The 46,345-nt window shown below is 70.5% G+C and carries 35 protein-coding genes and 3 tRNA genes; 21 read left to right on the top strand and 17 right to left on the bottom strand.

Annotation, left to right across the window (positions count from 1 at the left end):
• The first annotated feature begins 723 nt into the window (after nucleotides 1-723).
• From HMPREF9056_RS06875 to HMPREF9056_RS06845, 7 genes are all read left to right on the top strand, one after another.
• Nucleotides 724-2,760, top strand: coding sequence for a 5'-nucleotidase C-terminal domain-containing protein (locus HMPREF9056_RS06875; protein ID WP_367379064.1), 2,037 nt, complete (start codon nucleotides 724-726; stop codon nucleotides 2,758-2,760).
• A gap of 198 nt (nucleotides 2,761-2,958) precedes the next feature.
• Nucleotides 2,959-5,433 (top strand): bifunctional UDP-sugar hydrolase/5'-nucleotidase, encoded by a 2,475-nt coding sequence (locus HMPREF9056_RS06870; protein WP_009746700.1) that lies wholly within the window; start codon nucleotides 2,959-2,961, stop codon nucleotides 5,431-5,433.
• A gap of 345 nt (nucleotides 5,434-5,778) precedes the next feature.
• A complete protein-coding gene (locus tag HMPREF9056_RS06865) occupies nucleotides 5,779-6,543 on the top strand; it encodes a DeoR/GlpR family DNA-binding transcription regulator (RefSeq protein WP_009746698.1) in 765 nt (254 codons plus the stop codon).
• Nucleotides 6,540-7,550: a 1-phosphofructokinase family hexose kinase gene (locus HMPREF9056_RS06860; RefSeq protein WP_009746697.1), complete on the top strand. Its 1,011-nt coding sequence runs from the start codon at nucleotides 6,540-6,542 to the stop codon at nucleotides 7,548-7,550. Before HMPREF9056_RS06865 ends, HMPREF9056_RS06860 begins: the two co-directional genes overlap by 4 nt.
• A gap of 221 nt (nucleotides 7,551-7,771) precedes the next feature.
• Nucleotides 7,772-9,943 (top strand): fructose-specific PTS transporter subunit EIIC, encoded by a 2,172-nt coding sequence (locus tag HMPREF9056_RS06855; RefSeq protein WP_009746695.1) that lies wholly within the window; start codon nucleotides 7,772-7,774, stop codon nucleotides 9,941-9,943.
• 288 nt (nucleotides 9,944-10,231) lie between these two features.
• A complete protein-coding gene (locus tag HMPREF9056_RS06850) occupies nucleotides 10,232-10,657 on the top strand; it encodes a sterol carrier family protein (protein WP_009746694.1) in 426 nt (141 codons plus the stop codon).
• A gap of 44 nt (nucleotides 10,658-10,701) precedes the next feature.
• Nucleotides 10,702-12,420, top strand: coding sequence for an RNB domain-containing ribonuclease (locus HMPREF9056_RS06845; RefSeq protein WP_009746693.1), 1,719 nt, complete (start codon nucleotides 10,702-10,704; stop codon nucleotides 12,418-12,420).
• A gap of 13 nt (nucleotides 12,421-12,433) precedes the next feature.
• Here HMPREF9056_RS06845 and HMPREF9056_RS06840 read toward each other — a convergent pair whose 3' ends face one another.
• Nucleotides 12,434-12,952: a TetR/AcrR family transcriptional regulator gene (locus HMPREF9056_RS06840; RefSeq protein ID WP_009746692.1), complete on the bottom strand. Its 519-nt coding sequence runs from the start codon at nucleotides 12,950-12,952 to the stop codon at nucleotides 12,434-12,436.
• 54 nt (nucleotides 12,953-13,006) lie between these two features.
• Between HMPREF9056_RS06840 and HMPREF9056_RS06835 the strand changes: the two genes are divergently transcribed.
• The 3 genes from HMPREF9056_RS06835 (at nucleotide 13,007) to purM (ending at nucleotide 17,171) form a co-directional block, all read left to right on the top strand.
• Nucleotides 13,007-13,855 (top strand): DMT family transporter, encoded by an 849-nt coding sequence (locus tag HMPREF9056_RS06835; protein ID WP_253269964.1) that lies wholly within the window; start codon nucleotides 13,007-13,009, stop codon nucleotides 13,853-13,855.
• Between the two features lie 359 nt (nucleotides 13,856-14,214).
• On the top strand, nucleotides 14,215-15,891 hold the full coding sequence (gene purF / locus HMPREF9056_RS06830) for an amidophosphoribosyltransferase (RefSeq protein ID WP_253269973.1): 1,677 nt from the start codon (nucleotides 14,215-14,217) through the stop codon (nucleotides 15,889-15,891).
• 134 nt (nucleotides 15,892-16,025) lie between these two features.
• Entirely contained in the window at nucleotides 16,026-17,171 is a 1,146-nt protein-coding gene (gene purM / locus HMPREF9056_RS06825) for a phosphoribosylformylglycinamidine cyclo-ligase (RefSeq protein WP_009403999.1), read from the top strand.
• A 315-nt stretch (nucleotides 17,172-17,486) separates the two neighbouring features.
• On the opposite strand, the gene HMPREF9056_RS06820 is transcribed toward purM, so the two are convergent.
• The 8 genes from HMPREF9056_RS06820 to HMPREF9056_RS06785 all read right to left on the bottom strand — a co-directional run bounded on the left by HMPREF9056_RS06820 (nucleotide 17,487) and on the right by HMPREF9056_RS06785 (nucleotide 27,160).
• Nucleotides 17,487-17,690, bottom strand: coding sequence for a DUF3073 domain-containing protein (locus HMPREF9056_RS06820; protein ID WP_009403998.1), 204 nt, complete (start codon nucleotides 17,688-17,690; stop codon nucleotides 17,487-17,489).
• 563 nt (nucleotides 17,691-18,253) lie between these two features.
• A complete protein-coding gene (locus tag HMPREF9056_RS06815; RefSeq protein ID WP_009403997.1) occupies nucleotides 18,254-18,673 on the bottom strand; it encodes a DUF3618 domain-containing protein in 420 nt (139 codons plus the stop codon).
• The gene (locus tag HMPREF9056_RS06810; RefSeq protein WP_009403996.1) at nucleotides 18,670-19,152 is read right to left on the bottom strand and encodes a DUF3618 domain-containing protein; all 483 of its coding nucleotides are present in this window, start codon (nucleotides 19,150-19,152) and stop codon (nucleotides 18,670-18,672) included. The genes HMPREF9056_RS06815 and HMPREF9056_RS06810 overlap by 4 nt, the downstream gene beginning before the upstream one ends.
• Complete coding sequence (locus HMPREF9056_RS06805) at nucleotides 19,149-19,634, bottom strand: phage holin family protein (RefSeq protein ID WP_009403995.1); 486 nt, start codon at nucleotides 19,632-19,634, stop codon at nucleotides 19,149-19,151. Before HMPREF9056_RS06805 ends, HMPREF9056_RS06810 begins: the two co-directional genes overlap by 4 nt.
• 198 nt (nucleotides 19,635-19,832) lie before the next feature.
• Nucleotides 19,833-21,569: an ABC transporter ATP-binding protein gene (locus HMPREF9056_RS06800; protein ID WP_009403994.1), complete on the bottom strand. Its 1,737-nt coding sequence runs from the start codon at nucleotides 21,567-21,569 to the stop codon at nucleotides 19,833-19,835.
• Entirely contained in the window at nucleotides 21,569-23,437 is a 1,869-nt protein-coding gene (locus HMPREF9056_RS06795; protein ID WP_009403993.1) for an ABC transporter ATP-binding protein, read from the bottom strand. The genes HMPREF9056_RS06800 and HMPREF9056_RS06795 overlap by 1 nt, the downstream gene beginning before the upstream one ends.
• A gap of 282 nt (nucleotides 23,438-23,719) precedes the next feature.
• A complete protein-coding gene (locus tag HMPREF9056_RS06790; RefSeq protein ID WP_009403992.1) occupies nucleotides 23,720-26,311 on the bottom strand; it encodes an ABC transporter permease in 2,592 nt (863 codons plus the stop codon).
• Between the two features lie 3 nt (nucleotides 26,312-26,314).
• Nucleotides 26,315-27,160, bottom strand: a complete 846-nt coding sequence (locus HMPREF9056_RS06785) for an ABC transporter ATP-binding protein (protein WP_253269963.1) — start codon at nucleotides 27,158-27,160, stop codon at nucleotides 26,315-26,317.
• A 283-nt stretch (nucleotides 27,161-27,443) separates the two neighbouring features.
• Here HMPREF9056_RS06785 and HMPREF9056_RS06780 point away from each other — a divergent pair, with 283 nt between their 5' ends.
• Nucleotides 27,444-29,999 carry a hypothetical protein gene (locus HMPREF9056_RS06780; RefSeq protein WP_009403990.1) on the top strand — a complete coding sequence of 852 codons (2,556 nt, stop codon included), beginning with the start codon at nucleotides 27,444-27,446 and terminating at the stop codon, nucleotides 29,997-29,999.
• A gap of 44 nt (nucleotides 30,000-30,043) precedes the next feature.
• Here the strand turns inward: HMPREF9056_RS06780 and HMPREF9056_RS06775 are convergent, their stop codons facing one another.
• On the bottom strand, nucleotides 30,044-31,378 hold the full coding sequence (locus HMPREF9056_RS06775) for a glycoside hydrolase family 3 N-terminal domain-containing protein (protein WP_087942218.1): 1,335 nt from the start codon (nucleotides 31,376-31,378) through the stop codon (nucleotides 30,044-30,046).
• A gap of 92 nt (nucleotides 31,379-31,470) precedes the next feature.
• Nucleotides 31,471-31,845, bottom strand: a complete 375-nt coding sequence (locus tag HMPREF9056_RS06770; protein WP_172635251.1) for a metallopeptidase family protein — start codon at nucleotides 31,843-31,845, stop codon at nucleotides 31,471-31,473.
• 225 nt (nucleotides 31,846-32,070) lie between these two features.
• On the opposite strand from HMPREF9056_RS06770, the gene HMPREF9056_RS06765 reads away from it, so the two are divergent.
• From HMPREF9056_RS06765 to HMPREF9056_RS06755, 3 genes are all read left to right on the top strand, one after another.
• A tRNA-Glu gene (locus HMPREF9056_RS06765) sits at nucleotides 32,071-32,143 on the top strand.
• A 39-nt stretch (nucleotides 32,144-32,182) separates the two neighbouring features.
• A tRNA-Asp gene (locus HMPREF9056_RS06760) sits at nucleotides 32,183-32,256 on the top strand.
• Between the two features lie 48 nt (nucleotides 32,257-32,304).
• Nucleotides 32,305-32,377, top strand: a tRNA-Phe gene (locus HMPREF9056_RS06755).
• Between the two features lie 93 nt (nucleotides 32,378-32,470).
• Here the strand turns inward: HMPREF9056_RS06755 and HMPREF9056_RS06750 are convergent.
• Nucleotides 32,471-32,995 carry a permease prefix domain 1-containing protein gene (locus tag HMPREF9056_RS06750; protein WP_009403987.1) on the bottom strand — a complete coding sequence of 175 codons (525 nt, stop codon included), beginning with the start codon at nucleotides 32,993-32,995 and terminating at the stop codon, nucleotides 32,471-32,473.
• On the bottom strand, nucleotides 32,995-33,324 hold the full coding sequence (locus HMPREF9056_RS06745; RefSeq protein WP_009403986.1) for a PadR family transcriptional regulator: 330 nt from the start codon (nucleotides 33,322-33,324) through the stop codon (nucleotides 32,995-32,997). The genes HMPREF9056_RS06750 and HMPREF9056_RS06745 overlap by 1 nt, the downstream gene beginning before the upstream one ends.
• A gap of 180 nt (nucleotides 33,325-33,504) precedes the next feature.
• Here HMPREF9056_RS06745 and HMPREF9056_RS06740 point away from each other — a divergent pair, with 180 nt between their 5' ends.
• The 4 genes from HMPREF9056_RS06740 (at nucleotide 33,505) to HMPREF9056_RS06725 (ending at nucleotide 37,793) form a co-directional block, all read left to right on the top strand.
• Nucleotides 33,505-34,950 carry a mechanosensitive ion channel family protein gene (locus tag HMPREF9056_RS06740; protein ID WP_034514150.1) on the top strand — a complete coding sequence of 482 codons (1,446 nt, stop codon included), beginning with the start codon at nucleotides 33,505-33,507 and terminating at the stop codon, nucleotides 34,948-34,950.
• Nucleotides 34,951-35,050: 100 nt separating this feature from the next.
• Nucleotides 35,051-35,491, top strand: coding sequence for a peptide-methionine (R)-S-oxide reductase MsrB (gene msrB / locus HMPREF9056_RS06735; protein ID WP_009403984.1), 441 nt, complete (start codon nucleotides 35,051-35,053; stop codon nucleotides 35,489-35,491).
• A gap of 2 nt (nucleotides 35,492-35,493) precedes the next feature.
• Nucleotides 35,494-36,492, top strand: coding sequence for an endonuclease/exonuclease/phosphatase family protein (locus tag HMPREF9056_RS06730; protein WP_034514148.1), 999 nt, complete (start codon nucleotides 35,494-35,496; stop codon nucleotides 36,490-36,492).
• A gap of 179 nt (nucleotides 36,493-36,671) precedes the next feature.
• A complete protein-coding gene (locus HMPREF9056_RS06725) occupies nucleotides 36,672-37,793 on the top strand; it encodes an AEC family transporter (protein ID WP_009403981.1) in 1,122 nt (373 codons plus the stop codon).
• Nucleotides 37,794-37,815: 22 nt separating this feature from the next.
• Here the strand turns inward: HMPREF9056_RS06725 and HMPREF9056_RS06720 are convergent, their stop codons facing one another.
• The 3 genes from HMPREF9056_RS06720 to HMPREF9056_RS06710 form a co-directional block, all read right to left on the bottom strand.
• Nucleotides 37,816-38,757: a carbohydrate kinase gene (locus HMPREF9056_RS06720; RefSeq protein ID WP_009403980.1), complete on the bottom strand. Its 942-nt coding sequence runs from the start codon at nucleotides 38,755-38,757 to the stop codon at nucleotides 37,816-37,818.
• A 469-nt stretch (nucleotides 38,758-39,226) separates the two neighbouring features.
• The gene (locus HMPREF9056_RS13660; RefSeq protein ID WP_087942217.1) at nucleotides 39,227-39,556 is read right to left on the bottom strand and encodes an exodeoxyribonuclease VII small subunit; all 330 of its coding nucleotides are present in this window, start codon (nucleotides 39,554-39,556) and stop codon (nucleotides 39,227-39,229) included.
• 281 nt (nucleotides 39,557-39,837) lie between these two features.
• Nucleotides 39,838-40,575, bottom strand: a complete 738-nt coding sequence (locus tag HMPREF9056_RS06710) for a helix-turn-helix transcriptional regulator (protein ID WP_009403977.1) — start codon at nucleotides 40,573-40,575, stop codon at nucleotides 39,838-39,840.
• Between the two features lie 123 nt (nucleotides 40,576-40,698).
• Between HMPREF9056_RS06710 and HMPREF9056_RS06705 the strand changes: the two genes are divergently transcribed.
• The gene (locus tag HMPREF9056_RS06705; RefSeq protein WP_009403976.1) at nucleotides 40,699-42,078 is read left to right on the top strand and encodes an MFS transporter; all 1,380 of its coding nucleotides are present in this window, start codon (nucleotides 40,699-40,701) and stop codon (nucleotides 42,076-42,078) included.
• A gap of 102 nt (nucleotides 42,079-42,180) precedes the next feature.
• Here HMPREF9056_RS06705 and xseA read toward each other — a convergent pair whose 3' ends face one another.
• On the bottom strand, nucleotides 42,181-43,542 hold the full coding sequence (gene xseA, locus HMPREF9056_RS06700; protein ID WP_034514146.1) for an exodeoxyribonuclease VII large subunit: 1,362 nt from the start codon (nucleotides 43,540-43,542) through the stop codon (nucleotides 42,181-42,183).
• A gap of 44 nt (nucleotides 43,543-43,586) precedes the next feature.
• On the opposite strand from xseA, the gene HMPREF9056_RS06695 reads away from it, so the two are divergent.
• Together HMPREF9056_RS06695 and HMPREF9056_RS06690 are read left to right on the top strand one after the other, a co-directional pair.
• The gene (locus HMPREF9056_RS06695) at nucleotides 43,587-44,663 is read left to right on the top strand and encodes a 4-hydroxy-3-methylbut-2-enyl diphosphate reductase (RefSeq protein WP_087942216.1); all 1,077 of its coding nucleotides are present in this window, start codon (nucleotides 43,587-43,589) and stop codon (nucleotides 44,661-44,663) included.
• 204 nt (nucleotides 44,664-44,867) lie between these two features.
• On the top strand, nucleotides 44,868-46,345 hold a 1,478-nt coding region (locus HMPREF9056_RS06690), incomplete at its 3' end, for an amino acid permease (protein ID WP_301280246.1).

Raw genomic sequence — 46,345 nt, 5'->3', positions numbered from 1 at the left:
GTCGGTGGCTCGGGCGGCTGGCCACTGGCCCGCACCGGTACGTCCCTGGGTGCCGGCCTCATCGCCCTGACCCTCATCGCCGGCGGCTACCTCATCCTGCGCCGCAGACGGCCGGAAGACTGAGAGGCGACCAATGGCACAGCGTTTCTCCCTTCACGTTTCCCACACTCATTTCTCGTTGATCAAGGACATATGATGAGACTCATATCGCGAAGGCGCGGACGAGTCTGCGCCGCATTCGGTGCGCTGGCCCTCGCCGCACTCAGCCCTCTTTCCATTGCCACGCCCTCCGGGGCGGCTCCAGCTCAGGGCGCCGGAGGGCCCGACGCCGCTGTGCCACTGGATCCCCCGGATGGGGGAGTCGCCATCGACCTCGTTGGCATCTCCGATCTGCATGGATACATTGAAAGCACGTTTTATAAGGATCCGGTGACTGGTGAGGTCGACGCCGACAAGGTGGAAAATCCCGGCGTGATATCTATGGGATGTCATCTGAGTAGGGCATACAGGGCGAATCCCAATACGCTATTCGTCTCGTCGGGAGACAATATCGGGTCGTCATACTACTTGTCGTCCTATATGAAGGATGAGGGGACTCTGGATGTGCTGAATCGGCTCCGCATGGATGTCTCTGCGCTAGGGGTGCACGAGCTTGACCATGGTCTCGGTGACCTCGAGGGTCGGGTTCTTCCTTATGCGACATTCCCCGTTCTGGCGGCGAACGTGTCCGGCTCCGATGCTCTGAGCGCAGAGGGGGACGGTCGCGGGATCTCCATCAAGGAGGTCGACGGGGTGCGGGTCGGCTTCATCGGTGTGGTGACCGATGAGCTGCCCAAACTGGTCTCCTCCTCCACCCGGGCACAGCTCACGGTCGCCCCGGCGGTGGCCACGGCCAACGCCCGCGCCGCCGAGCTCAAGGACGGTGATCCCGACAATGGCGAGGCCGACGTCGTCGTCGTGCTCAGTCACGAGGACGCGGCCTCCACGGCGACGGGCTTCTCCAAGAACGTCGACGCCGTCGTCGCCGGACGCAGCCACGTCTCCTACGCGCAGACGGTGACCGGGGTCGAGGGCAATCAGATCGCCGTCGTCCAGCCCGACCACTACGGTCTGAAGCTCGGGATGATTCGGCTCAACTACGACCGGGACACCAAGAAGGTCTCTGTCATCAACGTGGAGAATCAGGATCTGAGGCAGGAGTACTGCCATGAAGACGATTTCGACGGCATCAATATCTTCTCATATAAGAGATACAACAAGATGATGGATCTGGGGGCCGCTCAGCCGGTGGCGCAGCTCGGTACTGACTACCTGCGTGGATCGGATGGCGTGACTCCCGGAGCCCACACCGGCACCGAGTCCACGGCGGCCGACCTGGTGGCCGAGTCCTACCGATACTGGCTCGCCGACATCGATCCCATGGAACGGCCGCCGGCCTCCGCGCACTATGTGGGAGTAGTCCGGGCCGACGACCTCAAAGCCGATTTCCGGTACAAGAGCACCGGGAACTATCACGGAGAGGTGCCTGCCGATCAGGTCGACGGCCTCTTCACGGTCGACGAGGTCCGTAACGTCTCCCCGGATGACAAGGCCATGGGCTACCTCGCCATGACTGGTGCTGAGCTCAAGGCGCTCATCGCCCAGCAGTGGCGCCCCGGAGCCGATCCGGCGGCTGTCCAGCTGGGACTGTCCGCCAACGTCGATGTCATTGCGGACGCCGCCGCCCAGACCGAGGACGGCGCCGCCCCCTCGATTCGCGAGGTCAGGGTGGACGGGCAGGTCCTGGAGGACACGGACACGGTGGTCGTGGCCTCCACCCAGGAGCTGCTCACAGGTGGCGCCGGCTTCACGCTCCCCAACGGAAGTGGGGTCGTGAATGTCGGGTCGCTCGGACGCGACATCACCACCAACTACCTGGCCTCCTTCAACCAGCAGATACTCAAGCCGAGCTACGCCAAGCGTCAGGTGGGTATGAGCGCGGTCCCGAAGCCGGGCCGGGCCGGCTTCGTGACAGTGACGATGGACTCCCTGGCCTACACCCACTCCACCGAGCAAGTTCTCGGGGCCCGCCGCGTGCGCGCCGTGTCCGGGGACAAGGAGTTCTTCAGTCAGAACATCGACCTGACTGTGGACCGTACCGGCCCGACCACCGGTAAGGCGAGCTTCGACCTCGCGGTGCCGGCCGATGCGCCTACCGGTGCCTGCCGAAGTGCTGAGGCCACGACCTGCCGCTGGGTGACCCTGGAGTCCGTTGATGGTGTCGGCCGGGTCCTCAACAGCTTCTACGTCGAGGTGCCGGCCGATGCGAAGCCCATTGCGACGCCGTCGGCCACTGTCGGCGCGCAGCCGGCTCCGTCCAGTGCGCCGTCGGCCGCGCCTTCGCCGGGGGCTCCGTCCTCGGCGCCCAGTGCCGAACCGTCGGAGGTCGCCACGGTAACGCCGTCGGCCTCGCCCGGTGCGCAGCCGGCTCCGTCGGCGACGGCGGGCTCCGGTGGGGCTTCGGACGGGGAGGCGGTGGCCTCGCCCGGAGGTGGTGGTGACGGTTCCGCGGCGCCGGTCGGTGTCGGGGGACTGCCTGCTGCCACGAGCGGGGCGGGTAACGCCGCTCCTGAGGATCGTGGCGGCGATGGCAGGCCGGCTGGTGGTACGGGCGGCTGGTCACTGGCCCGCACCGGCACCTCCCTGGGCGCCGGCGTCATCGCCCTGACCCTCATCGCCGGCGGCTACCTCATCCTGCGCCGCAGACGGCAGGTCGACTGACGCCGACCGACGCAGCGATGCGTGAACCGCACTCGTGCCCGTCGTCCCCACCAGGGGCGGCGGGCACGAGTGCCGGGTGATGAACGTCAGTGAGTGCCGTGAAAAAAATGCCCTATATCGCATGGACGCATAAGGTTGGGCATGTTCCTCTCCTCATCTTTTCCCGGGTCACCGTCCCTCCGCCTGACAAGGAACGACATGCGACTGCTCCCCATGCGGGCCGTCAAGGCCTGCGCCGCCATCTGCGCGCTCACACTGACATCCCTCAGTCCCCTCGCGCTCACCCCGCCCGCCGGTGCCGACGAACCGGCCGCCCCGGCCGCCCCGGCCGCCGGCGCCACCACCATCGACCTGCTGGGCATCACCGACCTGCACGGCCACATCTCCCGCACCACTCAGACGGACCGCAACACCGGACAGACATCCGTCGAGGATCCCGGCGCTGTCACTCTGGCCTGCGAGGTATCCGCCGCCCGCGCCGCCAACCCCAACACTCTGTTCGTCTCCGCCGGAGACTCTGTGGGCGGATCGGCCTACGTCTCCTCCATCCTCCAGGATCGACCCACCATGGAAGCGCTCAACGCGATGTCCCTGGATGCCTCCGCCCTGGGCAACCACGAGCTCGACCAGGGCCTGACCGACCTCGAGGGCCGCATCCTGCCCGCCTCGAACTTCCCGATCCTGGCCGCCAACGTCTCCGGCTCGGCTCCCTTGAGCACCGAGGGCGGCGGCAGGGGAGTCTTCATCAAGGAGGTCGGCGGTGTGCGTGTCGGCTTCGTCGGCGTCGTCACCGATGAGCTTCCCACCCTCGTGTCACCCTCGGCCCTGTCCGCCCTCGCCCTGAGTCCAGCGGTCGCCGCCGCCAACGCCCGTGCCGCCGAGCTCAAGGACGGTGATCCCGCTAATGGTGAGGCCGACGTCGTCGTCGTGCTCAGCCATGAGGATGCCGCCACCACTGCCACCAGCTTCGGCGGGAGCGTCGACGCCGTCTTCTCCGGACACACCCATGTGCCCTTCGCCCAGACCGTCACCGGCGTCGAGGGCAACCGGATCGCCGTCGTCCAGGCCGACCACTACGGCTGGGCGCTGGGCCGCATCCGCCTCAGCTACGACCCCGCCAGTCGGAAGACCTCAGTGGTCAGCGCTGACAACGAGGACCTGCGCAGCTCGAGCTGCACCACCGACGCCTACGGCGTCGCCGGGATCGTGGCCCAGGCGGAAAAGGACTCAGCCGCCGAGGGCGGCAAGCCGCTGGCCAAGATCGGGTCGGACTTCCTGCGCGGCTCGGACGGCTCCGGCCCCGGTTCCAACCGCGGCACCGAGTCCACCGCCTCCGACCTCATCGCTGAGTCCTTCCGCAGCTGGCTCGCCACCGACATCCAGCCGGCCGGCTCCACCCGCTACGTGGGCATCATGAACGCCGGCGGTGTGCGTGCCGACCTGCTCTACGCCGCCTCCGGCTCCGAGGGCGATGGCGTCCTGACCTCGGGGGAGGCCTACACCGTCCAGCCCTTCGGCAATGAGATGGCCTATACAACCCTCACCGGCGCCGAGCTGAAGGCTCTGCTGTCCCAGCAGTGGCAGCCCGGCTCCAGTCGTCCCGTCCTCGCTCTGGGGCTGTCCAGCAACGTCGACGTCCTCACTGAGGCCAGCACCGATGCCGCTTATGGGAGCAAGGCCGGGTCCGCCCCCGCGATCCGCGAGATCCTCGTCGACGGCGTGCCGCTGGCCGACGGCGACAGCGTCGTCGTCGCCTCCAACTCCTTCCTGCTGGCGGGAGGCGACGGCTACACCGTCCTGAAGGACAAGCCGTCGACCAACACCGGCGTCCTCGACCGCGACGTCACCTCCGCCTACCTGGCCTCTTTCGGCAACCAGCCCGTCAAGGCCGGCTACTCCAAGCGGCAGACCGGGCTGACCGTGGGGCCCGTGTACATCAGCTCGGGCGGTGCACGCAGTACCAACATGGTCTCAGTGACCCTGGACTCCCTGGCCTACACCAACCCCTCCGAGCAGGCCGCCGGCGCCCGGCGCGTGCGCGTGAGCTCGGGGGACAAGGAGATCCTGACCAAGGACCTCGACCTCACTGTCGACCCCACCGGCCCGACCACCGGGCGGGTCGACTTCAACCTCACGTTCCCGACCGACGCCCCCACGCGCGCCTGCCGCACGATCCAGGCCGCCACCTGCCGCTGGGCCTCCGTGGAGACCCTCGACTCCGCAGGCACGGTTCTCAATCGATTCTCGGTCGAGATCGAGGGCGAGGCTGCGGCCGACCCCGGTGCTGATACGGGTGGTGCCGCAGGCGACGGTGCGGCGGATGACGTGGGTGGCGGCACGGCAGTTGGTACTGGTGGCACGGCGGACGAGGCCGACGATGAGGCGGTGCCCACCCCGCAGGTCAGTCGTGACGCTGATGAGTCGTCCGTGGGTGGCGGCACCGAGCCGTCCGCGGGTAGCGGCGCACAGCCCGCAGCCACTGCCGTTGCCGGCACCGGCGTTCCGCTCGCGTCCGGAGTGTCCGACCGTGCGGCCGGACCCGACCGTCCGGCCGAGGCGGCGAGTGATGGTCCTCTGGCTCGCACCGGCACCTCGCTCAGTGCGGGAGCGCTCGCCCTCGCTCTGCTCGCCGTCGGCGGCTACCTGAGCCTGCGCAGGCTTCGTCAGGCCTGAAGTCCGCCCTCGATTCGTGCGCCCGTATGGCGTCCGTGTCCACATCTGCTGCAAAGAGCCTCCCGGTCTTGCGAGGCCGCCGCTAGAGCCGCGGAATCATGCGGTTTTCTTTCGGTGCTCCGACTCCGTCGCGGGCCTTTGCAGCAGATGTGGACATCATCATCTCTCGCTGGTCTCGGCGGCTGGGCACCGTTTTCAGAACAACCAATCAAATGTATTGTGAGTCACTCAGGGGTAGACGTGAATGTCTGAACAGACATATGCTCGTGCCTGTTCAGACATGAAAGGCCTAGTTGATGTCCGAACGGGCATTTCTGGCCGATGACACCGACGTCAGGGGTGAGCATGCGCATCGAGGACAGGCACCGCCAGATCGTGGAGCAGGTGCGCGGTGCAGGGCGCGTCCTCGTCACCGAGCTCGCCGAGCACTTCGACGTCACCCCTGAGACGATCCGCCGCGACCTGACCGCCCTGGACCGCAGCGGTGCCCTGCGCAAGGTCCACGGTGGCGCCATCCCCGCCCCCGCCCTGCCGGAGACCGGGGTCACCCAGCGCGAGCAGGTCAACCCCTCCGCCAAGCAGGCCATCGCCCGTACCGCCCTGGAGCGGCTGGACCTCGCGCCCGGCACCACGCTCCTGGTCGACGCCGGCACCACCGCCGGGGCGCTCGCCCGCCTCCTGCCCGCCGATCGGGAGCTCACCATCATCACCAACTCCGTTCTGACCGCCGCCTCCCTGGCTGCCGCCGGGCATAGCCGGGTGCGGATCCTGGGCGGACAGCTGCGCGGACTCACCCAGGCCGCCGTCGGCCCCGAGGCGCTTGAGACCCTCTGCACTCTGCGCGTCGACGTCGCCGTCCTGGGCGCCAACGGCGTCAGCGCCGCCCACGGGCTGTCCACACCCGACCCCGACGAGGCCACCGTCAAACGCGCCATGGTGCGCAGCGCCCGCCAGGTGGTGGCCCTGGTCGACTCCACCAAGATCGGCCAGGAGCACCTGGTCTCCTTCGCCTCCCTCGACGTCATCGACCTCCTGGTCACCGACGTCGAGCTCCCGCCCGCACTCACCGACCAGCTCGTCGCAGCCGAAACCGAGGTCCTTGTCGCATGATCCTGACCCTCACGCCCAACCCGTCCCTCGACCGTACCGTCTCCCTGCCCGCCGCTCTCCAGCGCGGCGCCGTCCAACGGCTGACCGGCGTCGTCATGGAGCCCGGAGGCAAGGGCGTCAACGTCGCCCGAGTCCTGTCCACCTCCGGGCGTGCCGCCACTGCCGTCCTGCCCGCCGCCGAGCACGACCCCATCCTGCTGGCCCTCGACGCCCTCGAGCTGCCCGGGCTGACCGTCCACCCGGTACCAGTGGCCGGTGCCGCCCGCATCAACACCGCGGTCACCGAGCCCGACGGCACCACCACCAAGCTCAACGAGCAGGGGGCGGGCTTGAGCGAGCAGGAGATCGAGGCCGTCGAGCGCGACCTCCTGGAGACGCTGACGCTCACGGGGGTGTCGGCCGGAACCGCCCCCCACCACTGGGCAGTCCTGTCCGGCTCCCTGCCGCCGGGTGTGCCGGCCAACTGGTACGCCCGCCTGGTCAGGCTCCTGCGCGAGGCCGCACCGGGACTGCACATCGCCGTCGACACCTCCGACGAGCCCCTGGCCGCCCTGGCCGCCGAGCTGCCCGACTCAGCCCCCGACCTCATCAAGCCCAACGGTGAGGAGCTCGGCCAGCTCGCAGGCCTGCCCGCTGAGCGCGCCATGGCCCTGGAGGAGGGCGCCGTCGAGGGGAGTTATGGCCCCGTCGTCGACGCCGCCCGTCTCCTGGTGGGCCTGGGGATCGGCGCCGTCATGGTGACCCTCGGGCCCGCCGGCGCCGTCCTCGTGACCGCCGACGGCGCCTGGCACGCCACCGCCCCCGAGGTCCCGGTGGTCTCCACCGTGGGGGCCGGGGACTCCTCGGTGGCCGGCTACATCCTGGCCGACGTCAACGGCGGCGACGAGGCCGAGCGCCTGAGCACCGCCATGGCCTACGGATCGGCCGCCGCCTCCCTGCCCGGCACCACCCTGCCCACCCCCGCCGACCTGCCCGCGCAGGCGGCCGTCGTCACCCGGCTCTCCTGACCCGGAGGCACAGAGGTGCTGGGGCCGCTGGCACCGCCGTGGCCCACCGCCGCCTCCTGCCGTTGACCGTCATCCACGCCACCAACACCCCGACCAGCCCGACCGTTCGCAACCTCCTCCAGTCCGCCACTTACTCACCCATCACACCTGACCGCTCCGACCACCTCTGACACACCGCCGCCGCCCATGGGGCGGCAGCACCTCGGACACCAAGGAAGACCATGACCGAGAACACCCCACTGATCATCCCCGAGCTGGTCGCGCTCGACGCCGACGCCGGCCCGGGCAAGGAAGACGTCATCGAGTTCCTGGCCACCACCGTGGCCGGGGCCGGCAGGGCCTCCAGCCCCGACGGCCTGGCCGCCGACGCCAAGAAGCGTGAGTCGACCGCCCCCACCGGGATCCCCGGGGGCATCGCGATCCCGCACTGCCGCAGCGCGCATGTCCTGGCCCCCAGCCTCGGTTTCGCCCGCCTGGCCGAACCGGTCGACTTCGGGGCCGCCGACGGCCAGGACGCCGACCTCGTCTTCATGATCGCGGCCCCCGACGGCGCCGACGACTTCCACCTCCAGCTCCTGGCCAAGCTCGCCCGTGGCCTCATGCAGTCCGACTTCACTGACGCGCTGCGCCAGGCCTCCGACGCCGAGGAGATCGCCCGGATCGTCACCGGGCAGGTCCAGCCCGAGCTGCTCGACGGCGGGGGAGAGGCCGAGGACAACGCGCCGGGTGGGGCCGCCGGTGCGGCCGACCCGACCGACGAGGCCGGCGCCGCGGAGTCCACCGCCGCTGCGACGTCGTCGGCCCCGGCGGCGGGCGAGACGGTCATCGTGGGCGTCTCCTCCTGCCCCACTGGCATCGCCCACACCTTCATGGCCGCCGAGGCCCTGGAGCAGGCCGGCAAGGACCGCGGCATCACCGTGGCCATCGAGGGACAGGGCTCGGGCAAGATCGACGCCCTCGATCCCGACCTCATCGAGCGGGCCACCGCCGTCATCTTCGCCCACGACCTGCCCGTCAAGGGACGCGAGCGCTTCGCCGGAAAGCCCGTTGTCGACGTCGGCGTCAAGGCCGCCGTCAACGACGCCGGCTCCCTGGTGGACCAGGCCCTGGCCGCGGCCGACGACCCGAGCGCCGCCCGCGTGCCGGCCGGCAGCGAGTCGAGTGAGGAGAAAGAGGAGGGCTCCGAGCACTGGGCGCGGCGCCTCCAGCGCTCCGTCATGACCGGCGTGTCCTACATGATCCCCTTCGTGGCCGCCGGCGGTCTGCTCATCGCCCTGGGCTTCCTCCTGGCCGGGTATGACGTCGCCAACCTCCACGAGAAGATCTCCATCAGCGACTACTCCCTGTGGAACCTGCCCGGCAACGAGTTCGTCCACGAGATCAAGAACTCTGCCGGCGACGTCGTCGGCACCGAGACGATCACCGTGTCCCAGTCCGGGCTGCTGCTGTACATCGGGTGGACGCTGTTCCTGCTGGGGCAGGGGGCCATGAGCTTCCTCGTCCCGGCGCTGGCCGGCTACATCTCCTTCGGGCTGGCCGGCAGGCCCGGTATCGCGCCCGGATTCGTCATGGGGGTCGTCGCGGTCGAGGTCGGTGCCGGGTTCATCGGCGGCCTGGTCGGCGGCATTCTCGCCGGCTACTTCGCGGCCTGGCTCGCTGGGCTCAGTGTGCCGTCCTGGCTGCGAGGGCTCATGCCAGTGGTCATCATCCCGCTGGGGACCACGCTGGTGGTCGGTGCCATCATGTACATGGTCCTCGGTCTGCCCCTGGCCTCCCTCATGACCGCGCTGCAGGACGGACTGACCTCCATGTCCGGAGGCGGTTCCGCCGTGCTGCTCGGCGTCATCCTCGGACTCATGATGTGCTTCGACCTGGGCGGGCCGGTCAACAAGGCGGCCTACCTGTTCGGCACCGCGGGCCTGTCCGCGGCCGGCGCCAGCAACACCGCCCCCTACGAGATCATGGCCACCGTCATGGCCGCCGGCATGGTGCCGCCGTTGGCGATGTCCGCCGCGACCTTCCTGCGCTCGCGGCTGTTCACCAAGGCCGAGGTCGAGAACGGGCGCAGCGCCTGGCTGCTGGGACTGTCCTTCATCTCCGAGGGCGCCATCCCCTTCGCCGCCGCCGACCCGCTGCGCGTCATCCCGGCCACCATGGCCGGCGGGGCCGTCACCGGGGCGATGACCATGGCCCTGCACGTCGGCTCGCGCGCGCCGCACGGCGGTGTGTTCGTCGCCTTCGCCATCACCAACTTCGGCGGGTTCCTCCTGGCGATCCTGGCCGGGGCGGCGGTGAGTACCGCGCTGGTCATCCTCCTCAAGGGGCTCGGTCGCAGCCAGGACGGTCAGAAGGGTAAGGACAGCTCAGAGGCGCAGGCTGCCGCTGCCGCCTGATCGGGCGATCCTCATCACCGCGTCGTGCGGGGTCCTGCCAGGTGCGGGGCCCCGCACGACGCATGTGAGGGGCTAAGAGGCTGAGTTCGAGAGGTTCGGTGTCCTTCGGCAGGGACGTTCTACGCGGTCGGGGACATTTTTCCTCGACGGGTGCGTGTCGCGCGTTCGGGGACCGGAATCCTGCACCCGCACGCGTAGAAGGTCCCCGGCCGTGAGGAAAAGTCCCCGGCGGCGCAGGACATCCCCGATGCGCGCAGCCGGCGCTGGTTGCGGCATAGGCTTCGCCCCATGGCTGCTAGACGACGCATCGACCCTGCTGCGGGCGCCCAGGCCCTGCGCCAGTGGGCCCAGGAACAGGACGACTCCCAGAAGACTGCGGAGATGAAGGCCGACGGTTCCATGAGCCCGGCCGACCGTGCCGCTCGGCGCAGGGTGACCGCCACCGCAGTGCGCTACACCCTCGAGGAGCTCGCCGCCTGCGCCCCCGGCCGTTCGGTCGAGGTACGGGTCCCACCCTTCGGCGTCACCCAGGCCGTCGCCGGGACCGTCCACCGCCGGGGAACCCCGCCCAGCGTCGTCGAGACCGATGCTCCCACCTGGCTGGCCCTGGCCACCGGCCGGCTGACCTGGCAGGACGCCCTGGATGGCGGCGCCCTCCAGGCCTCCGGCGAGCGATGCGACCTGTCCGCCTACCTGCCCGTGGTCAGGCTCTGAGAGTCCTTCCGGCCCGAACCGTCCTGCACCGGTAGGTTCGCCCCATGAGTCGCACGCGCCTGAGCACCTACATCGCCCCGCCCGCCGAGGTCACCCGGGCCTTGGACGCGCTGCGCGCACAGTACGAGGTACCCACGGCCTTCCCTCCCGAGGCCCTCACCGAGGCGGAGTCCGCTGCCAGCGCCTGGGCCCAGGACGGCCCCGCCCGGCTCCTGGCCGACGGTGCCCGTGACGCCCGCGACCTGGACCTGGTCACCATCGACCCGCTCGGCTCCATGGACCTCGATCAGGCGGTGCTCCTGGAGCGCCTGCCGGTCCGGACGGAGACCGCCAGCGCGACTGACCCTGCGGCTGCCAGTGCGACCGGCACTGCGTCGACCGGTCACGCACCCGAGCCGCCGATCGCCTACCGCGTCCACTACGCCATCGCCTCGCTGGCCACCTTCGTGATCCCCGGCGGCGCCCTGGACACCGAGCTGCGCCGCCGCGGCGAGACCATCTACGCCCCCGACGCCGCCACGCCCCTGCACCCCGAGGTCCTCTCCCACGGCGCCGCCTCCCTGTTGGAGGACGTGGACCGCCCGGCCTGCCTGTGGACCATCGACCTCGACGACCGCGGCGAGATCGTCTCCGCCCGCGTCGAGCGGGCCCTTGTGCGCTCGCGGGCGCGCCTCAGCTACAGCCAGGTCCAGGCCGCCATCGATGGCGAGGGCTCGCTGCCGCCGTCGGCCCCGGCCGACCTGCCCGGGCTCCTGGCCGAGATCGGCCGCCTGCGCCTGGAACGCGAGGCCGCCCGCGGCGGTATCAGCATGACGACGCCCGAGCAGGTCATCGAGGTGACTGCGGTGACCGAGGCGGCAGAGCCGCCGGAGGCGGTTGCAACGCAGACAGCCGCAGCAGTCGACCCCGAGGGGGCCACGCCCCCGGCCGGCTACCGGCTCGCCTATCGCGTGCCCGTGCCCGCGGAGCAGTACAACGCCCAGATCTCCCTGCTCACCGGCATGTGCGCCGCCCGGATCATGGTCGAGTGCGGCGTCGGCATCCTGCGCACCCTGCCGCCGGCGCGCCCCGAGGACTACGCCCGGCTGCGGCGCGTCGCCGCGGCCCTGGGCATCGACTGGCCGGCCGCCCAGCCCTACCCCGAGCTGGTGCGCGGCCTGGACCACGCCGTGCCTGCGCACGCCGCCTTCATGGACCAGGCCATGTCCCTCTTCCGCGGCTCGGGCTACCTCGCCTTCGGCACGGGCGGCGTCGGCATCCCGGCCGACGACGAGGCCTCCGACACCGAGGAGGCCGTCCACTCCGCGATCGCCGCCCGCTACGCCCACGTCACCGCCCCACTGCGCCGCCTCGTGGACCGCTACGGCGAGGAGGTCTGCATCGCCGCCTGCGCCGGGGTGCCTGTGCCCGAGTGGGTTCTCCAGGCCCTGCCCGACCTGCCCGGCGTCATGGAGCAGACCGGCAGGCGCGCCCGGGCCATCGGCCGCGGCGCCCTGACGGCCCTGGAGGCCCTGGTCCTGCGCGGCCATGAGGGCGAGGTCTTCGACGGGGTCATCACCTCCGAGCGTGACGGCCGCGGCGAGCTCGTCCTGGCCGAGCCCGCCGTCGTCACCGAGATCCGGGCCGGCAGGACAACCGACGACGATGAAGCCGGAGCCTCCGGCGGCGACCGCCTCCCGGTCGGCGAGCGCGTGCGGGTCCGTCTCCTGTCCACCGACCCCACCGCCGGCATCCGCCTCCAGCTCCTGCAGGACCAGTCCTGAGACGGTCGGTGCGTCAGGACTGCGGGAGCAGCTGATCCAGCAGCTCCTCGGCGTCGGTCCCCACCAGCTCCAACACGCCCCGTGAGGCGAGCGAGGCGATGCCGTGGACGGACGCCCAGGCGGCGATCGCCGCGGCCTCGGGTGCGTCCGGGCGCTGCTCCGCGAAGCGGGCCCGCCACTGCTCAAGGAGCGGCAGGGAGGTGGCCCGAAGCTCCCGGCCGCTGCCGGCCAGCACGTCGTGGCGGCTGATGAGGTCGAAGGCATGGGGGTGCTCGACGGCGTAGCCGACGTAGGCCCTCGCAGCCTCCTTGAGGCCTCCCCCGGCGTCGGCGATGCGCTCGCGGAGCTCTCCGAGGCATACCTCGGCGATTGCGGCCAGGAGTAGCGCGAGGGTGGGGAAATGACGCCTCGGCGCGCCGTGGGAGATGCCGCAGCGCCGGGCCACCTCCCGCACCGTCACCGCGCTGATGCCCTTCTCTTCGAGCAGCTGCCGCCCCGCCTGGATCAGACGGTCCTCCGTTGTCTGTCTCATGACTCAAGCCTGCCGCTTGTAGACGGTGTCTACAACATGGTAGACGCTGTCTACATGATGGTTTTCGGATACTCTCTCGCCCTGGTCGCGGCCGGGTCCGCCCTGCATGCTCTGTGGAACGTGCTGGTGAAGCGGTCCGGTACCTCCGACGTCGCCTTCGTGTGGGTCTACAGCGCCATCACAGCACCGCTGTGGCTTGCGGTACTAACGGTGGTGGCGTTGTCGGGAGGCCTGGGACCATCCTGGTGGGCGGCCCTCGTCAGCACGGCGCTGCACACGGCCTACGCGGCGGTTCTCCAACGCGCCTACTCGGCGGCGGACCTGTCAGTGGTCTACCCGGTCTCACGCGGACTGGCGCCGATCCTGGTGACGGTGGTGGCGGCGCCGTGGAACGGGGGTACGAGCGTCATGCAGGTGGCGGCGCTTCCGGCGGTCCTCGCCGGCGTCGTCCTCGCCTCGGGCGTCACATGGCGGAGCCTGGGCCAGGCTCGAGGCCTCTGGGCGGGCACCGCCGTCGCCTCCTGCACCGCCGCCTACACCCTGTGGGACGCCTTCGCCGTCGCACACCTGCACGTCTCGGTCGTCCCCTACATGGCGCTGTCCAGTCTGGCTCAGCTCGTGCTGCTCAGCGTTGTGCTGCGCCGACGTCGCCGCGAGCTGCCCGCCGCACTGGTCGCCGGCTGGGCCCGGGCCCTCCCCATCGCGGTGCTGGTGCCGGCGAGCTATGCACTGGTGCTTGTCGCTATGCGCTTCGGGCCGCCGTCCGTTGTTGCCACCTCTCGGAGCCTCAACATCGTCTTCGGTGTCATCGCCGGGGTGTGGCTCCTGCGTGAGCCGTTCACCAGACGATCAATGCTGGGAGTCTCGATGATCGTCGTCGGAGTCCTGATGGGTGCCAGCTGATTCTGGGACGGGTGGCAGCACGGGGCGCGGTGACGCGAGGTCCAGTGAGCCTGCGCTCTCCGAGCTGCGGCTGTCGGGGCGAGAGATCTCCGGGAACCTTCAGACTCCGGGCGGCTGTGGAGTCGATATCCTCCAATGCCGCACGATCTTCCCGCTCGGGCGTCGCCGCGTGCGCCGGCCCCGGAGGCGGCCGATAGGCGCGCGGTGCCCAGGCATGAAAGACTGGACCGGTGCGCATCGGTGAGAACCCCACGCAGACCACGGCCGAATATTCAGACAACACCCTCCTGGACAGGCGGACCGACCTGCCTGAGCCCGGCATCGAGACCGACCGGAATGTGCCCACGCGCGCGCCCAGCCTGACGGCCCTGCCTGATGACCACTCCGACGAGCTCGAGCCCTCTCCGCGCGAGGAGTGCGGCGTCTTCGGCGTGTGGGCCCCCGGCGAGGACGTCTCCCGCCTGACCTACTTCGGTCTGTACGCCCTCCAGCACCGCGGCCAGGAGTCGGCCGGCATCGCCACCTCCAACGGTTCCCAGATCCTCGTCTACAAGGACCTCGGCCTGGTCTCCCAGGTCTTCGACGACCAGGCCCTGTCCAACCTCACCGGCCACATGGCCGTCGGCCACGTCCGCTACGCTACCCAGGGGGCCACCACCTGGGAGAACGCCCAGCCGATGCTCGGCCCGGCGGCCGGCTCCACTCTCGCCCTGGCCCACAACGGCAACCTCACCAATACCCGCGAGCTCATGGACGCCGTGCATGCTACCTCCGGTGAGGACCTCAGCGGCGAGCTGGGCCGCGGCTCCTCCACGGACACGGCGGTCCTGGCCGCCCTGCTCAACCTCGTCTCCGAGTACGGTGCCCTGGAGGGCTGGGACTCGGCCGCCGACATCCTCACCTCCGGCATCACCGACGACGCCGATCTCGATGCCGCCTACTCCGCGCCGGCCCCCTTGAGCGTCCACCAGGCCGCCCGCCGGGTCCTACCCATGCTGCGCGGCGCCTTCTCCCTGGTCTTCATGGACGAGGGCACCCTGTACGCCGCCCGTGACCCGCACGGGGTGCGTCCCCTGGTGCTCGGACGGCTGGGCAACGGGTGGGCCGTGGCCTCCGAGACAGCGGCCCTGGACATCGTCGGCGCCGCCTTCGTGCGTGAGATCGAGCCCGGCGAGCTCATCGAGATCGATGAGGACGGCGTGCGCTCCACCCGCTTCGCCACCGCCCGCCGGGCCGGCTGCGTCTTCGAGTACGTCTACCTGGCCCGCCCCGACACCCGCATCGCCGGGCGCAGCGTCATCACCTCGCGCAACGAGATGGGCGCGGCCCTGGCCCGCGAGCACCCGGTGGAGGCCGACCTCGTCATCGCCACCCCGGAGTCCGGCACCCCGGCCGCCATCGGCTACGCCCAGGAATCCGGCATCCCCTACGGCCAGGGTCTGGTGAAGAACGCCTACGTGGGCCGCACCTTCATCCAGCCCACCCAGACCCTGCGCCAGCTCGGCATCCGACTCAAGCTCAACCCCCTGCGCGAGGTCATCGAGGGCAAGCGCCTCGTCGTTGTCGACGACTCGATCGTGCGCGGCAACACTCAGCGGGCCCTGGTGCGGATGCTACGTGAGGCCGGCGCCGCCGAGGTCCACGTGCGCATCTCCTCCCCGCCGGTCATGTGGCCCTGCTTCTACGGCATCGACTTCGCCACCCGCGCCGAGCTCATCGCCACCGGCATGAGCGTGGAGGAGATCGGCGAGTCCATCGGGGCCGACTCCCTGGGCTTCCTGACCGTGGAGGGCATGGTGGCCGCCAGCGGCCAGAAGGCCGACGAGCTGTGCCTGGCCTGCTTCACCGGCGACTACCCGATCCCGCCGCCGGTGCGCAGCCTGAAGTCCGCCACCATCCCGGTGCGCCGCGTCCCGGCCGCCTACCGCGGGCGGCGCCGTGAGAAGGCCGACGACGCCGAGCGCACCGTACCGCCGGGCAGCATCACCCGCCCGGACCTGGCCTCCGGAAGCCCCCTGGGCTCGACGACGTCGTAGCCCGGGACCCGGCGGCGGCCGCGCTGTGTTCAGGTGGCTCGCCGTTGCCGCCTGTCCGCGTCGCGTCCGCCGATCCGTCCTCGCCCCTCCGTCCACCAACGCATCTGAGACCCGATCCCCCAAGGAGCCTCCACATGACCCAGCAGCCCGAGCAGTCCGCCCCGGGAATCACCTACGCCGCCGCCGGCGTCGACACCGCCGCCGGGGACCGGGCCGTCGCGCTCATGAAGGATGCCGTGGCCGCCACGATGACCCCGGCGGTCGTCGGCGGCGTCGGGGGCTTCGCCGGGCTCGTGGACGTCTCCGTGCTGCGCGACTACCGCCGCCCCCTGCTGGCCACCTCCACCGATGGTGTGGGCACCAAGGTCGCCATCGCCCAGGCCCTCGACATCCACGACACCATCGGCCAGGACCTGGTGGGCATGGTCGTCGACGACATCGTCGTGGTCGGGGCCCGGCCCCTGCTCATGACCGACTACATCGCCTGCGGCCACGTCGTCCCCGAGCGGATCGCGGACATCGTGCGCGGCGTTGCCCAGGCCTGCGCCGCCGTCGGCACCCCGCTCCTGGGCGGGGAGACCGCCGAGCACCCCGGCCTCATGGCCCCCGACGAGTACGACGTCGCAGGGGCCGCCACCGGCGTCGTCGAGGCCGACCGGATGCTCGGCGCGGAGAAGGTGCGCGTCGGCGACGTCCTGGTGGCCCTGGGCGCCTCCGGCCTGCACTCCAACGGCTACTCCCTGGTGCGCCGTGTCGTCGAGCACGCAGGCTGGGGCCTGGAGCGCGAGGTCCCCGAGTTCAGCCGCACACTGGGACAGGAGCTGCTCGAGCCCACGCGCCTCTACGCCCGCGTGTGCCTGGCCATGCTGGAGACCCTGTCCTCACCGGCCGCCCCGGGGCCGGTCCACGCGCTGTCCCACATCACCGGCGGAGGACTGGCCGCCAACGTCGCCCGGGTCCTGCCGGCCGGGCTCATCGCCGACGTCGACCGGGCCTCCTGGACGGTGCCGCCGGTCTTCTCCACCGTGCGCGAGCTCGGCTCGGTGCCGTGGGAGGACCTCGAGGGCACCCTCAACCTCGGGGTGGGGATGGTGGCCGTCGTCGACCCGACCGCGGTCGACGCGGTCCTGCGAGTGGCCGAGGGCTCCGACATCCCCGCCTGGGTGCTCGGCGAGGTGCACGAGGCCGGGACATACGAGGCGCGGGACCGGGTCATCTCCGGCACCAAGGGCGTCGACGGGGGCGCCGTCGACATCCACGGCACCTATCGGACCTCCTGAGAGGCGGGGCGCCGCGAGCGCGAGCAGAGACGAGCAGCGAGGACCCCGCCGGGCAGGACGGTGCCTGGCGGGGTCCTCGCGCTGCAGGTGTCACTATTGGAGACTATTCAATCCCGATTGAGTCGATCCTGGAGCAGTGCACCAGGACAACACGTCCTTGACCTGGGTCGATGCGACACAGGCGAATCGGGTCAGGAGTGAAAAGTCGCCGAGAGTGACACGGATGGCTGCCCGGGAGCCTCGACTCACGCGCTGGTAGGCGCGCGGAAGGGCCGGTAGGTGCGTTCCTCCGGCCCTCCTTGACTGGGGGTGGGGCTACTTGGCGCCCTCGTCCCAGTCATCATCGTCGACGGCATACTTGGCGGCCAGTTCCTCGTAGTCGATCTCGTCGTCAGGCTCAGACCCCGAGGATGCTGAGACGAGCTCCCGCTCCAGAGCCTTGTAATCGGTCTCCGGGCTGAAGTACTTGAGCTTACGGGCAACCTTGGTTGCCTTGGCCTTCTGACGGCCGCGCCCCATAGGCTCGACCCCCTCCAACGTGTCACGGCGCGCACGTGGGCGCGCTCTTCCTGGTCAAATATGTCGTGGGCCAACCGTACAACGTCAATGCGCGCGAACACCATTCGGACACCGGCAGGGAGTCGTGGTGACGTGCACCCCACATGTGGGACGTCGGGCCCAACAGGCCTACAGGGATTGCTCAGATAGCCTCCTGCAAACCCTCGGCGTACCTGCGGATATTGCCCAAGACTGGCCCTAAGGTCCCTCAGGCAGGCAGGGAGCGCACAGGGTCGTCGGGGCCACCTCGAAGGTCTCTGCGAGGAGGGCGCCGCCGGGCGGGGCGTCAAGTGGATGGTGGTGCTTCGCCGGGGGCGTACGTGGTGGGCCTGACGGACGTGTGGGTGGCCTGGCTGACCGAACCGCGAGGACGCACCTTAAGTGCTGAGGACTGATCCCGGGGGTGCAGTTCTCGAGGCTTATGGTGCGTCCTCGACAGGTGGCCGGTGTGGCTGCTGGGAATGGCGTGCAGCCCGGCGGGCGGGTGGAGCCTGGTGCTCGGAGGGCCCGGGCGCGCGCCTGCCTCAGCGGCGGGCGAGGCGGGCCAGGATGATCCCGGTGGTCACCACGCCTCCGGCGACGGCGGCCGCCTTGGTGAGCGCGGAGGTCGCCTCGGAGTCGCCCTGCTTGGCGCGCTCCCAGGTCTGCTCGGCCTGCTCGGCCAGCCGGCGGGCCTCCTCGCGCAGTCGGCCGGCACCGGCCGCGGCCTGCTCACGCAGGTGGTCGGCCCGGGCGCTCGCCTGCTCGCGCAGGTGCTCTCCGGCCTCCCGGGCCTGCGTGCGCGGGTCGACCCTGGCGGCGAGCTCATCGACGCTCGCCGCCAGCGCCACGCGCTGGGCGCGCAGCCGCTCCTCGATCTGCTCGGGGCTCAGCGACTCGGAGCCGGCGGCCCCGGCGCCATCAGCCGCGCCGGAGTCGCCACCGGCCTGCTGACCGCTGGTCATGCCCGGCCCGCCCGAGTGCGAAAGGCCTTGACTGCGGCAACGGTCGCGGTCACGCTCAAGCCGGCCAGGGCGAGCCCCGCGGCCGTGACGATCCCCAGGGAGGCGGGGTCGCCGTCGCGGGCGTCGTCGAACAGGCGGGTAACGCGCTGGCCGAGGGTCAGCGTGCCGGGCTCGTAGGTGTCGACCCCGCCGTTGGGGTCGGTGCCGCCACCGGCCAGGGAGGCCAGGCGGTTCTTGACCTGCCCGACCGTGTCCTCGGCCTTGCTGACGGCCTGGCTGCGCAGGTCCTGGACCTTCTCGCGGGCCTTGAGCTTGGCGACCTTGGCCAGGTTGTGCGGTGCCAGGCGCGCGGCGAGCTCGTCGACGTCGGCGGCCAGGGCCAGGCGCCGAGCCGCCATGTCGGACAGGACGGCGTCAGCCGACGGCGCTGCCTGCGCGGCGGGTGCGGACGTGGGCGTGGATGCGGCGTTGGTGCTCACCGGGCGTTCCCCCTCTCCAGGCCGGAGGCGACGGCTCCCTTGACGGTGTTGACCGACTCCATCAGCCCCTCCTGCGGCGTGGGGGTGTCGGCCTTGGCGGCCTTGAGCCGCTTGATGCCCACCAGGGCCAACGGCACGGCGATCACCGTGAGGATCAGCGCCACCACGAGGAAGGCGGCCCACAGCGGCATGACGTTGGACAGCGCCGCCGTCATCGCCCCGAGCAGCAGCCCGAAGATGAACAGGGCCAGAACCCCGGCGGCGCCGAGCAACCCGGCTCCCAGGCCCATCTCCTTGGCCATGCGCTGGCCCTTGGCCTTGGCCAGATCGATCTCGCCGCGCACCAGCGCCGAGATGTTCTCCGAGATACGGGCGATGAGCTCACCGAGCGTGGGCTGGGTGCCGCCGGCCCCCCGAGGAGGCGTGGTGGAGGCCGACGGCGTCGCCTGCGACGGCGGGGGAGGTGGCTGGTTGTTGGGCATGGACGGACCTTCTCGTGTGAGGCGCGGCGTTGGGTGCAGTCGACTGACTGCGAGGCGGCGGGATCGCGGCAGTGGGACGACCCGCCCCCTAAGAGTCTCACAGCGCGCGCCATCGTGGAACAACGCAGGCTTGGGCGGGTTTGTAGGTTTGGGAGATAGAGCCCGGCTTTCGCCACCGGCGATCTGCACCGGTGTGCACTACTCCTGGTTCCAGGCCTGCCACAGGCTTGCGTACTCCCCGCCGAGCGCCACGAGCTCATCGTGGGTGCCCAGCTCGACGATCCGCCCGTCCATGACGACGGCGACCCGGTCGGCGTCGGCGGCCGTGTAGAGGCGGTGGGCGACCTCGATGACAGTGCGCCCGGCCAGCGCCGTGGACAGGGTCCGCTCCAGGGTGCGCGCGGCGCGCGGGTCCAGCAGCGAGGTGGCCTCATCCAGGATGAGCGTGTGCGGGTCCAGCAGCACCAGCCGGGCCAGCGCCACCTCCTGGGCCTGGGCCGGGGTGAGGTTCAGGTGCCCGGAGCCGACCATCGTGTCCATCCCGTCCGGCAGCCCGTCCACCCAGGCGTCGGCCCCGATGGCCTCGATCGCCTCGCGGATCGTCTCATCCGAGGCGCCCGGGCGCCCCAGGCGCACGTTGTCCGCCACGGACCCGACGAACACGTGGTGCTCCTGGGTCACCAGGGCCACGTGGCGGCGCAGCTCGTCCTCGGTGAGGTCGGTCAGTGCCACCCCGCCCACGGTGACGCGCCCGGAGGTGGGTGGGTTGATGCCGGCCAGCATCCGCCCCAACGTGGACTTCCCGGACCCTGAGGGGCCGACGACGGCCAGCCGCTCCCCGGGCACGAGCTCCAGGTCGATCCCGTGGAGCACCTCGACGCCCTCCCGGTAGGAGAAGCGCACGTCGTCGAGCACGATCCGCGTACCGTCGGGCTCCTCACCGGTGGGAGTGCGGTCGTCGGGCACCTCCTCCACCCCCAGGATCCGGGACAGGGAGGCCTGGGCGATCTGGACCTGGTCGATCCAGAACATGAGCTGGCCCACCGGCTTGCGCAGCTCCATCGCGTAGAGCGTCACGGTGGTGATCGCCCCCAGGGTCGCGTGGCCGCGGGCGGCCAGAAACCCGCCCCACAGGAGGATGACGACGACGGGCGCCCGCCAGGCGACGTCGAGCACCATGAACAGGCGCACCCGCAGCATCGCCGTGTAGCGCTCCAGGGACCAGGCCTCCTTGATGGAGGCCATGATGGCCCGCTCGCGGCGCGCGCCGATGCCCAGTGCGTCCACGGTCTCGGCGTGCTCGACCGTCTCGGAGACCGCGCCGTTGAGGCGGGCCTGGGCGGCCGACTCGGCCCGGTAGGCGGGGATGGAGATCGGCAGGTACCAGCGCATCATCGACCATACGGGCGGCGCGATGACGAGCAGTCCGAGCGCCAGGAGGGGGTCGGCGACGGCGGCGGCCAGGAGGGTGAAGACGATCGTCACCACGCACACGAGGATCTGGGGGATCCCGATCCGCACGAGGAACTCGATGCGGGAGACGTCGGTGGTGGTGCGGCCCACGAGGTCGCCGGTGCCGGCGGACTCCACGGCGCTCAGCGGCAGGTGCACCACCCGGTTCATCATGCGCTCGCGCAGCTCGGCGAAGACCGACTCGCCCAGGGTGCGGGCGTACTTCTGGGCGAAGCGGTTGATGATCGCCCCCACGAGCGTCACCGCGATGATGATCAGCACGATCCGGTCCACGTAGCCGGCGTCGGCCCGCCCGGCCGAGACCCGCCCGACCAGCCGCCCCAGCAGCTGCGGGGCCACGAGCGTGGACAGGACCGCGGTGATCTGGAGGGCCAGGACGACGGCGAAGCGCCCCCGGTAGGAGGCCATGATCCGGAAGGTCTTGCGCAGGGCGACCGGTCCGGGCGCGACGGGAAGTGCCATCAGCAGCTCACCTCCGCGTCCTCGCCCATGGCCCGGGAGACGACGGCTCGGTAGTCGGCCGCCTGCGCGTCGCCCTTGCGGGCCATCGCCATGAGCTCGCGGTGCGTGGATCGCAGCAGCTCGGCACCGTTGGAGTCCAGGAAGACGACCTCGTCGCAGGCCTCCAGGACCAGCGGCGAGGCGGTGACGACGACGGTCGTGCGCCCGGCGCGGGCCCGGTGCACCTGGGCGGCCACCCGGGCCTCGGTGTGGGAGTCCAGGGCGGAGGTCGGCTCGATGAGCACGAGCGTGGGCGCCTCGGTCAGCAGCGCCCGGGCCAGGGCCACGCGCTGGCGCTGCCCACCGGACAGGGACCGACCCTTCTCGGTGATCATCCCGGCCAGGCCCTCGCTCAGTGAGGTGAGGACGTCGCCGGCGTCGGCGATCTCGATGGCCTCCAGCAGCCGGTCGTCGCCGGGCATGTCGCGCTCCTGGGCGCGGACCTGCTGGTCGACGTCGGCCCCGGTGGTGCGCTCGGCCTCGGCGCGCACGAGGTCCTTGAGGCCCGCCGGCCGCGGGTCGGGGCCGCCGCGCACATCGAGGGCCTCACGCAGGGTCCCGGTGAAGAGCTGGGCGGTCGCCCCGGAGACGACGACGCTGGCGCGCACCTGGTCCAGCGGCATGGCGGTCAGGGGCCTGCCCGCCAGGGTCACGGTGGGCCCGGAGTCGGTGAAACGGCCCAGGTGTGTGGCCAGCTCGGCAGAGACCTCCGGATCGGGGCACACGAGGGCCGTCATGCGGCCCTCCTCCAGGCGTAGGCCGCTGTCGGAGTCCACCAGGTCACCGCTGACGGGCTGGGCGGAGGCGGGGGCCAGGTCGAGGCGCTCCACGAGGCTGCCGGCGGCGGGCCTCACCTCAAGCAGACGGCTCAGACGCCGGGCGCCGACGACGGCCCGGGTGTAGTCCTGCACGGAGTTGGTGAAGACCCACAAGGGCCAGGACAGGTAGGCGGTGTAGCCGTAGAAGGTGATGAGTCCGCCGGGGGTGAGGCTGCCGGCCACCGCCATGCGCGCCGCCACCCACACGACGATCGCGGCGAAGAGCCCGGGCAGCAGCACCTGGAGGGTCATGAGGGTGGCCTGGGAGGAGGCCACCTCGACGCCGCGGCGCCGCAGCTCCTGGGAGGCGTCCCGGTAGCGGCGGGCGAAGACGTCCTCCCCGCCGATGCCCCGCAGGATCCGCAGGCCCGCCACCGTGTCGGTGGTGATCGTGGTGACCGTGGACTGGGCCTCGCGCTGAACGGCCTGGCGCTTCTGCAGCGGCCGGATGACCAGGGTGACGATCGCCGCGACCAGTGGCATCCCCAGAATGACGATGAGTCCCAGGCTCACCGAGGTGCGGAGCATGAGGACCGCCACGACGACGAAGCTGGCCGCCGCGCCCAGCAGGGCCGGCAGGTGCTCGAAGAACTTGCCCAGGTAGTCGGCGTCGGAGGCGATGATGGTGGCGACCTCGCCGGTGGAGACCTGCCGGTACAGGTCCGCCCCCGTGGCGGAGACCTGACGGCCCACGAGCCGGTCGACGTCGAAGGCCGTGCGCATCCATGCCGTCACCCCGAAGTAGGACAGCATCGTGTCCCCGATGGCGTAGACGACGAACAGCACCAGCAGCAGCGCGCCGATCCCCCACACGCGGGCGTTGAGGCCGTTCTCGATCCCGGCGTCGAGCGCCTGGCCCAGGAAGGCCGGCACGATCGCCTGGATGGTGTTGGAGGTGCAGGCCGCCAGGGTCGCCAGGGTGACCGGGACGGCGGCGCGGCGCAGCAGCCAGCGCAGAAGAGCCCCGGCCCCGAGGGACGGGGGCTGGGGCAGTGGGGCGTCGGGGGACATGGAGAGCGCGACCGGTGCGGCCGGGGTGGTCGGGAGCGACCGGGAGGACGGTTCGGGCATGATCGACCGAGGCTATCGGAGCTGAAACGGGCGCGGCAGGGGGAGAGCCGGTGACAAGGAAGATATCGGGCGCGGGAATATCCGGCGAGTACGGCTCGGGGTGGGTTTCAACCAGGCACACAGCGGCGCCCCGGCCCACCCCCATCGCGGGGATCGGGCCGAGGCGCCGGGGTCAGCGGGTCCGTCATCCAGTGCCGGCTGGATGACGGACCCGCCGTCTGCTCAGTCAGTGGCGATGGCGTCCAGGACGGGGATCCGGGAGGCGCGCAGCGCCGGCCACAGGGCCGCGACGATACCGACCACCACGGAGAGTACGAGCATGCCCACCATCTGGCCCCACGGGATGCTCAGGACATTCAGTCCCCGCTCCTCCAGGAGCCTCTTGAGGGCCGCGGCCAGGACGATCCCGGTCGCTCCGCCCAGGACGGTGCCGTACAGGGCGGTGATGACCGACTCGGTGATGATCTCCCCGGCCAGCTGGGCCTTGCCCAGTCCGACGGCGCGCATGAGCCCGATCTCCCGGGTGCGCTCCGAGACCGAGAGCACCAGGGTGTTGACGATGCCCAGGATGGCGATGACGATGCTCAGCCCCAGCAGCCCGTAGAGAATGGCGAGCATCTGGTTGACCTGCTGGCCGACCTGGTCCGAGATCTGATCGGCGTCGCGCACCGAGTACTGGTAGGTGTCGGCCACGATGTCCTCCGCCTTGTGGCGCACGGTATCGATGTTGGCGCCCTCGTCGAGGGTCAGGAGGATGCCCAGGGGCGAGTCCAGGACGCGGGCCGGGTCGGTGGTGTTACCCGGCGAGCTCCAGGACCCCACCGACGCCGCCAGCTCGGGGGCGATGTAGAAGTTGCCACCGGTTCCCTTCGGGTCGATGAGGGCGCCCACCGTGGCCTCGACCGAACCGTTGGGTCCGGTGAAGGAGACCTTGTCTCCCACCTTGAGCCCCTCGTCCTTCTGGGCGGCCACGTGGGTGGCGTCCAGGTCCTCCAGCGTCCCGGCGCTCACGTTGGCGTCGTAGGCCCTGGAGTAGGTGGCGGGGTCGATGACGACGTTGGTGGCCATCGGGTTCTGGGAGCCATCGGGCTTGGTGACCGCATCGGTGTAGGCGGTGTAGGAGGACGTCTCCTTGACGCCGTCGATCGCCGTGATCTCCTTGGCCTTCTCTGTGGAGAGCCGTGTGCCCAGGCCGTTCATCGACGCGGGCTGGACCACGAGGTCGGCCTTGAGGGACTTGTCGACCTCGTCGGCGGTCGAGGCGTTGAAGGAGGCCGCCAGTGTGGCGCCGGCGCACACCAGCGCCATGCCCACCATGAGGGCGCCCGACGTGTTGGCCGTGCGGCGCGGGTTGTGGATGATGTTGCGCACCGCCAGGCGTCCGGAGGGCCGTAGCAGCCGGAACGGCAGTCCCAGGACGGCCACCACCGGGCGTGCCAGGGTGGGGGAGACGACGAGCAGTCCCAGGACCACCGCGCCCGCACCCACCCCCATGATGGGACTGCGCAGCTCCAGGTCTTTGTTCACCCAGGCGGCGGCGACCGCGGCCACCCCAACTGCCAGCAGCAGCCCGCCGATGAGCGTGCGCCAGATGAGCGACTTCTCCCGGGAGCCTGACACGCCGCGCATCGCCTCGACCGGGTGGGTCAGAGCGGCCTCGCGCGCCGGCAGCAGGGCGCCGACGATGGTGACGGCCAGCCCCACCACCAGTGAGATCACGATGATCGGTCCGGTCAGGCCGGTACCCTCCAGCAGCGGCATGCCCATGGACTCCAGCAGCTTGGCCAGCCCGGCCAGGAGCCCGGCCCCTGCGGCCACGCCCAGGGCGGAGCCGACCACCCCGATGACGATCGCCTGGAGGAACACGATGCCGAACACCGATCCGGGCGAGGCTCCCACCGCCCGCAGCAGCGCGAACTCCTTGACGCGCTGGCGCACGCTCATCGCGAAGGAGTTCATGATGATGAAGGACCCCACGAACATGGCGATGACGACGAAGACCAGCAGGAAGACCTGGATGAAGCCAAGCTGTTCCTCGATGGTCTTGTTCTGCTCCTTGATGAGCTCGGCGCGGGTCTTCACCTGGGCTCCGTCGGGAACGACCTTGGTGACCTCGGACTTGACCGTGTCCACCGAGGCTCCGTCAGCCAGGTCGATTGAGATGTTCGAGACCCTCCCGTCCGGGGCGGCGATGGGCATGAACCATTCCGGGTCCATCCCCACGACCGTCGCACTGGCCATGGAGGACCCGAAGTGGAACTCACCCACCACCTTGACCTCAGTGGGCTCACCCTGGATGACGATATGCGTCGTGTCCCCGACCTTGAGGCCGGAGTTCTTCAAGGCCCCCGACTCCAGGGCGATCTCGCCTCCACCCTGGGGCATGTGACCCTGGGCCCAGGTCCGGCCCGGCTCCTTGTCATACAGCGGCAGGAAGAGCGTAGGTGCTCCCATGCTCGAGACCGGCGTGTCATTGGCGCCCACGAGGACCCCGGTCGTCTGGGCATCGGGCTTGGCTGCCTCGACACCGTCGATCTGCTTGATCTGGTCGGCCAGGGAGCCGTCAATGGGCTCGGTCTGCGTGGAGGCGGCCGAGTTACTACCGCCACTGTTGTTGTCGGAGGCGATCTTGGGACCCTGGACGTACAGGTCCGAGGTAATGGTGGAGGAGGTCAGCTTGGAGAAGGTCTCCGACATGGAGGCGCGCAGTGCCAGCGTGCCCGACAGGAAGGCCACCCCGAGCATGACGGCGAAGGTGGTGAGGAAGAACTGCTTGGCATGGGCGCGTACGGAGCGCCAGGCGACTCGTTTCACGGCTCAGGCCCCCTTGGGAGCGGCGGTGCTGCCGTCGGTGGCGCGGGCTCCGGCGGCGGGCGCGGACTCCGCGTCGCTCAGCTCGCGCAGGGCGTCCAGGACCCGGTCGCGGTTGGGATCGGCCAGCTCGGCCACGACGTGCCCGTCGCGCAGGAAGATGACGGTGTCGGCCCAGGCGGCCGCCTCCGGCTCGTGGGTCACCATGACCACCGACTGCTTGAGGCTATCGACGCTGCGACGCAGGATCTCCAGGACCTGCTCGGTGGAGTGGGAGTCCAGGTTCCCGGTGGGCTCGTCGGCGAAGACGACCGCCGGCTCACCCACGAGGGCCCGGGCGCAGGCCACGCGCTGGACCTGGCCGCCGGAGAGCTCGGCAGGCCGGTGGGACAGGCGCTCGCGGAGTCCGACGGCGTCGATCACCTGGTCGAAGCGCTGCCGGTTGACCTTCTTGCGGGCGATGTCCAGGGGCAGGGTGATGTTCTCCGCTGCAGAGAGGGTGGGGACCAGGTTGAAGGACTGGAAGATGAAGCCGATGCGCTCGCGGCGCAGGCGGGTGAGCCTGCGTTGGCTCATCGAGGAGATCATGTCGCCGTCGAGCATGATCTCCCCGGAGGTGATCGAGTCCAGGCCGGCCAGGCAGTGCATGAGCGTGGACTTGCCCGAGCCGGAGGGACCCATGATGGCGGTGAATCGGGCCCGGGCGATATCGACGTTGACGGCGTCGAGGGCCTTGACGGCGCCCGAGCCGCGACCGTAGACCTTGCTGAGGCTGCGGGCGGAGACCACGGGGTCGTCCACGGGCCGGTGAGGTGTGAGGACGGAGGATGCTGCTGATGCGGAACTACTCATAGGTTCAGTCTGGCAGTGGCATGACTTCCTCGAATCCTCCTGGCGGAGGACCAGCCCCTGACCTCTTGACCAGTCCACCCTGACCTGCGGTAGGGGATGACCCTGAGACGAGAGGATGAGCCCGCGCGTGAGTGGTGGATTTCCTCGGCCGACATCGTTTCTTGACCCTCGCGGCCGAATCGCGATTACCATCGGTGCTGATCGGCGCCTTGTGAAGGACCCGGGACGGGTGCGACGAGCCTGATCAGTCGAGGTCACCATACGTTCTCCTGGAAGGTCTCTGATGGATCCGGCTCAGCTCACGACGGCGGCTCAACAGGCCGATGCGGCGGTCGCCGCGCAAACATCGGATCAGGCCCTGCAGGCCGCGATCGCGCAGACTCGCCCCGACCTGTGGGAGGCGCTGGCGACGAACCCGTCCGCCTACCCGGACCTGCTGGCCTGGCTGTCCGGCACCGGGAACGCCGCCGTGCTGGCCGCACTTCAGGAGCGCGGGTACCAGCCCGACGAGCTGCCTGCCGAGGCTGCCGGGTCGGATCAGGCGGCGGGCGCTGATGCCGTTCAGACCGTTCAGGCCGCTGACGTCGGTGCGGTTCCGGGCGGACACGAGGCCTCGCTCGCCGCGCAACAGGCCGATGCGGCGGTCGCCGCGCAAACATCGGATCAGGCCCTGCAGGCCGCGATCGCACAGAGCCGCCCCGACCTGTGGGCGTCCCTGGCGGCCAACCCGTCCGCCTACCCGGACCTGCTGGCCTGGCTGTCCGGCACTGGCGATGCCACCGTCCTCGCCATCCTCCAAGCGCGCGGGTACTCGCCCGACGTCACCGTGGCATCCGCAGCCTCCGGGGCGACGGCGGCCGAGCCGGCTGACGAGACGACTGATGAGGCGGCCTCGGTGGCGGTGGACGCGCCAGACGTCGAGGCATCAACCGACGAGCCCTCGCCCGAGGACGAGGGTGAGAAGAGCGATGACGCCGAGAATCCCGAAGACCTCGACGACGCTGATGAACCCTCCGATGAGCCGGAGGAGGACGCTCCACAGCCCGACGAGTCGGAGAAGGCGGAGGAGTCGGAGGATCTCTCGGCCAGGGACGCGCAGAATCCTGTGGCGGACACTGAGGAGACCGAGGACACTGAGGACATCGGTGACCTCGAAGACGCCGGTGACGCCGAGCAGGACACCGAGGAGAGCCCCGGCGACAGCGATGAGGCGGACCCCTCGGGCGACGAGCCCGTGGACACTGAGAGCCCGGATGAGCACGAGGACTCAGACACCCCTGCCGATGCCGATTCTGATGCTGAGGGGCAGACCGGCGCTGACGACGCAGCGACCGATGCAGACGATGAGGACTCGGACGAGCGCCGCGAGGACTCAGAGGGCGAGTCCGAGGCCGACATCGACGACGAGCCCGAGGACAGCACCGAGTCAGCCTCCGGGCCTGAGACGGAGGAGTCCGCAGAGGATCAGGCGGCCGGCGCCGCCTCGTCGGGTGAGGAGACGGCATCCTCGGGCGAGGAGCCGGCGGGGCAGACCGAGAGCATTCCCGCCGTTGAGACCACGGCGGTCTTCGCCGCGGCTGGAGCGACGGAGGTCATGGCCTCGGCCCAGTCGGCGGCTCCCGCTGCGGGCTCCGCGGAGTCGGTGGCCATGCCCGTGGCCCCGCCGCCGTCGGCTGAGGACATCGCCGCCTGGGCGGAGACTCCGTCCGGGGCGCCGTCGGGCTTCTCCGCCGCGCAGCCCGCGGTGGAGCTGGACATGTTCGGGCCCCAGATGTCGGCTCAGATGCCTCCGAGTCAGCAGCAGAAGCAGGCGTCGGGATCCAGTACCGGACGTCTGGTGGCCATCATCGTCGTCCTCCTTCTTGTCATCGTCGGTGGAGGCGGTGTGTGGGCCGGATCCTACTTCTCCGGCAAGGGCGACAGCTCCCGGGACAACGCCGGCGACCAGAGCGGGAAGCAGGACCCCGGCCAGGCCAATGCTGCTGCCACGGTGACGGCGTCGGCCCTGCCCTCGGGCGCCGTCGAGGCCTGCTCGAGCATGCCGGCACTCACGATCACCTCGGTGCAGGACGGTCAGGGCGAGCTCACGGTCCAGGCCAATGTGACGACCTCCTGCGCCGACGGTGACTTTCTGGCCGGCTCGTCCAACCAGATTCTCGTCTACAGCTCCACGAGCCCGACCGGTGGGGCCGACGTCGACCATCTCGTGGCCTCGGGGACCTTCGACCTCTCCAGTGAACCGCTCATCATCCCCAACGGTGGACGGACGGTGGTGTTGCGTTTCGGCGAGCAGCACTACTTCCGCACCGCCAAGGACCTCGACCTCAAAAGCCTCAAGGTGACCCCCACCTTCGACCGGGGCTCCCAGTCCAGCGTCACCTCGAGCAGCTCCACGAACTCCCCGATGACGATCGCGACGTCGACGAGCTCCAGTGCCGGCCAGGAGCAGCAGGAGGAGCAGGCCGCCGGCCAGGCCCTGCGGTGGCAGGCCGATCACGACCGCTCACTCGTCATGGGCAAGTTCCTGGGCAAGTGGACCCCGCAGCTGTCCTCCAAGCAGGTGGGCCTGTACTTCGATGGGCAGACCTGGAGCAACCGCTCGATCCTGGCCGAGTTCCTCAAGACGCGGCAGGCCAACCCGAACACCGTCATCGTCAACAGCAGCGACTGGTCGGTGTTCGACGTCGGCGGCTGGTGGGTGACCCTGTCCGGCGAGCTCTACGCGACCGCGGACGAGGCCAACGCCTGGTGCGACACCCAGGGCTACGACTCCGACCACTGCCTGGCCAAGCGCATGGAGTCCAGCGGCTCGCCGCAGGGCACCACCAAGTCCCGCTGAGGCTCCGCCCCCGCGGGATCTGCGCGGGGGCTGGCCGGCGCGCCTCAGGACGGCTGCAAGCCGCTCTTGAGGGCCAGGACCCGTGCGGCCGACTCGTCCACCCGGGCGGCGAAGGCAGGATCCGACTGGGCGGCGGCGACGAGTGCTTTGACCATGTCTGCGGCGACCGTCGGGTCGGCCGAGGCGAGCACGATGTCGCAGCCGGCCCGGATCGCGCGTACGGCCCGCTCGCCGGCGGCCACACCCTGAACCTGAACAGCGGCGGAGACGTCGTCGGTGATGACCACGCCGGTGAAGCCCATCTCGGTGCGCAGCATCTCGGTGACGATCGTCGAGGAGAAGACCGCCGGCGCCGAGGGATCGATGAGCGCGTAGGTGGCCGAGGAGACCATGATGACCTGCGCGCCGGCGGCGATGGCGGCGCCGAAGATGACACTGACGGCGGCGTCGGTGCTGCGGTTCGTGGTGCTGTCGACGACGTTGGCGGAGGTGTCCGTGTTGGCCGTCACCCGCCCCAGGCCCGGGAAGTGCTTGTAGGTGGGAATGACCTTCGAGGCCTGCATACCCTCGGCGAAGGCGCCCGCCTTGGAGGAGACGGTAGCGGCGTCGTGCCCGTACTCCCGCCCCCAGCGGCCGATGGGCTCGTTGGTGCTCGGCCGGTCGATGTCGACCAGGTCGGCGACCGGGGCCAGGTTCATGTTGACGCCGACGTCGGCCAGCTCCTTGCCCCAGGTGCGCGCCGAGGCCACCAGCTGGTCGCGCGGCTGGGTCGACTGGTCCATCGCCGAGGGGATGTCGGAGAAGCCCGATCCGGTCAGGACCTGGACCTCGCCACCCTCCTGGTCGGTGGCCACGAGCATCGGGGCGCTGTGGGTGGTGTCGGGGCCGACCTTGGAGGTGAAGGAGCTGATGACCTTCTGGGTCGCCTGGCTGCCCGCGGTGGTGCGGCCGGCGATGAAGATGTTGCCGACGTGCTGGCTGGCCACGGCCTCGGTGGAGGCTTGCTTGGGGGAGGTGGCGTCCACCCCGACCATCATGAGCTGGCCGACCTTCTCCTCCAGGCTCCAACCCTCCAGCGCCGCGGCGGTCGCGGGCGCGGTGGCCGACGGTGTCGCGCTTGCGGCCGCGGTGGGCGAGGGGGCGGAGGTGGACGACGCAGGCGACGGACCCGTCGGCCTCGCACTGGAGGAGGCGCCTCCGGACGACGAGGAGCCGGGGATGAGGGAGCATCCCGCCAGGGACCCGGCGCCCACCAGGGCTGCCAGGAGCACTGGTCGTCGACTCACGTGGTGCTGCGGGGACGTGCTCGGGTCGGTGGAGGCGGGAGCCTCCCCGGCATCCGGAGCGGCAGGCCGATGGCGGTCGTTCATGCCGGCCACACTAAGGCAGGTTCCGGGGCCTTTGCGAGGCATTGGCTCTCACGGTCGATTGCCTCGGTCCTCTCCCGGGCCGGTCCGGGGTCCCTTCGGCGCTACTCCCATCCCAGCTGGTGGAGGCGCTCGTCGGGGATGCCGAAGTGGTGGGCCACCTCATGGATGACGGTCACCGTGATCTCCTCCACGAGCTCCTCGCGGCTGGTGCACCAGCGCTCCAGGGGTCCGCGGAAGATGAGGATGCGGTCAGGCAGCACCATGGACCAGCCCTCGTCGCGCTCGGTGAGGGGGACGCCGTCGTAGAGCCCCAGGAGCGCGGGCAGGCCGGCCTCGTCGTAGTCCTCCTCGGTGAGCATCTCCGGATCCGGCTCGTCCTGGACGAGCACGACGACGTTGTCCATCACCTCGGCGAGGTCCGCCGGGATCTGATCGAGCGCATCGCCGACGACGTCCTCGAACTCCTGCTCCGACATCCGCCCCAAGGACTGTCCCCAGGGCTGTTCCGCCCCTTGCTGATGCTCCTGGCTCACGGGGCCAGCCTGCCAGACTGCACGGGCCCGTCTCGACCGTCTTCGACGGCCGGAATCCCGCCGAGAACCGAGCGGTGAGGAGGGTCACGCCGTCGGGATTTGCACCGCGGAAGACTGTCCCCTTAGTGTTCATCCCGGTTCGAGGCGCGACGACGTCGAAGGCCCCTGGCCCCCATCGTCTAGCGGCCTAGGACCCCGCCCTTTCACGGCGGTAGCACGGGTTCGAATCCCGTTGGGGGTACGGATTCGCACAAGTGAATAGCTACAGTGAATTCACACTGGCCTCGTGGCGCAGTTGGTTAGCGCGCCGCCCTGTCACGGCGGAGGTCGCGGGTTCAAGTCCCGTCGAGGTCGCGGAAAGGGTTGGTCCGATCAGAAATGGTCGGACCGATTCCATCCCATGGCTCTGTAGCTCAGTTGGTAGAGCGTTCGACTGAAAATCGAAAGGTCACCGGATCGACGCCGGTCGGAGCCACTGCGAGAGGCCCGGAACTCACAAGGTTCCGGGCCTTCGCTCATCCTCCGCCCCCGACCCGGGCGGGACCTGGGCCGGGGTAGAGGATGGCTCTCACTGGCGACTGCGCCGGTAGGTGTAGCCGGTGGTGAAGATCCCGAAGGCGATGGCGGCGACGGGCCAGATGATCCAGGAGATGCCCCAGGCGTCGAAGATGAAGCTCCACAGCAGATAGATGACCACCGTGGCCGGCCAGTAGATGCTGGCCACGAAGCTGATGAAGGGGTCGTCCTTGGTCTCGTTCTGTTCGTTGTGCTGCCAGGTGCTGTAGTCGCCGGAGCCGGTGGGTGCGGGGGTGGTGGGTCGGCCGGGCTCGGACGGGGCGGCAGTGGGGGCTGCCTGCGGGGTGCCGCCGGGCTGGATGTCCTGAGCGATGCCCAGCACCGGGGCCAGCTCCTGAAGGTTGCCGAAGTCGGTGATGACCTGGCCGACCGCCTCGTTGTGGGTCTTGCCCTGTGCGATCGCGTCGTTGTAGGCGTCCTCCATCATGGCGCGCAGCTCGCCGCGGGCCTCGGTCAGGCGCGGTGTGGCCGGGTAGGGGGCGAACATGTTGTCCAGGAAGGTCTCAATGGTGTCCATCAGCGGGATCCTTTCGCGAAGCGGTCGACGAGGGTCTTGGTGTCCTCCCACTCGGAGACCTTGGTGGTCAGGTGGGCAGTGCCTTCGGAGGTGAGGCGGTAGTAGGTGCGGGACTTGCCGGAGTCGGACACTCCTGAGTAGGAGGCTGCCAGTCCGGCGGACTCCAGGCGTTTGAGGGCTGTGTAGAGGGTGGTCTGCTTGATGGTGTACTCGCCGTCGGCGATCTCAGTAATGGTCTTGGCGAGCTCGTAGGCGTAGGACGGCTGTCGCTTGAGCAGTGACAGGACGATGAGGTCGATGTAGCCGCGGATGGCGTCTGCGCTGATCATGTGAACCCTCCTTCCGTGAGGTGTCATGTGTGAGGTGCGGGGCGGTGCCGAGCTCCTTGTGTGCATCTAACGTACTACGTCACACGTAGTACGTCTAGTGGAAGTTTGTGTGATGCGGCGTCTTCGCTCTCGGCCGTTGGTCACAGCCCGGGCACAGGCCCGCTGTCTAGGGTTGGCCCCATGCTCCTCGCAGCCACCACCCCTCCCGCGACTCCCGGCGCGGATCCCAGCGCGAATCCCTCCGTCTCCCCGACTCCCACCCCCTCCGGCCCTACGGGCGTGCCGTCGGTCGATGTGGACGAGACCGTCAAGGTGGTCACCAAGACGACGAGCGACCTAGCCACCATCGCCTGGCAGGCCGGCCTGGGGGCCGCCATCGGCATCGTCGTCGCCTTCGTGGCGGTGGCCATCCTCAGGTTCATGGGCAGGCGCCGTCTCCTGTACCGCGAGATCGTGGAGTTCGGACGCAGGCCCGCCTTCGCCGTCGGCGCCATGACCGGGGCCTTCCTGGGCACCCAGGTCGCCCTGACCGGTCTGCGGCACACCAAGAGTGACTCGACGACGATGGTTGTCATCGAGCGCGGGGTCACCATCGCTCTCATCTTCGCGGTGACCTGGCTCGTCGTCGCCTTCGCCAAGGCCGTCGAGTCCACCGTCGTCAAAGGGGTGCAGGCCAGTGAGAACCAGGGGCGCGCCAACCGGGTGACCACCCAGAGCCAGATCATCCGGCGCGTCACCCAGGTGGTCATCATCATCGCCGGGCTCGTCAGCGCCATCATGACCTTCCCCAGCGTCCAGCTCGCCATGGGCTCGCTGCTCGCCTCGGCCGGTCTGGCCTCCGTCATCGCCGGTATGGCCGCCCGATCCATGCTCGGCAACGTCTTCGCCGGGCTCCAGCTGGCCACTACCGATGCCATCCGCGTGGACGACGTCGTCGTCGTTGGCGACGAGCAGGGCACCATCGAGGAGATCACCCTGACCTACGTGGTCATGCGTACCTGGGATGACCGGCGTCTCATCCTGCCCTCGACCCACTTCACCGAGAACCCCTTCGCCAACTGGACGCGCGGCGGCTCCCAGAGCACCGGCACCTTCACCCTCGACCTGGACTGGCGTGTTCCCATTGCCTCGCTACGTGCCGAGCTGGCCCGGCTCGTGGCCGCCTCCACCGCCTGGGACGGGCGCCAGGCCTCCCTCGAGGTCTCCGACGCCGTCAGCGGTTACGTCACCGTGCGCGTGGTGCTCACCGGGGCCGATCCCGGTGACGTTGGCGCCCTCAAGTCCTATGTGCGCGAGGAGCTGGTCGCCTGGCTTCAGCGCGAGGCCCCCTACGCCCTGCCGCGCACGCGGGTGGAGGTCGAGCAGGTCGAGGTCACTCAGGACCTCAGCCCCGAGCAGGTGGCCCGCACCGCCGAGGAGATCGTTGCCAAGCAGAAGGCTGAGGCCGATGGCGCCGCCACGGTTGCGGCTGGTGGCAGCGCCACCGCTGAGGCCCCTGCGACCACCGAGGCCGCGGGCGAGAGCGCCGCTCACGGCCTGGGAGCCCGGCGCGCCGTCACCCTGGGGCGCGCCATGGGCCGCTCCCTGCTGCACCGCGCCCGGCGCGGGGGCCTGGGGCCCAGGTGAGCCGGGCAGCCGCTACGTGGCCGGCGCCCCGTCGGACGGGTCCGTTTTCGCTGCGTGAACGCAGGTCGCCCGGCGCCGTCGAGCGGGCCACGATGAGCCCATGAGTACCGACAAGAGCGCTGGCCCCTCCGGCCCAGTCGTCGACCTGGAGGCCGCGGCGCGCACCGACGCCCAGTGGCGCGCCGCCCTGAGCCCCATGGAGTACCACGTGCTGCGTGAGGCCGGCACCGAGCGGCCCTTCACCGGGGCTCTGCTCGACGAGCACCGCGAGGGCATCTACCGCTGCCGCGGCTGCGGCGCCGAGCTGTTCCGCTCCACCACCAAGTTCGACTCCCACTGCGGCTGGCCCTCCTTCTACGACCCCTCCGACTCCGAGGCGGTCACCCTGAGTACCGACACCTCCCACGGCATGGTGCGCACCGAGGTCCGCTGCGCCACCTGCGCCAGTCACCTGGGTCACGTCTTCGACGACGCCCCCCAGACCCCAACCGGCCAGCGCTACTGCATGAACTCCGTGAGCCTGACCTTCGAGGGGGAATGAGCATGATCCGGGTCCTGAGCCTCAACCTCCAGCACGGCCTGCTCGGCGCCGGGGCCGGGGATGGCAGCGCCGCCACCGGCTCACTGGCCGGGGCCGACATCTCCGACTCGGCCACCGCCCGCGCCGTCATGCGGGCCACCGCCGAGCAGATCGCCGAGCTGGCCCCCGATGTCGTCGCCCTCCAGGAGGTGGACCTGGGCCAGGCTCGTTCTGGGCGCCTTCACCAGGCGGCCTTCCTGGCCGAGGAGCTGGGCATGCCCACCTGCCGCTTCGCCGCCAGCTACGCCGGGCCGGTGGTGGGGCTGCGCCGTCGGCCCCTGCGTACCGCACTGAGCTCGCCGACCGATGACGTCCTGGGGCTGCTGCGCGCCGCCGTCGGTGCCGGGCCGATCGGCTACGGCAACGCCCTCCTCTCGCGCTTCCCGGTCTCCGGCTGGCACGTCAAGCGCCTGGGGCGAGGGGCCTCCAGCGTGGAGAAGCGCGGTGAGCGGGCCTGGGACCCGCGCTCCTACCACGTGTCCACCGCCTCCCAACGCATCATGGTGGCCGCCACCCTCGAGGTGCCTGACGACGTCGGCGGGTCGGTCCGCCGGCTGTCGGTCGCCTCCACCCACCTGGCGACCCGCGAGTCCATGGCGGCGCGCCAGCTCGCCGACGCCTGGGGGGCGCTCGCCGGACTGCCCGGCCCGCACCTGCTCGTGGGCGACTACAACCTCAGCGCCGAGCAGGTCGCCGCCCTGGGACTGGGGCGGACCGTGGGGGAGGGGCACACCTTCCCCGCTGCCAACCCTCATCGGCGCATCGACCACGTCCTGACCGACCTGTGGCCCACCGGCCCCGACGGCCTGCCACTGGCCGACGAGGCGGCGGTGGCCGCGGCGGGCACAGCCGGGGCGGACGGTGCCGGGAGCCCGCTGCTGCGCGCCGTGGACTGGGGGACCGCCTCCTTCATCATCTCCGACCACGTCGGCACCTGGGTGGACCTCGAACCGGTCGGCTAGCGGCCGCTCGTCGTCCGCGAGGTCGTCCACCTGACGCGCTTTGCTCCGTCGCGGTCCCCGCCCTCACGCGGTGGTACCTGATGCCGCGCGTTCGAGGGGGAGAGGGTACGACCGCGGGGACTACCCTACGAACGCGAGACCGGGCCTGCGACCCGTCCGGTCGATGAGAGGGGGCGGTGATGGCCGATGTCGTGGCGGGGCTGGCCGTCTTCGGTGCCGTCATCGCCGTCGGCTGGCTGCTGGTGCGCGCCCGGGCCGTGCCCGCTGACGCAGACGGGGTCCTCACCCGCGTCTGCTTCTTCGCCGCCACTCCGGCGCTGCTCGTCACCACCCTGAGCCGAGCGGATCTGACGGCCGTCGTCTCCCGGTCCACCGCCGTGGCCGTGGCCGCCGAGCTCGCCGCCATCGTCTCCGCCTGGTGCCTGCACCGCCTCGTGCTGCGACGCTCCACCGCCGAGGCCACGATCGGTGCACTCGCTTCCGGCTACGTCAACGCCGCGAACCTGGGGATCCCGGTGGCCGTCCTCGTCCTGGGGGACGCGGCCACCATCGCCCCGATCCTCCTGCTCCAGCTCCTGGTGCTCACGCCCGTCACCTTCACCGTGCTCGACGCCGTCACTCGGCGCGGCAACCCGTCTCGTCTGGCGACCCTGACCGTCCCGCTGCGCAACCCGCTGCTGTGGGGAGTTGTGGCCGGGACCGCGGCGAACCTGGGCGGGGTGAACCTGGAGGAATGGTGCGGGGGCTACCCGGCCCAGGGTCTGGAGATGCTCGGGCGCGTCGCGGTGCCGCTCATGATGCTGGCCCTGGGCATGAGCCTGGCCGGGGCACCCAGGCCCCTGCGGAACACCGCAGCGGACGAGCCCGCCCAGGCATCTCAGCCGAGCTCGCCGGCCCACCCGGTTCACGCTGTTCAGGAACCTCTCACCACCGGCTCGGACCAAGGCGTCCGTGCGGCTGAGCAGGCGGTGGACCAGCCTCCTCAGGCAAACGAACCGCACACCCCTGATGCGGCGTCGTCATCGCTTCGGGGCGCCGGCCGGCGCAGTGGCCTGTGGCTGGCCGTGGGCTGGAAGCTCGCCGTCATGCCGGGGCTGGCCGCCGTCGTCGGGCTGACTGCGGGACTCAGCGGAGCGCAGCTGCTGACCCCGGTCGTCACCGCCTCCCTGCCCACGGCGCAGAACGTCTTCATGTACGCCTCGCGCTACGGAGTGGGCAAGGACCTGGCTCGCGACGCGGTCCTGCTGACCACCGCCGGATTCGTGCCCGTGGTCCTGCTCGCCGCCGCGATCCTGCGCTGACCGCGGCAGCCAGCAGGATGGCTCAGGGCAGCTCGTCGCGGGTGGGCGGGTTGGCCCCGGCCCGCGAGACCGTGATGTCGGCGATGGCTGCGGCGTGACGCACGATCCGCTCCAGGGTCTCGGCGTCCACCGCGCGCAGCGCCTCGCGCCGATCCGCGCCCACGAGGTCCTCGCTCCACAGGGCGTCCTCCAGACCGCCCATGAAGGAGTCGCCGGCGCCGACCGTGTCGGCCACGACGACGCTCGGGTCGGCGGGCACCTCCAGACGCACTCCGGAGGCGGACAGGGCCAGGGCCCCCTTCTTGCCGCGCGTGACGACCACGATGGCCGCGCCCTTCTCCAGCCAGGAGCGCAGCACCGACTCCAGGTCCGCGTCCTCGCCGTAGAGCCAGGCGATGTCCTCATCGGAGCACTTGACCAGGTCGGACAGGGCCACCAGGCGCTCGACGATCCGGCGGGCGTCCTCGGGCTCACCCATGAGCTGGGGACGGGCGTTAGGGTCGTAGGCGATGGTGGAGGTGGCGCGGGTCTCGCGCAGCACCTGCTCCACGGTGGCGGCGCCGGGGGCCAGGATCGCCGCGATCGAGCCGGTGTGCACCAGCAGCGGTGAGTCCCCGTCAGTCAGGTTCGGGCGCGGCGGGTTCCAGTCCAGGTCGAAGAGGTAGGTGGCGGCGCGGTCCTCACCGATGGTGGCCTGCGCCGTGGAGGTGCGCTCGGCGCCGTCGGCGCCCGCAGCCAGGCGGACCCCGGAGGCCTCCAGGTGGGCGCGCACGGCCTTGCCGCGCTCATCGGTGCCGATCCAGCAGTGCAGCTCGGCGTCGCGACCCAGGCGCGCCAGGCCCAGAGCGACGTTGGCGGGCGAGCCGCCGGGAATGTCCACGGGCTCCTGCCCGGGGTGGATGACGACGTCGACCAGCGCCTCGCCGATGACGAGGGCGGATCCTTGGCGGCCGGGTGCGGTCATAGTGACTCCTTGGTGCGGGACCGGGGACCGGTCGCTGTGAGTGAGGTGAGAGGGAGAGACGGCGAGGGGTGATCCGGGCAGAGCGGTACGCGTCGGCGCGAAGCTCACGTGGATGGTCGGCAGGATGGTCGATGAGTGGGGCCGAAGAGTGAACACTCACAGACTACCGATCCGGTACCGTCCTCAGGGCGTGTCTCGCCCGACGATGTCCAAATCCGTGACAAAGGAGCTCCAGGTCCCGGACCGCATGAACGGAAACCTTGGAATCATGCGGTTGCGCTCCGACTGAATGAGAGTGATCCGAGCCTTTGTCACAGATTTGGACATCCACGGCTCCCTTCCGGCTCCTGTTTTGGTTCCCGGCGGCGCTCGGTCAGTGCACCGTTGCCAGCCGGAGCCCCGGTCCTTTCGTCGCGCGGGCGGGCGCGAGCTCGGCCTGGAGTCGCTGATCCGGGCGGGTCATGCCCTGTCAGTCCGCGGACTCGTCCTGAGCGACAGCGGCCAGGCGGGCGCGGGCGTCATCGAGCCAGGTCTGGCAGCGCTGGGCCAGGGCCTCGCCGCGCTCCCACAGGGCCAGGGAGTCCTCCAGCGGGACGGAACCCGCCTCGAGGCGCTGCACGACGGCCACCAGCTCCTCGCGCGCCCGCTCATAACTGAGTGAGGCCACGTCCTCGTTGGCGCTGGAAGCACCATCACCGGAGGATGCCGACGACGGTGAAGACCCTGACGATGCCGAATAGGCGCTGTTCTGGGGTGAGTACTCGTCTGGGTGCTGGTCGGAGTATGGGCCGGGGTTCATCTCGGAGCTCACATGCCGATTCTCGCACGGGCCGGCCCAGGGGTAGAGTGGACGAGGCGGACCGAGGTGATGCCCTCGGCGCAAAAGTGTCCAAGAGGGACGACTTTGACGGTGCCCCGTCTCAGTGGCGTTCGCATCTGTGCTGGCCAGAGCGTTTTGGTGCGGTGTCGACTGGTTGTGGAGGCTCCAAAATCGTCCCATATGGACAAAATCCTGACCTGAATCTCTCTTTGACTCCTGCTGGTTCCGGTCGAAGAGCACCGATGCGTCAGCCCCCACTTCTATCCTGCTGCGTCGTTGGGGGTTCTCTCATCGAGGCGTGTCAGCACTCCCTCCAAACCTGCCTGCGCCAGTGCCTCGCGGCCGGCCTCTGTGAGTTTCACCGCCCGGGTCCGCCCGATGCGCGCGATCCAGGCGCGATCGAACAGCGCCTGCGTCAGTGCGGTCCCCAGCGGACCGCCGAGGTGGAACCGCCGCTCAGTGGAGTCCATGCACGCCTCCCCACGGGTATGAAGCGGCTTCTCCATCCCCCAGGTAGCCAGGAGGTCCTCGCCGGAACCGGTCAGTCCCCACGAGGGATCCAGGTGGCCGCGCTCCCGGAGCTGCTCGGCCAGCCCCACACCGAGTCGCCCGGCCAGGTGGCGGTAGCAGGTACGGGCTGCCAGCACCCGCCTGTTCGCCGTCCACGCGTTGAGACTGCGCGCCGTGGGCAGCACTGATGCCGCCATCACCCCCAGGGCCTCGATGACCCGAGCCGCCTCGGGCCCTGAGAGCGTGATGTAGCAGTGCCGCCCCTGCCGGACCCTCGTGACGAGACCGCGCGCCGCCAGCACGTCGACATGCTCGCTGGCCGTCGACCGCGCGACCCCGGCGTATGAGCCGAGCTCGCCCACCGTCCAGGCGCGACCGTCCATGAGCGCCGCGCACATGGCGGCCCGCGACGGGTCGGCCAGCGCCGCAGCCGTTCCGGCGACGTCGGGAACCGCCTCGGGGAAGAGACGATCGGGAAGCCGTGACATGCGGCCAGTATGCGCCCGCGCCGGTTCGGTCCGGACCGAACAAGGTCCGCTCTAGCCTGCCGGTGACCGGCAGCAACCGGCAGACGGGGCCAGAACGGGGCCAGAGGAGCAAGGAGACCACTCATGAACGGATACCGACGGTGCGGCGCCCTCATCGCGGCGCTGCTCGGATTCTTCATCGTCATGCTCGACACGACGGTCGTCAACGTGGCGCTGGCACGGATCGGCGGGGACCTGGGCGTCCCGGTCGCCTCCCTGCAGTGGGTCGTCGACGCCTACGCCCTCACCTTCGCAGCCCTGCAGCTGTCGGCAGGGGCGGCCTGCGACCGGATGGGCGCAAGAAGCGTCCACCTGCTCGGCCTGGCGGTCTTCGGCCTGCTCTCGGCGGCCTGTGCCCTGGCCCCTGCCGGCGGCGCGCTCATCGCCTTCCGCGCGTTGCAGGGTGTCGGTGCCGCCGCGATCGTCCCGGCCTCCCTGGCAATGCTCTCCCTCATCCATGATCGCCCCGCCGACCGGGCCCGAGCCATCGGCCTGTGGGGAGGAGCCGGTGGTGTTGCCGCGGCCGTCGGTCCGGTGGCCGGGGGACTGCTCGTGACTTTCACCGGCTGGAGGCTCGTGTTCTGGGTGAACCTTCCCCTCGTTGCAGCCGCCCTGTGGCTCACCGCCCGCTGCCTGCCCGCGCCGGAGACGCGGTCGCTGCGACGACGCGAAGGCGGCGACCTGCCCGGGCAGGTCCTCTCCGTCGCAGGGCTCGCGGCCGCCACCTACGGGATCATCGCCGCGGGCGAGCACGGGTGGAGCCCGCCCGTTGTCGCCTCGACCCTCGCCGGACTGAGCCTGTTGGCGGCCTTCGTCCTGGTTGAACGGACCGCGAGCAGGCCGATGCTGCCGACGGCGGTCTTCTCCCGACCGCGTTTCGCCGTGGCCGCCGCGGTCGGGTTCGCGCTCAATACCGGATTCTTCGGCCAGCTCTTCGTCCTGGCCCTGTTCCTCCAGCGCTACCTGGGCTATGAGCCGTGGCTCGCCGGCCTGGCCCTGGCGCCGCAGGCGTGCAGCGCCGTCGTCGCCTCCCCGATGGGAGGCAGGATGACCGCCAGGATCGGGGCGTTCCCCACGATGCTGACCGGGCTGCTCACCGGGGCGGCCGGGTTCGCGGAGCTCGCTGTCGTCACGGCCTCGACGCCGTACCCGCTGGTGGCGACCCTGACCTTCCTGGGCGGTTTCGGCACGGCACTGACCATGCCCGCCGCAACCTCGGCCGCCGTCGCCTCCGCGCCGGCGGGGTACACCGGCGTCGCCGGCAGCGTCATCAACGCTGCCCGGCAGACCGGCAGCGTCGTCGGTGTGGCCGTCCTTGGCAGCCTGATCGCTTCAGGCGACTTCCTGACCGGCTTCCACCGGGCGGTCGTCGGGGCGTCGGCCGTTTTCGCTGTGGCCGCGATCCCCGTCGCCGTCGTCGTCCTCAGGGCAGCCGGTCGCCCGGAGCGCGTGGACGCACCATAGGTCTCGACGACTGCGCCACGGTGCCGCCCGCGAGCTCTCGGGTACGTCCGCGGGAGTCCTGCGAGGCCATCAGCGTGCGCCGCTCCGGGACCTCGCCGGCGTTCAGTCGATGTTGGCGGGCCGGGGCCTGGTGGCGCCGACGACCTGGGCGACGAGCCGGCCGTGAGCCAGAACCCCCTCGATGAGGTCGCCCTTCTTGACGTCCTCGGCGCTGGTGATGACCTTCCCACCGGGGGTGCGCAGGATCGTGTAGCCGCGGTCGAGGACCCCTTGCGGCGACAGGGCCGTCAGGCGGGCGTGGTCGGCGCGCAGGTCCGCGGCCGCCAGCGACAGGCGGTGGCCCACGGCCCGGCGCATCCGGTCGCGGGCCTGGCCCAGCTCGATGACCCGGTCGCGCACGATCGAGGTGGGGTCGGCCATGACCGGCCGGGCCCGCAGCTGGTCCAGGGCAGCCTGCTCGGCGTCCAGCCGCGAGGCCAGCACGGTGCGAAGGCGCTCGCGGGCCGAGTCCAGCCCCACCGTCTCCTGGGCGAGGTCGGGGACGATCCGGCGGGCGGCGTCGGTGGGGGTGGAGGCCCGGTAGTCGGCCACCAGGTCCAGCAGAGGGCAGTCGGTCTCGTGGCCGATCGCCGAGACCAGCGGCGTGCGGCAGGCGGCTGCGGCGCGCACGAGCCCCTCGTCGGAGAAGGGCAGCAGATCCTCGACGGCGCCGCCCCCGCGGGCCACGACGATGACGTCGATCTGCGCATCGGCGTCGAGCTCCTGGATGGCGCGGGTGACCTCACCGACGGCGCGCGCCCCCTGGACGGCGACCTCCCGGACCTCGAAGGGCAGGCCGGGCCAGCGCAGGCGGGCGTTGACCAGCACGTCGTCCTTGGCCTTGGCCTGGCGGCCGCACACGAGACCCACCTTGTGCGGCAGGAAGGGCAGGGGGCGCTTGCGCTCGGCGTCGAACAGGCCCTCGGCGGCCAGGATGCGGCGCAGCTGCTCGATACGGGCCAGCAGGTCGCCGACGCCGACGGGCCGGATGTCGTCGGCCTGCAGCTGGAGCGAGCCCCGCTTGGTCCAGAAGGTGGGCTTGGCGCGGACCACCACGCGGGCGCCCTCGCTCAGCTCGGCACCGGTGCGGGCCAGGACGGCGTCGAGGACGCGCGCGTAGATGGCCACCGACATGGAGACGTCGGCGTCCGTGTCCCGCAGGGTGAGGAAGGCCATGCCGGCGCCGGGGCGCCGGTTGAGCTGGATGATCTGGCCCTCCACCCACACCTGGCTCATGCGGGCGACGTACTGGTCGATCTTGGAGGACAGCAGCCGCAGCGGCCACGGGTTCTCCGCAGTAGTGAGATTCGCGCGCGGCGCCAGCTCCTGCGGGGCGCCGTCCGTGGCGGAGGCGGGCACCGCGCCGCCGTCGGGGGAGGACTGCGGGCTGGGCTGGGTGGGGCTCTGGCCTGTCACATGCACCACTGTGCCACGTCCGCCACTGGGGACCCGGGTCCTACTGTGGCACAGTGGTTGCCGTGACGATGACCGAGCTCGCCACCGAGCAGACCGACGCCGCCGTGCCCTCCTCGCCCTCCTCCAAGCGCGGCAAGCGAGTCCTCATGGCCGCCCCGCGCGGCTACTGCGCCGGCGTGGACCGGGCTGTCGACGCCGTCGAGCAGGCCCTGGCCCACTACGGGGCGCCGATCTACGTGCGCAAGGAGATCGTCCACAACAAGTTCGTCGTGGACGCCCTCTCGAAGCGCGGAGCCGTCTTCGTCTCCGAGACCGACGAGGTGCCGGTGGGCGCCCGCGTCGTCTTCTCCGCCCACGGCGTCTCCCCGGCCGTCCACGCCGAGGCCGCCGAGCGCCGGCTGGCCACGATCGACGCGACCTGCCCGCTGGTGACCAAGGTCCACAAGCAGGCGGTGCGCTTCGCGGACAAGGACTACGACATCATCCTCGTGGGCCACACCGGCCACGAGGAGGTCGAGGGCACCCAGGGCGAGGCGCCCGAGCACATTCAGGTGGTCAACGGCCCCCACGAGGTGGACCAGGTCGAGGTGCGCGACCCCTCCAAGGTCGTGTGGATCAGCCAGACCACGCTGAGCGTCGACGAGACCCTGGAGACGGTGCGTCTCCTGCGCGAGCGCTTCCCGGAGATGATCGACCCGCCCGGCGAGGACATCTGCTACGCCACCCAGAACCGTCAGGCCGCGGTCAAGCAGATCGCCCCGCAGGTGGACCTCATGATCGTGGTCGGTTCGGGCAACTCCTCGAACTCGGTGCGTCTCAAGGAGGTGGCCCTGGAGGCCGGTGCGGGAGCCTCCCACCGGGTGGACTTCGCCAGCGAGATCGACCCGTCCTGGCTCGACGGTGTCGAGTCGATCGGCCTGACCTCGGGTGCCTCGGTGCCGGAGATCCTGGTGCGAGAGGTGATCGAGCGCCTGGCCGAGCTCGGGTTCGACGACGTCGAGGAGGTGCGCACCACCACGGAGAAGATCTCCTTCTCCCTGCCCAAGAACCTGCGCGCCGACCTCATGGCGGCCCAGGAGTCCCCGGCCACCCACAAGCGCCGCGAGCCGGCCGCCGGCCACACCTGCTGAGGCTGTAGCGGCCTTTTGTACCGCCGTCGGCCGTGATCGTCAGCACAGCCCGGGTGCGTGAGACAGACCGAACGTGAACGACGGGTTGCGTGCTCGGCGATTACCCTCGGTTGGGTGACACACTCTCATGACGAGCATGACGAGTCGGCCCCCAGCGGTCACTCTCCCGCCGAGCCGATCGACCGGCCCGACGCCGTCGATGCTCTGGTTTCTGACGCCTCCGGCCAGGTCTCCAACGAGGCTCTGGAGGAGGAGAGCGGGCTGCAGCGGAGCCTGACCAGCCGGCACATGCAGATGATCGCTATCGGTGGTGCGATCGGCACGGGGCTGTTCGTGGCCTCGGGCGCCACAGTCTCCACGGCCGGGCCGGGTGGCGCCCTGGTGGCCTACGCGGCGATCGGCCTCATGGTGCTGCTGCTCATGCAGTCCCTGGGGGAGATGACGGCGCACATGCCGGTGGCCGGCTCCTTCCAGACCTACGCCACCCGGTTCGTCAGTCCCTCCTTCGGCTTCGCCATGGGCTGGAACTACTGGTTCAACTGGGCGATCACGGTGGCGGCCGAGCTGGTGGCGGCGGGGATCGTCATGGCCTACTGGCTGCCGGGGGTGCCCTCGTGGATCTGGGCGGCACTGTTCCTGGCACTGCTGACGACGCTCAACGCCCTGTCCGCCAGGGCCTTCGGCGAGGGAGAGTTCTGGCTGTCGGCCATCAAGGTGGTCACGGTCGTCGTCTTCCTGATCGCGGGCGTGGCGATGATCGCTGGCGTCATCGGCGGCAGGCCCGCGGGCTTCGGCAACTGGACCACCGGGGACGCGCCCTTCCACGGCGGGATGCTGGCGATCGTGTCGGTGTTCATGGTGGCCGGGTTCTCCTTCCAGGGCACCGAGCTGGTGGGCGTGGCGGCCGGTGAGGCCCGCAACCCGCGCCGTGATGTGCCCAAGGCGATCCACACGGTGTTCTGGCGGATCATGATCTTCTACATCGGGGCGATCGCGGTGGTCGGCTTCCTGGTTCCCTACACCGACCCCAACTTGCTGCGCTCGGAGACCTCCGACATCTCCTACTCGCCCTTCACCCTGGTCTTCGAGCGGGCCGGGATCGGGATCGCGGCCGCCATCATGAACGCGGTCATCCTCACCGCCGTGCTCAGTGCCGGGAACTCGGGCCTGTACGCCTCGACCCGCATGCTGCACTCGATGGCCCTGCAGGGCCAGGCGCCGGCCTGGTTCGCCTACGTCAACCGGCACGGGGTGCCGGTGCGTGCCCTGGGGGCGACGGCGCTGGTGGGCGCCGCAGGCTTCCTTACCGCCGTGGTGGGCCAGGACACCGCCTACACCTGGCTGCTCAACGTCTCCGCCCTGTGCGGGTTCATCGTGTGGCTGGGGATCGCCGTGTGCCACTTCCGCTTCCGGCGCGCCTACGTCCTCCAGGGCAGCGACCCGGCCGACCTACCTTACCGGGCCCCCTGGTTCCCGCTGGGACCGATCCTGGCCTTCACCCTGTGCGCCCTGGTGATCCTGGGGCAGAACTACGAGGCGGTCTTCAAGGGACAGCTGCTGGAGGTGCTCTCCTCCTACATCGGCTTGCCGGTCTTCGGGGCCATCTGGTTGGGGCACCGATTGGTGTCCGGCTCGCGCGTGGTGCGCCTGGAGGACGCCGACGTCTCCGGCGTCGTCGTCCA

The sequence above is a fragment of the Actinomyces sp. oral taxon 170 str. F0386 genome, assembly GCF_000195595.1.
Taxonomy (GTDB): Bacteria; Actinomycetota; Actinomycetes; order Actinomycetales; family Actinomycetaceae; genus Actinomyces.
This window is presented reverse-complemented; position numbering and strand designations above follow the sequence as displayed.

Coding starts and splice junctions, on each gene's coding strand:
- HMPREF9056_RS06870 (WP_009746700.1), top strand. CDS start 2,959: ATGCGACTGCTCCCCATGCGGGCCGTCAAGGCCTGCGCCGCCATCTGC.
- HMPREF9056_RS06865 (WP_009746698.1), top strand. CDS start 5,779: ATGCGCATCGAGGACAGGCACCGCCAGATCGTGGAGCAGGTGCGCGGT.
- HMPREF9056_RS06860 (WP_009746697.1), top strand. CDS start 6,540: ATGATCCTGACCCTCACGCCCAACCCGTCCCTCGACCGTACCGTCTCC.
- HMPREF9056_RS06855 (WP_009746695.1), top strand. CDS start 7,772: ATGACCGAGAACACCCCACTGATCATCCCCGAGCTGGTCGCGCTCGAC.
- HMPREF9056_RS06850 (WP_009746694.1), top strand. CDS start 10,232: ATGGCTGCTAGACGACGCATCGACCCTGCTGCGGGCGCCCAGGCCCTG.
- HMPREF9056_RS06845 (WP_009746693.1), top strand. CDS start 10,702: ATGAGTCGCACGCGCCTGAGCACCTACATCGCCCCGCCCGCCGAGGTC.
- HMPREF9056_RS06840 (WP_009746692.1), bottom strand. CDS start 12,952: ATGAGACAGACAACGGAGGACCGTCTGATCCAGGCGGGGCGGCAGCTG.
- HMPREF9056_RS06835 (WP_253269964.1), top strand. CDS start 13,007: ATGATGGTTTTCGGATACTCTCTCGCCCTGGTCGCGGCCGGGTCCGCC.
- purM (WP_009403999.1), top strand. CDS start 16,026: ATGACCCAGCAGCCCGAGCAGTCCGCCCCGGGAATCACCTACGCCGCC.
- HMPREF9056_RS06820 (WP_009403998.1), bottom strand. CDS start 17,690: ATGGGGCGCGGCCGTCAGAAGGCCAAGGCAACCAAGGTTGCCCGTAAG.
- HMPREF9056_RS06815 (WP_009403997.1), bottom strand. CDS start 18,673: ATGACCAGCGGTCAGCAGGCCGGTGGCGACTCCGGCGCGGCTGATGGC.
- HMPREF9056_RS06805 (WP_009403995.1), bottom strand. CDS start 19,634: ATGCCCAACAACCAGCCACCTCCCCCGCCGTCGCAGGCGACGCCGTCG.
- HMPREF9056_RS06800 (WP_009403994.1), bottom strand. CDS start 21,569: ATGGCACTTCCCGTCGCGCCCGGACCGGTCGCCCTGCGCAAGACCTTC.
- HMPREF9056_RS06795 (WP_009403993.1), bottom strand. CDS start 23,437: ATGTCCCCCGACGCCCCACTGCCCCAGCCCCCGTCCCTCGGGGCCGGG.
- HMPREF9056_RS06785 (WP_253269963.1), bottom strand. CDS start 27,160: ATGAGTAGTTCCGCATCAGCAGCATCCTCCGTCCTCACACCTCACCGG.
- HMPREF9056_RS06780 (WP_009403990.1), top strand. CDS start 27,444: ATGGATCCGGCTCAGCTCACGACGGCGGCTCAACAGGCCGATGCGGCG.
- HMPREF9056_RS06770 (WP_172635251.1), bottom strand. CDS start 31,845: ATGTCGGAGCAGGAGTTCGAGGACGTCGTCGGCGATGCGCTCGATCAG.
- HMPREF9056_RS06750 (WP_009403987.1), bottom strand. CDS start 32,995: ATGGACACCATTGAGACCTTCCTGGACAACATGTTCGCCCCCTACCCG.
- HMPREF9056_RS06745 (WP_009403986.1), bottom strand. CDS start 33,324: ATGATCAGCGCAGACGCCATCCGCGGCTACATCGACCTCATCGTCCTG.
- HMPREF9056_RS06740 (WP_034514150.1), top strand. CDS start 33,505: ATGCTCCTCGCAGCCACCACCCCTCCCGCGACTCCCGGCGCGGATCCC.
- msrB (WP_009403984.1), top strand. CDS start 35,051: ATGAGTACCGACAAGAGCGCTGGCCCCTCCGGCCCAGTCGTCGACCTG.
- HMPREF9056_RS06730 (WP_034514148.1), top strand. CDS start 35,494: ATGATCCGGGTCCTGAGCCTCAACCTCCAGCACGGCCTGCTCGGCGCC.
- HMPREF9056_RS06725 (WP_009403981.1), top strand. CDS start 36,672: ATGGCCGATGTCGTGGCGGGGCTGGCCGTCTTCGGTGCCGTCATCGCC.
- HMPREF9056_RS06720 (WP_009403980.1), bottom strand. CDS start 38,757: ATGACCGCACCCGGCCGCCAAGGATCCGCCCTCGTCATCGGCGAGGCG.
- HMPREF9056_RS13660 (WP_087942217.1), bottom strand. CDS start 39,556: ATGAACCCCGGCCCATACTCCGACCAGCACCCAGACGAGTACTCACCC.
- HMPREF9056_RS06710 (WP_009403977.1), bottom strand. CDS start 40,575: ATGTCACGGCTTCCCGATCGTCTCTTCCCCGAGGCGGTTCCCGACGTC.
- HMPREF9056_RS06705 (WP_009403976.1), top strand. CDS start 40,699: ATGAACGGATACCGACGGTGCGGCGCCCTCATCGCGGCGCTGCTCGGA.